This is a genomic window from Massilia hydrophila (genome assembly GCF_020208145.1).
GTDB classification, from domain to species: Bacteria; Pseudomonadota; Gammaproteobacteria; order Burkholderiales; family Burkholderiaceae_D; genus Telluria; species Telluria hydrophila.
On the sequence record NZ_JAHYBX010000008.1, the window covers coordinates 1 to 56,895 of the forward strand.

Consider the following 56,895-nt stretch of genomic DNA (forward strand, 5'->3'; position numbering starts at 1 on the left):
CAACCGGCTGAAGGACTTCCGCGCCGTTGCAACGCGTTACGACAAGCGCGGCCATAACTACCTCGCCGCAGTCATCGTGGCGACAATAATGTTATGGCTTCCCTGAACTCAGTCAGACAGACCCTAGTCCCGGATCTCCAGTGCCCGGTTCAGGCTCAGCGCCGCCAGCGAACCGACCGCGCCCGACAGCAGGTAGAGCGACACATAGCCGAGGCCGAAGTTGGCCGACAGCCCGAGCGCAACCAGCGGTGCGAAGGCGGCGCCCACCAGCCAGGCCAGGTCCGAGGTCAGGGCGGCCCCGGTATAGCGGTACTGCTGCTTGAAGTTGGCGGTCACGGCGCCGGCCGCCTGGCCATAGGACAGGCCAAGCAGGGTGAAGCCCACCAGGATGAAGATGTTCTGGCCGGTCTCGCCGCCATCCATCAGCGACGGCACGAAGCCGGAAAAGATCGCGATCAGTGCCGCCAGGGTGCCCAGCGTGGTACGGCGGCCGACCTTGTCGGCGATCAGGCCCGAGACGGCAATGGCGATCGCCGCCAGCACCGCGCCCCACATCTGGATGTGCAGGAATTCGCCCATCGGACGGGTGTCGTAGAGCTGAATCCAGGACAGCGGGAACACCGTCACCAGGTGGAACAGCGCATAGCTGGCGAGCGCGGCGAGGGCGCCGATGGCGATGTTGCTGCCCTGCGATTTCACCAGTTCGCCGACGGGGGCCGGGTCCAGTTCGTGCGCATCCAGCAGGCGCGAATACTCGCTGGTCGAGACCAGGCGCAACCTGGCGAACAGGGCCACCACGTTGATCGCGAAGGCACAGAAGAAGGGGAAGCGCCAGCCCCAGACCAGGAAGTCGTCCTGCGACAGGTTGGCCACCAGGTAGGCGAACAGGCCGGCCGCGATCAGGAAGCCGACTGGCGCCGCCAGCTGGCCCAGCATCGCATACCAGCCGCGCTTGTTTTCCGGCGCCGACAGGGCCAGCAGCGACGGCAGGCCGTCCCAGGAACCGCCCTGGGCAATGCCCTGGCCGATGCGCATCAGGGACAGGATGACGATCGAGGCCACGCCGATGCGGCTATAGGTTGGCAGGAAAGCGATCACGCAGGTGCAGGTACCCATCAGGAACAGGGCGATGGTGAGTTTGATTTCCCGGCTGAAACGCGTCTGCAGCCACATGAAGATCACGGTGCCGAGGGGGCGCGCGATGAATGCGAACGAAAAAATCGTAAATGAGTATAGTGTCGCTTCCAGTCGGTCAGCCCACGGGAAAAATACCGCGGGAAAAACCAGTACGGAAGCGATGGCGTAGACGAAGAATTCGAAATATTCCGAGGCGCGGCCAATGACCACGCCAACGGCGATTTCTCCCGGATGGATTTCGCCGTCCCGGGCATTGATGTTGCGGGCCCCGCTGGCAGGGTGGGTAATGGGAGCGGCACCTGCGCCGCCGTACGTCGTCGTGCTTTGCATATCTTCGTCTCCTTGGGTCTGCCCGGCCTGCAGTAGCCTGTGCGCACCCTGTTTTTATTTGCCATGCGCTTGTTAAATACGGCAATGCCGCAATTGCAATATAGCAAGGGTGGGACAAAGTGTCCAATGGCTGCCATAGGCCGTTGGCGTTACAGTAGCATGTTCTTATTCCCATGTAACGTTAGATACCTAGCATGATTCCTAAAATTGTCCGCCGCGGACTGCCATTACTCCCGCTTGCAGCGCTTGCCGGCTGCAACACGGTCGTAATGAATCCCACCGGCGATATCGCAAAACAGCAGGCAGACCTGATCACGATCTCGGTGCTGCTCATGTTGATCATCATCGTGCCGGTGATGATCCTGACGGTCCTGTTCGCCTGGCGCTACCGCAAGGGCGCCAACGCGAAATACGAGCCGGACTGGGACCACTCGACCAAGCTCGAGCTCGTGATCTGGGGCGCGCCGCTCCTGATCATCATCGTGCTCGGCCTGATCACCTGGGTCTCGACCCACAAGCTGGACCCGTACCGTCCGCTCGACCGCATCGACGAGCACCGCCCGATCCCGGCCTCGACCAAGCCGCTCGAAGTGCAGGTCGTGGCGCTCGACTGGAAGTGGCTGTTCATCTATCCGGAGCAGGGCATCGCTTCGGTGAACGAACTGGTCACCCCGGTGGACGTGCCGATCCGCTTCAAGATCACCTCATCGACCGTGATGAACACCTTCTACATCCCGACGCTGGCCGGCATGATCTACGCGATGCCGGGCATGGAGACGACCCTGAACGCCGTGCTGAACAAGCCGGGCGACTACAAGGGCCTGTCCGCCAACTTCAGCGGCGAAGGCTTCTCGCACATGCACTTCGGCTACAAGGGCGTGAGTGCGGGCGAGTTCGACGCCTGGGTCGCGAAGATGAAGACCAATCCGGGCGTGCTGAACCGTGCTGACTACCTGAACCTGGAAAAGCCTTCCGTGCGCGAGCCGGTGCGCTACTACGGCCAGGTGGAAACCGCGCTGTTCAACCGCGTGCTGAATCGTTGCGTGGCCGAAGGCAGCGTCTGCATGAACGAGCAGATGGCCAGGGACCACAAGCGCAACGAGGTCGCCGCTGCCGTGCGCAAGCTGCCGAAGGACGGCGCGGGTGCACAGATCGCCGGTCTGGAAGTGTGCGAGATCCCGGAAGCGGCGGCGGTGGCTGGTGCAACCAATAACATTTCTGTGAAGAAGTAACCATGCAAGACTCATTCGACTTGACGAAGCTTATCTTCGGTCGGCTCAGCTGGGACGCGATTCCGTTCCACGAGCCGATTCTGCTCGCGACCTTCGCCGGCGTGATCGTCGGTGGCCTGGCCCTGGCGGCCCTGATCACCTACTTCCGCCAGTGGGGCAACTTGTGGAACAACTGGTTCACCAGTATCGACCACAAGAAAATCGGTATCATGTACATGATCCTCGGCATCATCATGTTCCTGCGCGGCTTCGCCGACGCACTCATGATGCGCGCCCAGCAGGCGTTCGCCTTCGGCTCCAACCACGGCTTCCTGCCGCCCGACCACTACGACCAGATCTTCACCGCCCACGGCGTGATCATGATCTTCTTCGTGGCGATGCCGTTCGTGACGGGCCTGATGAACTACGTCGTGCCGCTGCAGATCGGCGCACGCGACGTGGCCTTCCCGTTCCTGAACAACTTCTCGTTCTGGATGACCACCATGGGCGCCGTGCTGGTCATGGCTTCGCTGTTCGTGGGTGAATTCGCACGTACCGGCTGGCTGGCCTATCCGCCGCTGTCGGGCATCCTGGCTAGCCCGGGTGTCGGCGTCGACTACTACATCTGGTCGCTGCAGATCGCGGGTGTCGGTACCTTGCTGTCGGGCGTCAACCTGATCGTCACCATCGTCAAGATGCGCGCGCCGGGCATGGGCCTGATGAAGATGCCTGTCTTCGTCTGGACCTCGCTGTGCACCAACATCCTGATCGTGATCACCTTCCCGATCCTGACCGCCGTGCTGGCCATGCTGGGCATGGACCGCCTGTTCGACACCGCGTTCTTCACGAACGACCGTGGCGGCAATGCCATGATGTACGTGAACCTAATCTGGATCTGGGGCCACCCGGAGGTCTACATCCTGATCCTGCCGGCCTTCGGCATCTTCTCGGAAGTCGTCTCGACCTTCTGCGGCAAGCGCCTGTTCGGCTATACCTCGATGGTGTACGCGACCTGCGTCATCATGGTCCTGTCCTACCTGGTGTGGCTGCACCACTTCTTCACCATGGGCAGCGGCGCGAGCGTGAACTCGTTCTTCGGCATCACCACGATGATCATCTCGATCCCGACCGGGGCGAAGATCTTCAACTGGCTGTTCACGATGTACCGCGGCCGTATCCGCTTCGAACTGCCGATGATGTGGACCGTGTCGTTCATGCTGACTTTTGTTATCGGCGGCATGACCGGCGTGATGCTGGCGATTCCCGCAGCCGACTTCGTGCTGCACAACTCGCTGTTCCTGATCGCCCACTTCCACAACGTGATCATCGGCGGCGTCGTGTTCGGCCTGTTCGCCGGCTTCAACTACTGGGCGCCGAAGATGTTCGGCGTCAAGCTGAACCAGTTCTGGGGCAAGGTCTCGTTCTGGCTGTGGTCGATCGGCTTCTGGGTCGCCTTCACGCCACCGTACATCCTGGGCTTCATGGGCTATACCCGCCGCATGAGCCACTTCGAGGACCATTCGGTGCAATGGCTGTTCCAGATTTCGCTGGTCGGCACCCTGATGATCGCCGGCGGTATCGGTGCGCTGCTGCTGCAATGCTTCTTCACCTGGAAAGACCGCGCCAAGCTGCGCGACGTCACCGGTGACCCGTGGGATGGCCGTACGCTGGAGTGGGCGACTTCGTCCCCGCCGCCGGACTACAACTTCGCCTTCACCCCGGTGGTGCACGACAACGATACCTTCGCCGACATGAAGAAGAACGGCTACCAGCGTCCTTTGACGAACTTCGTGCCGATCCACATGCCCAAGAACACCTGGGCCGGCTTCGGTATCTCGGCACTGTCGATGGTCGTTGGTTTCGGCATCATCTGGCACATGTGGCTGCTGGTCGGCTTGTCCTTCGTCGCCATGATGGCCGCGATCATCGTCCACACGTTCAACTACAAGCGCGATTTCTACATTCCTGCGGAAGAAGTGGCCCGCACCGAAGAAGCGCATACCCGTCTGCTGAAGAGCTACGTCTGAAACAACCATGGCAAATAATGCAACCATTCCCGGCGGCCTGACCGCCGACGAGGTGACCGCGCGCTACATGGTGCGCGAGCACCATCCGGAGCACGGCACCCTGCTGGGCTTCTGGATCTACCTGATGAGCGACTGCCTCATCTTCGCGTCCCTGTTCGCCACCTATGCGGTGCTGGGCCGTAACTACGCCGGCGGTCCGACCGGCGCCGAGCTGTTCGACCTGACGCTGATCGCCATTAACACCGGCTTCCTGCTGCTGTCGTCGATCACCTTCGGCATCGCGATGATCTCGGCCCAGGCCAAGAAATTGAAAGCGACCCTGCTCTGGATGGGCGTGACCGGCCTGCTGGGCGCGGCCTTCCTGTCGCTGGAACTGTACGAGTTCTACCACCTGATCCACGAAGGTGCGGGCCCGCAGCGCAGCGGCTTCCTGACCGCGTTCTTCGCGCTGGTCGGTACCCACGGCCTGCACGTGTTCTTCGGCGCGATCTGGCTGGTGACCCTGATGGTGCAGCTGAAGAAGCACGGCCTGACCATGGAAAACTTCCGTCGCCTGCAGTGCCTGTCGCTGTTCTGGCACTTCCTGGACGTCGTCTGGATCGGCGTGTTTACCTTTGTCTACCTGATGGGAGTGCTGCCATGAGCGACCACATCCACCACCACGAGCACGACCACGACGGTCACACCAGCTTCGTCACGCACTATGCGATGAAGGACTACGCGATCGGCTTCGTGCTGTCGCTGATCCTGACCGCGATCCCGTTCTGGCTCGTGATGGGCCACGTGCTGCCGCCGGAAACGACGAAGTACGTGATCATGGGCTTCGCGGCCGTGCAGTTCGTCGTGCAGATGATCTACTTCCTGCACATGAACTCGAAGTCGGAAGGCGGCTGGAACATGATGGCGCTGATCCTGACCGTCGTGCTGCTGGTGATCGTGCTGGCCGGTTCGATCTGGGTCATGACCCACATGAACTCCAACATGATGCCTTCCATGGGTGGCGCGAGCGATACCACCCACGGCATGCACGACATGCAGTAAGCAATGCAGGACGGCCGCGACCAGCACCACGGACCCGTCTCCCACCCACCCCGCAGCGCGTTGGCGCGGCGGGTGGTGGGCGCGGCGGCCCTGCTGCTGGTCGCGCTGTTCCTGGGTCTGGGCACCTGGCAGGTATTTCGCCTGCAATGGAAGCTCGACCTGATCGCTCGCGTCGACGCGCGCGTGCACGCTGCTCCGGTGACCACGCCTCCCGCCGCGCGCTGGGCGCAGCTCACCAGAGAATCCGACGAATACCGGCGCGTTCGCCTTGCCGGACACTACCTCTACGAATACACCACCCCGGTCCAGGCGCTGTCCGAGCTGGGCGCGGGTTTCTGGCTGCTCACGCCGCTCTGCACGGCCGAGGGCCACATCGTCTACGTCAACCGCGGTTTCATCCCGGCCGCGGACAACAAGCCTGGCCGCTATCCGGCGCGCCTTGCCAGCACTACTGCCCATCCCTGCGCTGCCGGCGGCGAGCGAGTCGCGCTGACCGGCCTGCTGCGCATCAGCGAGCCCAAAGGCGGCTTCCTGCGCGAGAACGACCCGGCGGCCAACCGCTGGTACTCGCGCGACATCGCCGCGCTGGCGGCCGCGCATGGCCTCGACAGGCCTGCGCCGAACGGCGCCCCGGCGGTTGCGCCGTTCTTTATCGACGCCGGCAAGGGCCAGGACCCGGCCGGCGCCCCCGAGCATCCCACCGGCGGGCTGACCGTCATCTCCTTCCAGAACAACCATCTGGTCTATGCGCTGACCTGGTACGCCTTGGCCCTGATGGTCGGCGCCGCCGCGTGGTGGGTCAGGCGTCATGGCGCTACAATGCGCCACGACGACTGACATCCTCCACCGCATGATCCAGAACCCCCTCGATTTCTTCGCCAAGGCAGGGCGCAGCTCGCCGCAGGCCGCGGCCGCCAGCGTCGAATTCGCCGCTGGGCACAAGAACATGCTGCAGCTGATCGAGCTGCGCTGGATCGCGGTGATCGGCCAGATCACCACGATCGCCGCGGCGATCCTGATCTTCGGCATCGAGCTGCCGCTGCTGCCCATGCTGCAGGTGCTGGCCTGCCTGATCGCGTTCAACGTGGCCAGCCACCTGCGCTGGCACGAGCGGCGGCCGGTCTCGAACGGCGAGGTGTTCATGGCCCTGCTGGTCGACGTCGCCAGCCTGACGGTGCTGCTCTACCTGTCGGGCGGTACCACCAACCCCTTCGCTTTCCTCTACCTGCTGCAGGTGATCCTGTCGGCCGTGCTGCTGGAAGCGCTCTGGACCTGGACCATCGTGCTGGTCACCATCGCCTGCATGGCCGGCCTGGCCATGTACGCCCAGCCGCTGGCCCTGCCGTTCGACCATGCGCGCGGCATCGCCAGCCTCTACATCCAGGGCCTGCTGGTGTGCTTCGGCTTGAACGCGGCGCTGCTGGTGATGTTCATCTCGCGCATCTCCGACACCCTGCGCCAGAAGGCCGCCCAGCTGGCCTCGCTGCGCCAGCACGCGGTGGAGGAGGAACACATCGTGCGCATGGGCCTGCTGGCCTCGGGCGCGGCGCACGAACTGGGCACCCCGCTGGCGACCGTCTCGGTCATCCTGGGCGACTGGAAGCGCATGCCGCAGTTCCGCCAGGATCCTGGCCTGCTGGAAGAGATCGCCGAAATGCAGACCCAGATCCAGCGCTGCAAGACCATCGTCAGCGGCATCCTGCTCTCGGCCGGCGAGGCGCGCGGCGAATCGGCGGTGCGCACCACGGTGCGCAACTTCCTCGACGGGCTGGTCGAGTCCTGGCGCGCGAGCCGTCCGGTCGCCGCGTTCCAGTACAATAACCGTATCCTGGAAGACCGTCCGGTCGCCTCCGACTCGGCGCTCAAGCAGACCATCGACAACCTGCTCGACAATGCGCTGGAGGCCTCGCCCGGCTGGGTCGGGCTGGATGCGTGGATCGCGGACGGTAGCCTGTTCGTCGCCGTAACCGACCGCGGTCCCGGTTTCGCACCCGAGATGCTCGGCCAGATCGGCAAGCCCTACCAGTCCACCAAGACCAAGCCCGGACATGGCCTGGGGCTGTTCCTGGCCGTGAACGTGGTACGCAAGCTGGGCGGCTCGGTGACGGCCGTGAACCGGGAGCAGGGCGGGGCCCAGGTAACGCTGAGCCTGCCGCTGTCGGGCATTGAACTGGAAGAGGAAGACATTTGACGGATCATCTGGAGCGCCTGCTGCTCATCATCGAGGACGACGAGGCGTTCGCGCGTACCCTGAGCCGCTCTTTCGAGCGGCGCGGTTACCGCGTGCTGGTGGCACCCGGACAGGACGAGGCGGCGGCGCTGCTGGAATTGCATACGCCCGGCTACGCCGTGGTCGACCTCAAGCTGAAGGGACAGTCCTCCGGCCTGGCCTGCGTCCAGCTGCTGCACGAGCACGACCCCGACATGCTGATCGTGGTGCTGACCGGCTTCGCCAGCATCGCCACCGCGGTCGAGGCGATCAAGCTGGGTGCGGTCCAGTACCTGGCCAAGCCGTCCAATACGGACGACATCGAAGCCGCCTTCGGCCACGTGGCCGGCAATACCGAGGTCGAGGTCACCAAGCGCTCGACTTCGATCAAGACCCTGGAGTGGGAACGCATCCACGCGGTGCTGGCCGAGACCGACTTCAACATCTCGGAAGCGGCGCGCCGCCTCGGGCTGCACCGGCGCACGCTGGCGCGCAAGCTCGAGAAGCAACGGGTGAAATAGGGGAGCCGCATGCGCGCCTGGCTGCTGCTTCCGCTGGCCTTGCTGGTGGCCGCCGCGCCGCCGCGGGCGGCCGCCGCGCCCCAGTCCGATGCCCTGGAAGCGGGCCGCAAGGCCTTCAGGCGCTGCGCCTCCTGCCACCAGGTCGGGCCCGGCGCGCGCAGCCAGTTCGCGCCCCACCTGAACGGCATCGTCGGGCGCCGCGCCGGCACGCTGCCGGACTTCGCCTATTCCCCCGCCATGAAGCAGGCCGGTTTCGTCTGGACCGAAGCGCGCCTGCGCGCTTTCCTGGCCGATCCGGACAAGATAGTGCCAGGCAATAAGATGCGTTTCTGGAACATCATGGGCGAGCGCCAGGTCGGCGATCTGGCCGCCTACCTGGCGACGCTGCCGCCGGCCGGCGATGCCCGGCGCTGAAGACCGGCTGGCCGGCCAGGTCGTGGGGCTGGCGCTGCGCCCGTCCGGCTCGGCGGCACCGGTACCGGCCATCCACGTACGTGCCTGCGCCGGCACTGGCCTGGAAGGCGACCGGCACGCCGACGCCCGTTCCCCGCGCCAGGTATTGCTGGCCGCCAGCGCCGTCTACGGCGAACTCGGGCTGGCCCCGCTGGCCCTGCGCGAAAACATCCTGCTGGATGCCAATGTCGCGGGCTTGCCCTCGGGCAGCTTGCTGCGCATCGGTGCGCAGGCCATCCTGCGCCTGAGCTTCGAGTGCGAGGCCTGCGGCGCGCTCGAGCGGCAGCGCCCCGGCCTGGCGCGTGCGCTCGGGGGGCGGCGCGGCGTGCTGGCCAGCGTCGCCGCCGGAGGCGAGATCCGGCTCGGCGACCCGGTGCACGTAATGACGCGGCGCCTGCCGGCCCTGGCCGAAGACTGGCGCGCACGGGTCTTGCAGGTGCTGGCCGCGGTCCCGGAGGGGATGGTGGTCGAGTATGCGCTGCTGGCCCGCCTGGCCGGCATCCAGTCCAGTTATTGCCGCGCATTTCCGCGCCTGCTGGCCGCCCATGGCCTCGCCGCCAGGGCGCTGCCGGCGCAAACGCTGCGCCATGCCGCGAAGGCCGGGGCAACCCCGCCGCGCTGGGATGGCACCGGCTGGCACGGCGTGGGCGCTGGCGGCCCGGCGCCGGGCGACTGAGCCCGGACGGATCCCCTATCCGCCGAGCTTGCTGAGCGCGAACGCCGCCAGGAAGCCGGCCACCGTGATCAGTCCGGCGAAATCGTGGGTCTCTTCGAAGGCTTCGGGGATCATGGTGTCGACCAGCATCGCCAGGATGGCGCCCGCCGCCACCGCCATGGTCGCGGCCACGACCTGGGGCGAGAAGTGGCGGAACAACGCATAGCCGAGCAGGGCCGCCACGCCGGAGGCGAGCGCGATACCACCCCAGATGCCGAAGATGTAGCCTGCCTTGCGGCCCGCGCGCTTCATGCCGGCCGCGCTTGAAATGCCTTCCGGGATGTTGGAAACGAAGATCGCCGCCACCGCCGCCATGCTGACCTTGCCGCCGTCGAGCATCGACAGGCCGATCACGATCGATTCCGGGATCCCGTCGAGCAGGGCGCCGACCGCGATCGCACGTCCGCTGCCGTCGTCGTCCACCGCCGGTGGCTGGCGACCGGAGCGCTTGCGGTGGCGCGCGCCGTGCCGGGACAGCAGGCGGTTGACCAGGGTGTAGACGGTGGCGCCGCCCAGGAAGCCGGCGGCGGTCGAGACGAAGCCGCCGGTGTGGAAGGCGTGCTCCATCAGTTCGAACGAGAGCGCCGCGATCAGCACGCCGCTGCCGAAGGCCATGATGGCGGCGATCAGCCGCTGCGGCAGCGGCAGCCGGTAGCCGGCCAGCGCGCCGAGCAGCAGCGCGCCGCCCGCCAGCAGGCCCCAGGCCCCCGCTTGCAGCCAGTATGGCATCCACGTCCTCCCTCGTATCGGTCCGGCCTCGCCTCCGGCCGTGTTTGCAATAATACGTCCCCAAGCTGCCGTGGATGAGGCAAAATTGGCATTTTGTACAACTTCGACTGCCGATGGACCGTATCCGCCTATCCACCCCTGACGACAGCGCCGTGCTCGCGGCGATCTGGCGCGCCAGCGTGCGCGCGACCCACGATTTCCTGTCCGAACAGGATTTCCAGGAGATCGAACTCCTGGTGAGCCGCGACTACCTGCCGGCGACGCCGGTCTGGGTCGCCCTCGACGCCGACGGCAGGCCGCGCGGCTTCATGGGCCTGAGCGGCGCGCATGTGGACGCCCTGTTCATCGACCCTGCCTGCCGCGGCCAGGGGATCGGGCGCCGCCTCCTGGCGCACGCGGAGGCGCTGGCGGGGCGGCTCAGCGTCGATGTCAACGAACAGAACACGGGGGCGCTCGGCTTCTACCGGCACCTCGGCTTCCATCCCACCGGCCGCTCGCCATGCGACGATGCGGGCCGCCCTTATCCCTTGCTGCACCTGCGCCAGGCCTGAGCGCAGCGAGGCCGGTAGCGTGGGCGTGTCAACAAGTACATTCGAACAAATTGGGTTGCCTTCAGAATATTTTTAGTCCATCATAGCCGGGTGGCGCCAGTCTGCGACAGCCCGGTGCCCGATCAGCGATGAGGCGGTTGAGTCCGTTTCTTTACGTCCCCCGCATCATGCCGGGGGACTTTTTTCGGTGCCGCGGCCAAGCGCGCCGCGGCTGGCGCCACGCGGCGCCTGCCGGCCCACCGCCAGCCGCCTGCCCAACCTGTCGGCGCGCCGGCGCGTGACCTACCGGAGGAAACTTGAGCGAACCATTCCCCGATCTGTTTTCAAGGACGACAGCAGCTGCCAACGCGCGCCGCTTCGTCTCCACGCTGGCCGCTTCCACTTTGCTGGCCGCCGGCAGCCTGGTCCAGGCTGCTCCCGGCCCCGCGAAGTCCGCGCTGCCGGCAGTGGCCGACTTCCAGAAGCTGAGCGGCTCGCGCGCCGCGCGCTGCAACGCCGCGCTCGAGCCCGCCCTGCGCAGCCTCGGGCCGCCGGCCCTGCGCCAGTGCGCGTGGAGCGGACGGGTCGAGATGCTATACTGGCAGGACATCGCCGACATTCCGCATAGCTGCCTGCCGACCGCCGCCATCGCCTGGCACCGCCTCGGCGCCGGCGCACACGCGGTGTTGCGTCCGTGGAGCGGCAGCTGGAGCGGCCAGTCGCTGCAGCTGCAGTACAACGGCGTCGAGCATGCCGGCATGGTGTGGCGCCAGCCCGATGGCGGCTGGTCCGCGGTCCTGTGGCGCTGGCGGCCGTCCGAGCGGCTGGCGACCCGCAACTGGCAGCTTGGCCACTGGAAGGACGTGGCGGCGGCCGTGCGCGCGGTCGACGCGGCCAATCCCGCGCCGCCGCGCACGCCCCTGATGATGGCCTGGCTGGACGCCACCAACGGCAAGCCGCGCGCCATCGACGGCGATGCCTGGCGCTGGGTCAGCGCCGACGCCTGCCTGGCCCTGCAGACCGCCAGCCTGGGCCAGGCCCAGTTGCACCTGCCGTATTCGCGCGACGATGCCCGCCTGGAACAGCGCAGCGCGATGCAGGTCCAGCTGGCGCGCCGCTTCCCGCAGGCGCAGTGGCTGCGCCCGTTCACCCTGGTCGAGCCGGCGATTTCCGGCGACCGCACCGGGGCCAAGTTCCTGGCCGTATGGCAGGAAGGCGCGGCGGTGCAGGGCCAGTTGTGGATTCCGCTGCGCGACCAGGGCGGCATCGTGCGCGCCCGCATCTCCAGCGAGCTGCCTTCGGCGGGCGGCCCACGCGCCGCCGAGGCCGGCAAGGCGCGCGCGGCCCTGATCGAACGCGAGCTCGGTGCGCTTGCCCATGCCTGGGAGGCACGCCATGAATGACGAACTGACCACGCCCTTGTGGCTGCTCTCGCCGCTGGCGGTACTGGGCGCCGGGCTGATGCTGGCCCTGGTGGCCGGCATGCTGCTGCAGCGGCTGCGGATCCCGAAGCTGTACGGTGCGGTGCTGGCCGGGCTGCTGCTGGGCGCCACCGGCGCCGAGCTGATCGACCGTGCCTTGCTGGCGCAGTTCCAGGAACTGCTCAATGCCGCCGCGGCGCTGGTGCTGTTCGAGGTCGGACGCAAGATGGACCTGGCCTGGCTGCTGCGCAGCGGGCGCCAGGGCGGCAGCCTGCTGCTGGCGACCTTCGCCCGCCTGGTGGCGGTGGCGCTCACCATCCGCCTGCTGGGCCTGCCGTGGGGCGCGGCGATCTTCATCGCCTCGATCCTGATCGCGGTGAACCCGGTGATCGTCAATTCCATGGTGGCCGACGAAAACGCCAGCGGCACCAGCACCTTCGCCACCGCCAACATGGTGGGCCTGAGCAGCCTGGTGGCCCTCTTGGTGCTGGCCCTGACCATGGCCTGGACCCGCAGCCAGGGGCTGGACGCCGGCACCAGCTTCGGCGAGGAGCTGATGCGCCAGGGCGGCAAGCTGGTGCTGGGCGCCGGCATCGCGCTCCTGTCCTACGGCCTGTACGCGGCCGCCACCCGGCTGTGCAAGGTGCCGGCCACGCTGCGTCCCGGCATGCTGCTGGCGGCGCTGCTGATCGACCTCGGCCTGTGCTCGATCTCGTCCTCGAGCGCGCTGCTGTCCCTGTTGCTGATGGGCCTGCTGCTGCGCAACGTCGAGCGCCGCGACAACGTGTTCCAGGCCCAGCTCAAGACCGCGCAGGACATCGGCTACGTGCTGCTGTTCCTGATGTCGGCGGCCCTGGTCGACCTGCAGGGCCTGGCGCAGGGCTGGACGCTGCTCGGCGCGCTGGCCGTGTTCGCGGTGCGCATCGGCGCCACCCGCCTGGCCCTGTGGCCGGGCAGCGCGTGGGACCGCAACAAGAAGCATGCGATGGCGCTCTCCATGTGCTCGCTGGTGAGCTACGGCGGGCTGGTGGTCGACACCACCCTCAATGCCTACACCGGCCTGGACCAGGCCTCCACCGAACTGATGGGCGCGCTGCTGGCCCTGAACGTGCTGCTTGCCCCGGGCCTGACCTGGCTCGGCCTGCGCATGGCGGGCGAAACCTACCGCCCGCTGGGCGAATCGAGGAAGGACGGAGTGCATCCATGAGCGAGATCCTGATCAACGACGAGGCCGCGCGCCGCCTGCGGGAAGCGCAGGCCCAGGCGGTGTCGGGCAAGGGCCCGGCATTCCTGCCCGACTTCACGCCTTCGACCGTGGGCACCATGGGCATCGAGCTGGAGCTGATGGTGCTCGACCGCCTCACCTACGACCTGTTCCCCGCCGCGCCCGACATCCTGCGCGTCCTCGACAAGCAGGACAAGCCCTGGGTGCACACGCCCGAGATCACCACCTCGATGCTGGAAGTGGCGACCTCGATCCTGGGCTCGTTCGGCGAGGCCGAGGAGCAGCTCGAGCATATCCGGGCGACCGTGCAGCGCGCCGCCTTCGACGTGGGCGCCTCGGTCTCCGGCGGCGGCGCCCATCCGTTCCAGCGCTGGAACGAGCAGCGCATCTACCCGAAGGAACGCTACTTCGAGTCCGAGCGCAAGTACGGCTACCTGGCCAAACTGTTTACCGTGTTCGGCATGCACGTGCACATTGGTGCCGGCAGCGCCGACGAAGCGATCCGCCTGTGCGCCTGGCTCACCCAGCGCGCACCGCTGTTCATTGCACTGTCCGCGAATTCCGTGTGCTGGCAGGGCGAGGTATCGGGTTTTTGCAGTTCGCGCAGCAACGTGGTGGGGGCCTTCCCGATGAGCGGCATCCAGCCGCACGACTTCCGCAGCTGGCAGGACTTCCGCGACTATTTCGATCGCCTGGCCGGCTTTGGCATCGTCAACAGCATCAAGGATTTCTACTGGGACGTGCGGCCCAAGCCCGAGTACGGCACCATCGAGCTGCGCGTGCTCGACACCCCGCTCAAGCCGGTGTACGCGGCCGCGCTGGCCTGCTATGCGCGCGAGCTGTGCCTGGAATTCGCCGACCAGGCCGGCGCCTGGCCGACCAACGGCAGCCGCGAGCTGTACACCTGGAACCGTTTCAATGCCGCGCGCGATGGCGTCGATGCCGTGTACATCGATCCGGAAACCGGCGCCTCGACGCCGGTGGCCGAGGTCATCCGCGCCGACCTGGAGCGCCTGGGCCGGCGCTCCGGTGATCCGGGCTTCGCGCGGGCGCGCGAAGTGATCGGCGACCTGATGCGCGATGGCGGCCAGGCCGGCCTGTTGCGGCGCCACCTGGCGGCCGGCGGCGGCATGAACGACCTGGCCCGGGTCGCCAGCGAGATCTTCGACGCCGGGCCCGCGCCAGCGCGCGCCTGACGCACCCGGCCGGCTACAGCTGGGCCAGCGGCAGGCTGCCGGCCGCATCGTCCACGCCGAGCTGGGCGATCAGGCGGTCGAGGTTCCGTTCCAGCTGCAGCAGGGTTTCCAGGTCGAGGCTGGCAAGGGCATCCGGCAGCACGCCGGCGAAGGGCAGCGGCGCGCGCCGCAGGATGTCGGTGCCCGCCGGCAGCACCTGCAGTGCCACGTTGCGCCGGTCGGTGCCCGCCCGGCTGCCGCTCACATAGCCGCGCTCGACGAGGGCGCGCACCAGGTTGCTGGCGGTGGACTGGTGGATATCGAGCTCGCGCGCGAGTCCCGTTGCGCCGATGCCGGGATGGCGCTCGATCACCGACAGCGCCCACAGCTGGGCGCCGCCAAGTCCCGCTTCGCGCTCGACCTGGCGGAAATGGGTCTTGACGGCATTGAACACGATACGGAACTGGCGCAGTACGCGCATCGGACGATCGTCGGCGATGGCGGGCGCTGCGGGACCGGTGGAAAGCGGGGGAGCGGCGCTGGGGTCGGAGGTGGCGGACATGGCGAGATCATAGCGGAAATCGGGCCCCGGCGGGCGCCGGCCCCGTCCTTTGCGCCGCCGAAACGTGGCGCGGCGGCGGCCGCCTTTTGCTAGGATGACCGCATGAAACGCCTGCTCGCCCATCCGCTGTTCCAGCGGTGGCGCGTGGTGTCGCGCGCCGCCGTCGCGACTTCCCTGGCCGGGTTCGCGCTGACCGCAATCCTGTTCGGCGTGGCGCGCCAGATGGAGGGGGAAGGCGCGCGCGCCGAGTTCGAGCAGCGCACGGCGGTGCGCATGGCGGCGGTCACGCGGGCGTTCGACGACGCGGTGCGCGACCTGCGCGCGCTGAACCTGCTGTTCGCGGCCAACGGCGGTACGATCACGCGCGCAAGTTTCGATGCCTTCGCCCGCCCGCTGGCGGCCCGCAATGCCTATCTGCTTGCGCTCGAGTACCAGCGTTTCATCACGCACGCCCAGCGGCCCGCCTTCGAGGCCGCGCAGCGGCGCCTGTGGCCGGACTATGCGCTGCGCGAACGGCTGCCTTCGGGCACCCTGGTCACGGCAGGCGTGCGGGCGCGCTACCTGGTCACCGATTACGTGGCGCCGATCTCCGGCAATGGCGACGCGTTCGGCTACGACGCCTGGTCCGGCGCCGAAGAGCGCGCCACGACCGAGCGCGCGATCGACAGCGGCGCGCCGACCGCCACCCCGGTCCTGCACCTGCTGCAGGGTGATGGCGCGCTGCGCGGGGTACTCCTGATCATGCCGGTCTACCGTGCCGGTGCCGTGCTGGCGGACGTGCGGGCGCGCCGCGCCGCCGCCCTCGGCACGACCCTGGCCGTGCTGGATGCGGGCATGCTGGTCGGCTCCAGCCTGGAGGATGCGCGCCTGCTCTCCGGCGGCGACGGGCTGGTCCTGCACGGGCGCGACATGCGCGGCGCGCGGGTCGCCGTGTTCAGCCACCCGGCCCCGCAGCCCACGCTGGCGGCCTGGGAACGCTGGCTGGGCGGGGGCGCGGACACGCTCATGCGCAGCTTCGAGGTCGGCGGCATGCGCTGGGAGCTGACCGCGCTGCGTCCGCCAAGGACGCTGGACAGCCAGGTCGGCTCGCTGTCGATCCTCGGCTACGGCTGCGTGCTGACGCTGGCCGCGGCCGCCCTGGTGCAGCAGCGCAGCGTGCGCACCCGCCGCATCGAATCCCTGGTCGAACGCCGCAGCGCCGACCTGGCCCGGGCCGCCGGCGCGCTGCGCCTGCACCAGCGCGCGATCGAGTCGGCCGCCAACCCGATCCTCCTGATCAGCGCCACGCGCCCCGGCTACCCGATCGAATACGCCAATCCGGCCTGCGAACGGCTCCTGGGCTACGGGCCCGGCGAACTGCTCGGCAGGCCGCTGGCGGTGCTGGCGCGTCCCGGCAGCGACGAGCCGGGACTGGAGGAACTGCGCCAGGCATTGCGCGCCCGCCGCAAGGGCCACGCCCTGGTGCGCCAGGCCACGCGCGACGAGCGCGAGCTGGTCAGCGAGGTGTACATCGCTCCCGTCAACAACGAGCAGGGCCTCACCGAGCACTTCGTGGTCACCACCTACGACGTCACGGTCGCCAAGCGCTACGAGGCGGAACTGGCGCACCGGGCACGCTACGACACCCTGACCGGACTGGCCAACCGCGCGCTGCTGGCCGACCGCATCGAGCGCGCCATCGCCGCCGCCGGCAGCCTGCCGGTATGGGCGGTGGCGCTCGACATCGACCATTTCAAGCTGGTCAACGATACGCTCGGCCGCCGCCTCGGCGACGAAGCCCTGCGCGCCCTGGCCACCCGCATCGCCGCCGCGCTGCGCCAGACCGACACCGCGGCGCGCGCCGGCGGCGACGACTTCATGCTGGTGCTGACCGGCTGCAGCGACGAGCGCCAGGCCGCGGGCCGGCTGCAGGCCGTGCGCGAGGCCATCGCCGAGCCGCTGCAGGTCGACGGCCACACCCTGGTGTTCGGTTCCAGCGCCGGCGTGGCCGGCTATCCGGCCGACGGGCAGGATCCGGAAACCCTGGTCAAGCATGCCGAAGTCGCGATGTACCGCGCCAAGCAGACCGGACGCAACGCGGTCCAGTTCTATGCGCCCCACATGAACGCCCACGCCACCGACCGCCTGGCCCTGGAGGGGGCGCTGCGCGGGGCGCTGCGCGAGGACCAGTTCGAGCTGCACTTCCAGCCGCAGGTGGAACTCGGCAGCGGGCGGGTGGTGGGGACGGAGGCCCTGATCCGCTGGCGCCACCCGCAGTTCGGCACGGTGCGCCCGGAACGCTTCATCGCGCTGGCCGAGGAAACCGGCCTGATCGTCCCGATCGGCGCCTGGGTCCTGCGCGCCGCCTGCCGCCAGAACGTCCACTGGCAGCGCGCCGGACTGGGGCAGCTGCGTATCGGCGTCAACCTGTCGGCACGCCAGTTTTCGGAACCCGACCTGGTGCAGACGGTGCGCCAGGTGCTCGACGAGACCGGGCTGCCGCCCGATTCGCTCGAGATCGAGCTGACCGAAAGCATGATGATGGCCGACATCGAGGCCGCGATCGAGACCATGCGCTGCCTGAAGACAATGGGCGTGAAGCTGTCGATCGACGATTTCGGCACCGGCTACTCGAGCCTGTCCTACCTGAGGCGCCTGCCCGTCGACGTGCTCAAGATCGACCGCTCCTTCGTGCGCGACATCGCGGGCAGCGCCGATGGCGCGGCCATGGTCGGCGCCATCATTTCGCTCGCCCACGGCCTGCGCAAGCAGGTGATCGCCGAAGGCGTCGAAACCCTGGCCCAGCTCGACTACCTGCGCGGCTGCGGCTGCGACGAGGTCCAGGGCCATATCTTCAGCCGTCCTGAACCGGTGCACGCGGTCGAGCGCCTGTTGCGCCAGGGCAGGGCCGAGCCCGTTCCGCTGCAGGCCTGAGTAATGAAGGGCGCGGAACAGGGCGCGGAACAGGGCGTGGCAAGCGAAGCGGACCGTGCATACGGGCCCGGTCGGCTATACTTGCCGCATATACAAGGCAGGCCCGACGGCCGCCCCGATGGCATTCGCAGCAAGGAACCATAGTGGACCAGGATAACAAGACCGAACCCCGCATCGAGCCCGCGCCGGGCAGGCAGGCGGGCCCGCAGCATCCTCCGCCGGGGCAGGGCCGGGGTCCAGGCCAGCGCGGCCGCGCCATGTTCGAGGGTGCCCGCTCCCGGGCACGGGCCGGATACGCGATGGCGCAGGCACGCCTGCGCGACCGGCCGCGCGCCGAGCAGGCGCTCCTGATCGGCCTGTGGGCCCTGGCCGCCGGCCTGATGGCCTTCTTCCTGTACCTGGTGATCCTGATTCCGCTCACCCCCGGCATCGACGACCTGCGCCAGGCCAGTACTGCGCGTCCGAGCGTGATCCTCTCGAGCGACGGCAAGGAGCTCGGCACCTTCGAGAAGGGCCTGCAGGAACGGATCAAGCTGTCGCAGATATCGCCGCACGTGATCAAGGCCCTGATCTCGACCGAGGACCACCGCTTCTACGACCATCACGGCGTGGATTTCCGGCGCGTGGCCGGCGCGCTCCTGGCCACCCTGAAGGGCGATGCCCAGGGCGGCTCGACCATCACGCAGCAGCTGGCGCGTAACATGTTTCCCGACGAGATCGGCCGCGCGCGCAGCATCAACCGCAAGATGAAGGAACTGATCACGGCGATCAAGATCGAGAACACCTACAGCAAGACCGAGATCCTGGAAGCCTACCTGAACACGGTGCCTTTTTTGTACAACGCCTACGGCATCGAGATGGCCGCGCGCACCTATTTCAGCAAGCCCGCGGCCAAGCTCGATGTGCTGGAGTCGGCCACCCTGGTCGGCATGCTCAAGGGCACCCATTACTACAATCCGGTGGCCAATCCGGAACGTTCGAAGACACGCCGCAATGTGGTGCTGTCCCAGATGGCCAAGCACGGCGCCTTCAGCGACGAGCGCTATCGCCAGCTGGCCAAGCGCCCGCTGCGGGTGCGCTTCGCGCGCCAGAACGACCGCAGCGGGCGCGACGACCACTTCACCGCCTACGTGCGCAAGTGGCTGCTCGACTGGGCCGAGGAAAACGACTACGACCTCCAGCTCGACGGCCTGGTGGTGCACACCACGCTCGATTCGGAATTGCAGGCGGCGGCGGAGCGCGCGGTGGAACGCCAGGCCAATACCCTGCAGGCGATCGCCGACGTCGAATGGGCGCAGTCCGGAATGCCGCGCTCGACCTCGGCCGGCATGTACACGGCCATGCGCAGCGAGGTGAATCCCTTCGCCTACTACTGGAGCACACACGGGCGCGAACTCGACGCCTTCGTGCGCGAGAGCGGCGAGTACCGGCGCGCGGTGGAGGACGGCGAAGCCCCGGCCGCGGCGCTCAAGCGCCTGAAGGCCGACCGCGCATTCCTGCGCGAGCTGAAGGCCGCCAAGTCGCGCCTGGAGGCCGGCTTCGTCGCGATGGACCCGCACAGCGGCGAAGTGCGCGCCTGGGTCGGCAGCCGCAGTTTCGAGCGCGACCAGTTCGACCACGTGGTCCAGGCGGCGCGCCAGCCGGGCTCGACCTTCAAGCCGGTCGTGTATGCCGCCGCGCTGGAGGCGGGCATCCCGCCCGAGCAGACCTACCGCGACGTGGTGCAGGACATCCGGGTCGGCGGCACGGTCTGGCGCCCGACCGACATGTCGGGCAGCAGCGGCGGCCTGATGACGATGCGCGACGGCCTGGTGCTCTCGAAGAACACCATTACCGCCCAGGTGATGCAGCAGGTCGGCGTGGCGCCGATCGTGCGCCTGGCCCAGGGCATGGGGATCCGCCAGAGCAAGCTGGAGGCCGTGCCCTCGCTGGCCCTGGGCACCAGTCCGGTGACCCTGCTGGAAATGGTCAGCACCTACAGCACCATCGCCGCCCAGGGCGAATACCGCAAGCCGGTGTTCGTGCGCCGGATTACCGACCGCGAAGGCAAGACGGTCGCCGATTTTGCTCCGGACGCGCCGCAGCAGGTCCTTTCCCAGAACGCGGCGCTGGCCCTGGTGGACATGCTGCGCGGGGTGGTCAACCGCGGCACCGGCGGCGGGGTGCGCTACCGCTTCGGCATCCGCGGCGACGTGGCGGGCAAGACCGGCACGACCCAGAACAACACCGACGGCTGGTTCATCCTGATGCACCCGAACCTGGTGGCTGGCGCCTGGGTGGGCTTCAACGACAACCGCGTACGCATGCGCAGCAGCTACTGGGGGCAGGGCGGCCACAACGCGCTGCTGCTGGTAGGCGACTTCATGCGCGCCGCCCTCGACAGCGGGCGGATCGACGAGGAGGCCCTGCTGCCTGGCGGCCGCACGGCGCCGCCGCCGCGCCCGGCCGAGGAGCTGGAAGACATCGAGGAAGGCCCGGGCGAACTCGAGATCGAAGGCGCCGTGCCGTTCGAGGGCGAGGTGGCCGATCCGGAACCGATCGAGGACGAGCCGGCGCCACCGCTCCAGCTGTCGCCGCCGCCGGCTCCGGTGCCGGCCCAGCCGATTCCGGTGCAGCCGGTACCGCTGCCCGAGATCGCCCCGCCGCCGACCAGCGTCGAGGGCGCCGAGCGCGAGGCGGAGATCATCATCTAGCGCGGCGCCCGGCTGCGCCCCGCGTTGCCCGGCTCCGGCGGTCCGGACCGCAGCAGCGGATAGGGATTGAGCGCGCCGTTCGCGTCATACACGCCATAGTGCAGGTGGGGCGGGGTAGTGCGCGCATTGCCGGTATTGCCGACGTAGCCCAGCACGCGCCCCTGCTCGACCCGCATGCCGGGCGCCACGTCCGAAAAGCGGTCGAGGTGGGCGTAATAGTGCCGCTGGCCGCCCGGCCCAAGCATCCACACCACCTGGCCGCCCAGGCGGTTGGTCCCGACCCGCAGCACGATGCCTTCCGTGCTGGCGCGCACCGCCGTGCCACGCGCGGCGAAGATATCGATGCCTTCATGGCGCCGGCCGCCGCCGCGGGCGGCGTGCCAGGTATCGCGCAGGGCGGCCGGCCGCAGCCCGGCGACCGGCATGGCCAGCGCGGACGGGGCCGGCATCGCGGCCAGGCGCATGGCATAGCCGGCCTGGCGCAGCCACGGGCCGAGCAGTCCCCATGCCAGCAGCAGAAGGACGGCAAGCAGCAGGCTACGCAGGAAGCTTCGCATGGCAGGGGGCGGGTCCGTGTCCGATTCCTCCCACATTGGGACGGGAGCGTGGAATAACAGGGTGCCCTGGCTGCACCGGCGCAGCCGGCGGCGACCTCAGTGCGCGCCGAGCGCCGCGGTGCTGGCGCGCACCGCGCCCCCGGGAGCGCCGTCCGGCCGCAGCGGGAAGACCAGGGTAAAGGTGCAGCCCTGCCCCTGGCCCGGGCTGTGCACCGAGACCCGGCCGCCATGCAGGGCGCTGAGCTCCTTGACCAGCGCCAGGCCCAGGCCCAGGCCGCCCTGGGCGCGGTCGATGCTGGTCGGTCCCTGCACCAGGACGTCGAAGATCACCGGCAGCAGCTCCGGCGCCAGGCCGACCCCGCTGTCGCACACGTCGACCACCACCTCGCGCCCGTCCTCGCCATGGCGGCAGCGCACCGCGATGCTGCCGCCGGCCGGGGTGTACTTGATGGCGTTATGCAGCAGGTTGTCGACGATCTGCTCGAGCCGGGTGCGGTCGCCGTCGACCCAGGCCGGCACCAGCGCGATGTCCCACCGGTGGCTGCCGGCATCGACCAGGCGCTTGGCTTCGACACAGCCGCGCAGCACCTCGGCCAGGTCGACCGGCGCATGCTGCAGCACGATCTTGCCGGACAGGATACGCTGCACGTCGAGCAGGTCGTCGACGATGCGGGTCAGGTGGCGCAGCTGGCGCCGGCTGATCTCGCGCGCGTTGGCGGCCAGCTCCGGACGCAGGTTCGGCATGTCGAGCACGCTCATCGCCCCCGAGATCGCGGCGAGCGGGTTGCGCAGTTCGTGGCCCAGCATGGCCAGGAAGCCGTCCTTGGCCTCGCTCTGGGCCTCGGCCATGCGGCGCGCGCGCTGCTCGCTCACCAGGAGCTGCTCACGTTCGTTCTGCAGGGCCTGGCGCGCCGCGCTCTCGCGCGACAGCGCCTGGCTGGTGTAGTGCAGGCCGTCGAGCAGGGCATCGACTTCGTCGACCTTGGTCAGGCGTGGCCTGGCGATGGCGCCGCGTGCCAGCGAATTGGCGACGCTGCCTGCCTGCTGCAGCGCAACAGTCAGCTTGTTGCCGAGGAAGACTGCAATCAGGAGCGCGAAACCCATCAGCGCGATCAGCGCCAGGGTCGCGTACAGGGCCGCGGTGCGCGCGGCGGACTCGATCTCGGCGACCGGCACGCCGATCACGATGGTCCAGCCGGTGGCCGCCGAGCGCGTATACACGCCGTAGACCTCGGTCCCCTCGTGGCTGACGTGGCGCAGCACGCCGCTTCCGGCGTACAGGGCGGCGGTGCGCATCTCGGGGTGCATCGGTTTGCCGGCGACATCGGCGCCCTTGCGGTTGCGCGCGATGGTATTGCCGCGCGAATCGAAGATCCCGACCTGCCAGCCGGGTTCCAGTCCATTGTTGCTGAACAAACGCTCGAAGTAGCGGGTGTCGAATACCTGGCTGATCACGTAGCGCGGCACCAGGCCGGGCGGCGTCGGCACGTCGACCGAGACCACGGGGCGCCGCGAGGTTGCGCCGACGAAGTAGCCGGACACCCGCGTCTTTCCACTGCGCAGGACCTCGGGGACAAAGGTCCGGCCGCTGCCCTGCAGCGCGGCGCCGAAGGGCTTCAGCGTATTGAAGGCCGGCTGGAACTGGCTGTCGACCATGATGGTCCAGGACAGCGGATCGTTCTCGTTCAGGCGCACAGCCAGCCGGTAGACCTGGGCCAGGTTGCCGCTCGCCAGGCTTTCGGAATTGGCCATGGTACGCAGCAAGGCCTCCTTGACGGCGATCTCGCGGTCGACCAGCAGCGCGGTGGCGCGCGCGGTTTCCTGGACCCGCTGGATGCGCGACTCGCGTTCCCAGTCGATCAGCATGGACACCCCGATCCAGAACGCGAGTGCGACCGGAATCAGGATGGCCGCGGCCATCAGGAACAGGTAAGTGCGGGTTTTCATGCTGCTGGCGCTCGCCCGGCGGTTCCGGCGGGCTTCATGTCGGATGTGCCCGCCAGCTTAACAGAAGCGTTTTGCTACTGGAAATGTTTTCTGTCCGGAGCGGCCGTTTGCGCCCTCGGCGACATCCCGGGCCCGCAGCCGCCCCGGAGCACCGCGCCGTTCAGTGATTCAGGAAGCGCGTCCGGCGCGTGTCCGGCACCTGCTCGTTGGCGGCCGCGCCGTCGGCCGCCCCGGCTTCGTGCAGGCTGCCCTGCATCAGGACCTGCTGCGGGCGCGGCGCCGCCGAAATGCCGTGATCGGCAAACATCTGCAGGATGTCGAGGTTGATCGCCTGCTGGGTATCCATGTACAGGTCATAGTTGGCGTCGAGCATGGTATAGACGATCTCGTACTCGATCCAATTCTGGTCCACGGTCTTCAGGTGGGCGCGGTCGAAGCGCAGCTGCGCGTGCTTGCCGATCAGCGCGCGCAGCAGCTCCGGCACCTTGCCCGCCAGCGCCGGCGGCGTCTCGGGACTGGCACGCAGCGTGAACACGATGCGGCGCGTGCTCATGCGCTTGTAGTTGAAGACAGTCTGGCGCAGCAGTTCCGCGTTCGCGACGACGATCTGCTCGCCGCTCAGCGCGCGCAGGCGGGTCGTCTTCAGGCCCACATGCTCCACCGTGCCGGAAAACTTGTCGACCGCAACGAAGTCGCCCACTTCGAAGGGCTTGTCGACGGCGATCGACATCGAGGCGAACAGGTCGCCCAGGATGTTCTGCACCGCCAGCGCGATGGCCACGCCGCCGATCCCGAGGCTGGCGATGAAGGTGGTGACATTGATCCCCAGGTTGGACAGCATCGCCAGCAAGAACACCACCCAGACCGTGGTCTGCAGCAGCCAGATCACCACGGTGTGGGCGACCGTGACCTGCTGGTCGCTGCTGCGGGCGTGCGTCGTGAAGTAGCGGCGCGCGCCGATCTTCACCGCGCGGTGGAGGAACATCGCGATCTGGATGCCGAGCGTGAAGAACCACAGGTGCGACAGGCGGGTGTTCCATGGTTCCGGCAGTTCGAGTACGGACAGGCCGATCAGGACCGCGGTGGCGAAGATGGCGAGGGTGCCGGTGCGCGCCAGGGTCTTGCGCAGCACCTGGGCGATGGTGCGGTGCTGCCGCTCCTCGCTCAGGCGGCCGAGGCGGCGCCGGAACAGGACCAGGGCGCCATGCATCAGGACGTAGCTGAGCACGGCGGCGCCGATGGCGAACAGGGCATTGGGCAGGCTGATCTGCAGCGAAGAAAAGAAATGGTGGATATTGTTCAAACCGGACTCCTTTCGGTTGGCGCCGGCGCCGGCAAGGCCAGCAGCTGGCATGCCGGAACGCCGGGGCATGCGGCGGCCAGCCCGGGACGGGGCCTCGCGTCGCGGCCAGGGAATGGGTGCCAGGGGCCAGGGGCCGGGGAGGCGAGCACCGGACAAGCGGGGCCGCGCCGCGCACCCTCACGCGGCTGCGCCGCCGCGGCTTGCCGGCCAGCGCGCCGGGCCGCGCGCTGATACCAGCATTGCGGCGCGCAAGGGATCGCACCGCCGCGGTCGATCCGCGGGGCGATGGACCGGGCGGCGTTTCAGGATGTTACTGGCGTTTCAGGTGCGCGCGCACGGCTTCGGCGCTGGGACCGACCTGCTGCACGGCGCGTTCCAGCTCCTCCTTGGTGACACCCAGGGCCTCGGTCCAGTGGCGCACCTCCCAGTCTTCGTGCACATTGATGCGGGCGCGGTCCTGCGGACCGTTGTTCTTCAGATTGTCGGACATGATGCTCTCCTTGGTGAACGATGCTTGCCTCCAGAGTGCCAGCGGGGGCCGGCGCGTTCCGTACGCTGTTTCACCGTACGCGGCCGTTTTGTCCTGGAATCGACCCGGCCGGCCGTGCCAGCGCCTCCAATTTGAGGTAGGCTTGCAGCATTGCCAGCTCCGGCATTCGATGGAGGAAATCCGCATGTCCGCACCTTATGAAACCGCCCAGCCCGAACGCAGCGCCGTCGACGCCATGCCGGGCACCGTGATGCTCGATTTCGGCGCCAACTGGTGCGGCTATTGCCGCGCCGCCGAACCGCTGATCGACGAGGCGCTTGCCGGCAGCCAGGGCGTACGGCATGTGAAGGTGGAGGACGGCCCTGGCCGGCCGCTGGGGCGATCGTTCCGGATCAAGCTGTGGCCGACCGTGGTCGTGCTGCGCGACGGCCAGGAAGTGGCGCGCGTGGTGCGCCCGGTGTCGAGCGACGAGCTGCGGGTGGCACTGGCCCAGGCCGGTGCCGCATGAGCGCAGGGGCAGCCAGCGTCCCAGCCAACAAGCCGCGCACCGTCCTGTTCGCGAGCCTGATCGGCACCACCATCGAGTTCTACGACTTCTACATCTATGCCACCGCGGCGGTGCTGGTGTTCCCGCGGCTGTTCTTCCCGGCCGCCGATCCCGCCGCCGCCACCTTGCAATCGCTGGCCACCTTCGCCATCGCCTTCTTCGCCCGTCCGGTCGGCTCGGCCGTGTTCGGCCATTTCGGCGACCGCATCGGGCGCAAGGCGACCCTGGTCGCAGCCCTCCTGACCATGGGCATCTCCACTGTATTGATCGGGCTGCTGCCGACCTATGCCGCGATCGGCACCACCGCGCCCCTGCTGCTGGCGCTGTGCCGCTTCGGCCAGGGCCTGGGCCTGGGCGGGGAGTGGGGCGGGGCGGTACTGCTCGCCACCGAGAACGCGCCGCCAGGCAAGCGTGCCTGGTACGGCATGTTCCCGCAGCTGGGCGCGCCGATCGGCTTCTTCCTCTCCGGCGGCACCTTCCTGCTGCTGGGCCAGCTGATGCCGGACGAGGAGTTCTTCCGCTACGGCTGGCGCATTCCCTTCCTGGCCAGTGCGCTGCTGGTGCTGGTCGGCCTGTACGTGCGGCTGAAGATCACCGAGACGCCGGACTTCCAGAAAGTGCTCGACCGTAACGAACGGGTCAAGGTACCGGCGCTGGCCGTGCTGCAGGGCCACCGGCGCGCGTTGCTGCTCGGCACCCTAGTCGCGCTCGCGACCTTCGTCGTGTTCTACCTCATGACGGTGTTCGCCCTGAGTTGGGGCACCACCAGGCTCGGCTTCTCGCGCCAGCAGTTCCTGCTTCTGCAACTGGTGGCCGTGGTGTTTTTCGGCCTCACCATCCCGCCCTCGGCGCTGCTGGCCGACCGCTATGGCAGGCGCATGGCGATGATCGTGGTGAGCGCCGCCATTGCCCTGTTCGGTCTGCTGTTCGGCCCGTTGTTCGGCGCCGGCACGCTGTTGGCCGTGGGCGGTTTCATGGTGCTCGGCATGTGCCTGGTCGGTTTTACCTACGGGCCGCTGGGCACGCTGCTGGCCGAACTGTTCCCGCCCGAGGTGCGCTATACCGGCGCCTCGCTCACCTTCAACTTCGCCGGCATCCTGGGCGCCTCGCTGGCCCCTTATGCCGCCACCTGGCTGGCAACGAACCATGGCCTTGCCTTCGTCGGCTACTACCTGAGCACGGCTGCGTTGCTGAGCCTGTTCGCTTTGCTCGCGATTGGCCGCCGAGGAACGCAGCGGCCCATCAACACCGCCGCGTCATGAGGGCGTCGCCGCCGTAAATATTGCTTGCCAACATGCATATGTCTGCACCAGAATGTATTGACGGTCAATACGGGTACGACATATGCAGCAGGCAGGTATCGAAGAAATCGGCGTCCTGGAGCGGGATGCGCAATTGGCTGACGCACGCGGCGATGCCCGTCGTGCCGGGCAATTGTGGGAAAGCGTGCTGGCGCGTGTCCCGCACCATGCGCGCGCGCTGCGTTCGCTCTCGCACCACGCCTTCCAGGCTGGCGACCTGGCGCGCGCCCGGGCATTGCTCGAGCGCCTGGTGGCCGCAGATGGACGCGACGTCCAGCAGTGGCTGAACCTGTCCGTGGTCTGCCTCGCCATGCGCGACGAGGCGGCCGAGGAAGAGGCGCTGCGCGGCGCGCTCACGGTCGATCCATACGACCTGGTGGCGCTGGTGCTGCGCAGCCGGCTCTACATCCGCCAGGGCCGGCGCCGGGAAGCGGCCGGCGCCTGCGCCGCGGTGGCCGCGGTCGCGCCGCCGCTGCACACGCTGGCGCCCGACCTGCAGCCGGCCGTCCGCGAAGCGCTGGCCTGGCACCAGGACTACCAGCATGCCTTCGGCGGCTTCATGGACGACTTCCTGGCGCCGCGCCTGCGCGAACTGCAGGGCGAACTGGGCGGCGAGGCAGCGCGCCGTTTCCATGATTCGCTCGACGTGATGCTGGGGCGCAAGCGGCGCTACGAGCCGCAGCCGCAGCTCTTCCACTACCAGGGCCTGGCGCCGCTGAGCTTTTTCGAGCGGGAGGATTTCCCCTGGCTCGATGCATTCGAGGCCGCCACCGATGCGATCCGCGCCGAATTCCTTGCCGTCCAGGGCCAGCAGGAAGGCTTCACGCCCTACATCAACTACGGACTGGACCAACCGCTGGCCCAATGGGCGGAACTGAACGGCTCGCTGGACTGGAGCGCCTTCCGCCTGATCGACAATGGCGCGCCGGTGGCGGACAACGCGGCGCGCTGCCCGCGCACCATGGCACTGCTGGCCCAGGCCCCGCAGCCGGAGCAGCCGGGACGCACGCCTAGCGCGATGTTCTCGGTACTCAAGCCGCACACCCGCATTCCGCCGCACACCGGGGTCAGCAATGTGCGACTGGTCACCCACCTGCCGCTGATCGTCCCCTCCGGCTGTGGTTTCCGGGTCGGCAATGACACGCGTGAATGGGAAACGGGCAAGGCCTGGGTGTTCGACGACACCATCGAGCACGAGGCGTGGAACGACAGCGGGCAGCTGCGGGTCGTGCTGATCTTCGACATCTGGCACCCGCAGCTGTCGCAGGCCGAACGCAGCCTGATCTCGGCGATGAGCGCCGGCATCAACGCGTTTACCCGCAGCGCCGGCGGCTACGAGCTCTAGCGCTAAGGGCGGGGCGACAGGACAGTCAGAACGAATAGACCATCGTCAGCGAGGTCTGGGTGTCCGTGTTCTTCTTGCCGGCTGGCACGCTGCTGTCGCTGCGGGCGCTGAAGCCGGCTTTCATTTGCATGGTCGAGTTGATCTTGGTACTGAGCGAGGTCTCGGCCACGGAGTGCGTGTTCGAAGTGCCTTTTTCCACGCTGACGGTCTGGGCGAAGTAGGCCGAGGGACTGACGCGCCAGCGGAACTGGGCCGCGCCGCGCACCGTCAGGCCGTTCTCGTCTTCGCCGGTGGCGCGCTCGCCCGCGAAATAGCCGGGACCGATCTCGACGTCGAGGGTCTTGTTGTCCGAGTCGTACCAGCGCGAACCATGGCCGACCGCGAGCGACGAATAGCGGGTGTAGGCGCCGAAGCGGTCATTGACGTGCGAACCGAGGATGAAGGCGCGCTTGCCTTCGCCGAGCAGCTTGAGGGACGCCTTGGCCGAGGCGGCGAAGCGTTCCGCCGACTTGCTGCGCGCGAGCCGGCCATCGTCGTCCTCGTATTCGTCTTCCTTGAAGAAGCCGCTGACAATGAATTCATGGCTCCAGTTGGCGGTCTCGTGGCGGGCGTCGACCTTGCCGGTGATCGACGTGCCGGTGGTGTTGCCCGAGGTCGCGATCGCACCCACTTCCGCCGAGGTGAACCAGCCGCCTTCGGGAATCTCGGGCAGGTCCATCCTGATCGGACCGTGGACATCGCCAACAGGCGGCAGGTCCGGCCCCGCCAGGACCGGGCTGGAGAGAGCGCACAGCAGCAGCGCCGGCGCATGTGCCAGGAAGCGTAATGATTTCATAAGCATCGTGTTGCCGACAGATGCCCGACATTGTATCGTAAAGCCCGCCTGATTCGGCCAAAAAGATGCCTTTCGACACATTCATTCCGCCGGCGGCGCGCCTGCGGACCGCGTGCCGTGCCAGGTGCTACGGCGCCTCGCCGCACTAGGTTCCCACGTAGACGATCTTGAAAGTGAACAGCGCCGCGATCACCCACACCACCGGCGCCACTTCGCGCGCGCGCCCGGTCAGGAGCTTGAGGACCGCATAGGTAATGAAACCGAAGGCGATGCCTTCCGCGATCGAGAAGGTGAAGGGCATGACCAGTGCGGTGACGGCCGCCGGGATGCTCTCGGTGGAATCGCCCCATTCGACTTCGCCCAGGTCGGACAGCATCAGGCAGGCCACGAACAGCAGGGCCGGCGCGGTGGCATAGGCCGGCACCACGCCGGCCAGCGGGGCGATGAACAGGCAGGCCAGGAACAGCACCGCCACCGTCAGCGCGGTCAGGCCGGTACGCCCGCCGGCCTGCACGCCGGAAGCGCTTTCCAGGTAGGCGGTGGTGCTCGAGGTGCCCAGCACGCTGCCGGCCACGATGGCGCCGCTGTCGGCCAGCAGGGCCTTGTTCAGGCGGTCCATCTTGCCTTCGACCAGCAGGCCGGCACGGCGCGCCACGCCCATCAGGGTGCCGGTGGCGTCGAACAATTCGACCAAGAAGAACACCAGCACCACGTTCAGGATACCGACCGAGAGCGCACCCGGGATGTCGAGCTTGAACAGCGTCGGCGAGATCGACGGCGGCAGCGAGAAGATGCCCTGGTAGGTGTTCCCGCCGAAGAAGAAGGACAGCACCGTGACCAGCACGATGCCGATCAGGATCGCGCCCTTCACCCGCAGGCGGTCAAGCGCGACGATGGCGAAGAAGCCGACGATGGCCATGATCGCCGACGGCTGGTGCAGGTTGCCGGCCTTGACCAGGGTGGCTTCGCTGCCCACCACGATGCCGGCGTTCTTCAGCGCGATCAGGGCCAGGAACATGCCGAGGCCGACCGTGATCGCGACCCGCATCGATTTCGGGATGCCGTTCACGATCATGCCGCGCAGGCCGAGCAGCGAAACGAGGATGAACAGGCAGCCGGAGATGAATACCGCGCCCAGCGCGGCCGGCCAGGCCACGCCCATGCCCAGCACCACCGCGTAGGCGAAATAGGCGTTCAGCCCCATGCCCGGCGCCATCGCGATCGGGTAGTTGGCATACAGGCCCATCACCGCCGTGCCCAGTGCCGCCACCAGGCAGGTGGCGACGAATACCGACTCCTTGGGCATGCCGGCGTCGCCCAGGATCGAGGGGTTGACGAAGATGATGTACACCATCGTCAGGAAGGTGGTCAGGCCGGCCAGCAGTTCGGTACGCACGTCGGTGCCGCTGTGGGTGAGCTTGAAGAATCGGTCGAGCATCGTGGGCTCCATGGTTGCGCAGGCTGAAGCATAACATTGCGGCGTGCCCGGGTGCGCATCGGCATGCCAATGCGCTAACATGGTGCCTCCACCAATCACGATCGATGCACATGCCGAAGAACAAGCGTCCGCTGCCCCGCACCTCCAACAATCCGCGCGAGCCGGACCATGCCGCGCTGGCCCAGGAACTGGCCGACCTCGCCCTGGCCATCGCCGAGCGCGAGGACGCGCCCGGTTTCGGCTCCGCCCCGGAGCGCGACGAGGAACTACTGGCGGCCGTGCGCAAGCTGCTGCGCAAGAAGCGCGACGAAGCCCTGTACGAGGCGATCGAAGTGGCGCGCTACACCGATCCCGAAGCCTGCCGCCTGCTGCGCGGCCGCATCGAGGAAGAGGCGGCCAACTTGCGCCTGCGCCGCGAGGACAGCAAGGGCGGGGGCGAGGGCGGCGCCGTCGAGTACGAGATCGACGCCTTCCTGATCCCGCTGTTCGTGCGCAGCACCGGCGGCCTGCGCGCCGAGGATGGCTTCCAGGACCCGCAAGCGTTCGAGGCGCTCGCCAACAGCTTCCTGCTGGCTGGCCTGGAAAGCGCGGGCGCCAAGCTGGTGCTGGTCCAGCATGCCTATGACCTGGCCGAGATCGACCACGTGTCCTACTCGACCCTGCAGGACATGCTGCGCGAGGCCGCCGCCTCGCTGCTGGAAAAGAAGCTGCAGCCGGCACCCACCATCGAGGCCAGCATCCGCGGCTGGACCGGGGAACGTTTCGCGCCCGACGAGTCGGCGCTCGAACTGCGCTTCCTGCTCGGCTTCTCGCTCAAGCGCGCCGACGATCCGTTCTATGCGGTACCGGCCGACGAAGCCGGTGCCGACGACTGGTATGCCGGACGCGAGGCGCGCTACCGGGCCTGGACCGCGGATGCGGCGCCGCTGGTGCGGCGCCTGCTGGCACGCGATCCTGACGCGCTGCGCGTCGATTTCCTCTACCAGGACCTGTTCTTCGGCGCCAAGGAGCAGGGCGTGGCCGAACTGGGGACGCTGGGCATCCTGTCCGAGGTCGCGCGCACCCTCGCCGCCAAGGAGCTCGAGGCCGACCAGGTGCGCGCGGCCGTCGCGCCGCTCGATGCGGGCGAGCACATCGTCCTGCGCGTCAACCTGTACGCGCTCGACGGCGGCAGTCCCTGGGGCAGTGTCGAGATCCCGGTCGACCTGGCTGCCGACCTGGGCGCCGAGGTCGACAATCTGTGCGATGCGCTGCTTTCGCTCGGACTGGAAGGTGTGTCGGTGGCGACCGGCTTCAGCCAGGATGGCCATCCGGAAGGCGCCGAACCCTACCAGCCCGGTTAAGCCCCCGGTGGTGCGTCCCGGCGGCGGGTCCGCCATCGGCTGCCTTCCTACCGACCCGACAGGCGCCTGCTACACCTCGCCGGCTCGGGCAGCGCCTTCTCCGTCCCGAATGAAGAGCCGCGTTCGCGCGACGCGGATCGCCGCGGGACGCGGTGGATTCCCCATGGCGCAGGGTAAAAAACAGGATGACTTTTCGTAGTTAATTTTCCTGTAAAAATGTAGGACCACACCTACATTAGCGTGTCCGCACGACAAGTTCTCCTATGAGGAGCCCCATGACATATCGATTAAATATTTCTCTTGCCAAAATGTTGTGGTGTGCAAACGAAAATATTGGAAAATTTGCATGTTACGATTTCGGGGTCCGACGTGCGCAATGGCGCAGTCGGGGACTGGCGAGAGAGAGAGAAACTGCCAGGCTTTGCCAACAAATAGAACGCCATGAAGGCGAAAGGAACTGAAGATGCCGACCTTGATCGTGTTTTGCCACCTGCGCTGGGATTTCGTCTTCCAGCGTCCGCAGCACCTGATGACCCGTCTGGCGGAACACTACGATATCCTGTTTGTCGAGGAACCGGTGTACAGCGAAGGGCAGGCTTACCTGAAGAAGACGGCGGTCGCGCCGAACATCACGGTGTGCCAGCCGCATACCGCGATCCACGCACCAGGATTCCACGACGACCAGATTCCCACCCTGCAGACCCTGCTGGCCGACCTCGTGCCCGAAGGCGTCCAGCCGGTGGTCTGGTTCTACACCCCGATGGCGCTGCCGCTGCTGCAGGGCCTGTATCCGTCGAAGATCGTCTATGACTGCATGGACGAACTGGCGATGTTCAAGAATGCGCCGAAACAGTTGCTGCAGCGCGAAAGCGCGCTGCTGAACATGGCCGACGTGGTCTTCACCGGCGGCCCGAGCCTGTACCAGTCCAAGCGCGACCGCCATGCGAACGCGCACTGCTTCTCCAGCAGCGTCGACGCCAGGCATTTCCGCCAGGCCCAGGACCGTGCGATCTCGCACTCCGACCAGGCCGCCATCCCGCATCCGCGCCTTGGCTTCTATGGCGTGATCGACGAGCGCCTGGACGTCGAACTGGTGTCGAAAATGGCCGACGCCCACCCGGAATGGCAGATCGTAATGGTCGGCCCGGTGGTCAAGATCGACCCGGCCACGCTGCCGAAGCAGCCGAACGTGCACTACATGGGCCAGCGCAGCTACGACCAGCTGCCGCAGTTCCTGGCCGGCTGGGATGTGTGCCTGCTGCCGTTCGCCATGAACGACTCCACCAAGTTCATCTCGCCGACCAAGGTGCTCGAGTACATGGCGGCCGAGCTGCCGGTGGTGTCGACTCCGATCACCGACGTCAAGGTTCCCTACGGCGACGTGGTGGCGGTCGCCGAGACCCCGGAGCAGTTCATCGCGGCCTGCGAGCGCCAGCTCGCACTGGACGCTGACGAACGCCAGGCGATGGCCAAGCGCATGCGCGAAGTGGTTGCCGGCACCTCGTGGGACCTGACCGCGGCCCGCATGCACGAACTGATCGAAAGCGCCGTGCCGGGCCGCCATGCGCGCCTGCCGGCCATGCAGGACGCCGTGCGTGCGGACGTGCTGCCGGTCGTTGCGACGCCGGCGCCGGTCGCGAAGACGGCCTGACAGCGTAAGCGGCCAGCGCCGGCAGCCCCGGCGCTGGCTGGCGACGTCACGGCGGCGGTCCTTCGGGATCCGCCGCCGTGTTTTTTGCATTTTTTTTGCCGACATTGGCACCGTGGCCCCGTGCCGCACTCAGTGCCTGACATAGCTGGCCGCCGTGGCCGGCGGCCAGCCGCCCGCCGGATCGTGCGGGTTGGCCACCCGCACTACCGACAGCGGGTGCGCGAACTGGATGCACTCGCGCTGGAAGGCGCGGTAGATCTGCAGCAGGATGGCCTGCTGCGCGTCCATGTGCAGGACGTAGTCCGGGCTCTTGAAGTGGTACACGACCTCGAAGTCGAGCGACCAGTCGCCATAGCGGAAGAAATGGGCGCGCTCGAAATCGACATCGGAGCGCGCGCTGACGATCTCGCGAATCAGCGCCGGGATCCGGGTCAGCTCCGCCTCTCCGGTGCCATAGGCAACACGCAGCACGAAGGCAACGCGGCGCGATGCCATGCGCTTGTGGTTGTGGATCCGGCTGCGCAGCAGCTCGCCGTTCGAGAACACGATTTGCTCGCCGCCCAGGCCGCGCAGCCGGGTGGTCTTCAGGCCGATGTACTCGACCGCCCCGAGGGCGTCGCCGACAATGATGAAGTCGCCGATCTCGAAAGGCTTGTCGAGCATGATCGAGAGTGACGCGAACAGGTCGCCCAGGATGTTCTGGGTGGCCAGGGCCACCGCGATCCCGCCGATGCCGAGGCTGGCGACCAGGGTGGTGATGTTGAAGCCGAAGTTATCCAGCATCATCAGGAAGGCCACCGTCCACACCACCAGGCGCAGCATGAAGAACAGGACCGTGCTGGACGCCTTGCGCGCGCCGTCTCCCGGCGTGGCCAGCAGCTGGCTGCGCCAGCCGCGCAGGGCGGTATCGCCCCAGATCCCGAGCTGCAGCACCAGCGAGGCCACGGCGATGCGCGAGACCACCAGGCGCCAGCTGTCCGGCATCACCAGGAAGATGCTGCCCAGGTACACCCCGATCGCTACCTGGAACACGAGATAGGTCCGGCCCAGCATCTTGACCACCAGGTCGTCGATCCGGGTCACGGTGCGGCGCGACACGCAGCTCAGCCGGCGCAGGAAGATCATGCGGATGAAATACAGCGCAGCGGTGGTGCCGATGCAGATGCCCAGCGCGACCGTCCAGTTTTCCAGGTCATTGTTTTGCAGTACAAACTCCATCACCACTCCAGGTTCGACAGCCACGGCGAGGGCACAGTGTGGAGGGTGGGGCGGATCGAGCGCGCACAATTGGACCGCGCGCGGGCGAGTGTCAGTACTAGTGCGAGTGCGAGTCCGGGTCCGGGTCAATGTCCGAGTCCGGGTCCGGCATCCGCTCGGTCTCGAGCGCGGCCTCGATGGCGGCGATCGAGGCCGGCTTGGTCAGGTGGGCGTCGAAGCCGGCGCGCGCGCTGCGCGCACGGTCGGCCTCGCCGCCCCAGCCGGTGAGTGCCACCAGGCGCACCGCCGCATGCTGCGGTGCGCGCCGCACCGCCTCGGCCACTTCATAGCCCGACATGCCGGGCATGCCAAGGTCGAGGAAGACGAGCTCGGGCCGGAAGCCCCCCATCATGCGCAAGGCCTGGTGGCCATCGTTGGCGACCAGCGTCTCGTGGCCCAGCTGGGCCAGCAGGGCCGACAGGGTCTCGGCGGCATCGCGGTTGTCGTCCACTACCATCACTCGTATGCCCGGGCGCTGCATCGTGGCACCGGCATCGGCACCGGCACCGGCACCGGCACCAGTGTCGACAGACACGCCGGCACCAGCGTCGCCGCCTGCCTCCGGCGCACCGGCCAGCGGCAGGCGCACCGTGAAGACGCTGCCGGCATTGGTGCCGGCGCTGGCCGCCGCCACACTGCCTCCATGCAGTTCCACCAGGCTGCGCACCAGCGACAGGCCGATGCCGAGACCGCCCGCCGCATGGCGCCGGCCTTCGCCGATCTGGGTGAACATGGTGAACACTTCCTCCAGGCGCTCGGGGGCGATGCCGATGCCATTGTCGGACACCGCAATCACGGCGTGCTGGCCATCGCGCTCGGCTGCCAGCACGATGCTGCCGCCGCGCGGGGTGTAGCGGGCGGCGTTGTTGAGCAGGTTGGAGACCACTTGGGTCAGGCGCGTGAGGTCGGCATCGAGCACCAGCGTTTCCTGCGGCAGGCGCAGGTCCAGGTGGTGGCGCGCGCCCTCGAGCAGCGGCATGCTGGTCTCGACCGCCGCCGCCAGCACGGTGGCCAGGTCGATCCGCTCGCGTTTCAGGGCGACCTGGCCGCGCGTGATGCGCGCCACGTCCAGCAAGTCGTCCACCAGGTGCACCAGGTGGCCGAGCTGGCGTTCCATGATGTCGTGGATGCGCTCGATGGCCGCCCGGTCCCCGCCGTCGCGCCGGATGAACTGCAGGCCGCTGCGCAGCGGCGCCAGCGGATTGCGCAGCTCGTGGGCGAGGGTGGCCAGGAACTCGGTCTTGATGCGGTTCGCTTCCTCCAGGTCGGCCGCCATCGCGCGCAGCGCCTGCTCGCCGCCGCGGCGTTCGGTGATGTCGTTGAATACCACTGCCACCCGGTGCTGTTCGGGCGGTCCGATGCGCGCCGCGTACACGTCGAACCAGCGTCCGAGCGAGCGTGCCTCGTTGATCTGCCGCACTGCCGTGCCGGTGGCCGCCACGCGCCCGTACAGCTCGATCCAGTGCGCTTCCAGGTGCGGCGCCAGCTGGCGGATGGTGCGTCCCACCGGATTGGCCAGGCCGGTATGCTTGGAGAAGGCGGGATTCGCTTCCAGAATGCGGTAGTCGCAGGGCTGGCCGGCGTGGTCGTAGACCATCTCGATGACGCACACGCCCTCGTCGATCGAGTCGAACAGGGTGCGGTAGCGCTCCTCGCTCAGGCGCAGCTGCTGTTCGGCCTCGAACTGGCGCGACGCGTCGATGATCACGCCGCGCATGCGCGGGGCGCCGTCTTCTCCGCTGAACACCACGTTGCCGCGCCCGATCACCCAGCGCCAGCCGCCTTCGCGGCGCCGCACCCGGAAGGTGGCGTCGTACGGCGTGCCCTGCGCCAGCGCACTGTCCAGCTGGAGCCGCACCTTGGGCAGGTCGTCGGGGTGGATGGCGCCGAAATACAGGTCGGCCGGCGCGCACGCGCGCAGCGCCTCGGGAATCCCGAACAGCTCGCCCATGCGCGCGTCGCCCGCGACCTGGTCGGCTGCGACGTTCCAGGTCCAGACCGCCAGTTCGGCTGCCGCGATCACCGATTCGAGGCGCGCGCGGGCATCGATCAGGGCCGCTTCCGCGCGGCGCTGTTCGGCCGCGGCCTGGAAGGCATCGAGGTAGAACCGCAATTTGGCGCGCAGGATCGCCGGCGACAACGGTTCGGCCAGCACCGCGATGGCACCCGCTTCGTACAGCGGCTCGGAGGGGAAGGACGGCTCGGCCGGCACCCCGAGCGCCACCACCGGGGTGTGGATCGAACGGCGCGTCGCGCGCAGCTGGCGGATGGTGGCGCCGAGGGCCTGCGCATCGCCGGCGTAGCCGACCAGCACCAGGGCGAAATCGCGGTGCCGGACCTGGTCGAGGGCCGCCGCCGCCGAGCGCGCATGCACCAGCGCGGCGCCGACTTCGGCGGCCACCTGTTCCAGCACCGGATCCGGGGCCGGATGCGCGCACACGTACAGCACGCTGGACTGTTCCGGCGCCGTCATGGCTTGCCCCTATGGAGCGATGTGTTGCGCTTGCGCAAATCTGTTCTCATGTCGCGTCAATCTACGGTCAGGATGCCTTCCTGTCAACGTCCTTTGCTGCCGTCGGCAGCGCTGGCGCCGCCGCCAGCCGATTGCCGCTAGTATGTGCCGCATCGCGGACCCGCTGCGGGTCCTGGCAGGACACGGAAAAAGGAGCAGAGATGGAGCAGGGACATGCAGTGGGCCAGCACGGCCAGGAAAGCCAGGAAAGCCAGTTTGAGGTGGCGGAGATCATGCGCGGTCTGTACGGCGACGGCATCATCGCCTGCCGCGCCGCCTTCGCGCCGGCCTTGATCGCGGAGCTGCGCGCCGACATCGACCAGCTGTTCGCGCAAGCGCTTGCGGTCGAGGGCGGCGCACTCAACCGCGGACCGAACCGCTACTACGTCGAGGTGCACCCGGAGCGGCTGCGCTCCTTCGTGGCGATCGCCAGCCACCCTTGGGTGCGGGCCGTCTGCAGCGCCGTGCTGGGGCCGGAGTACCGGATTGTCGAGGTCGGCTTTGACGTGCCGGGACCGGGCGCGATGCACCAGCCCTGGCACCGCGACTTCGCCGCGCCGCCGGAAACGGTGCGCGGCAGGCGCCTCAGCTCGCTCGCGTTCAACATCACGACCGTGGACGTCACCGAGGACATGGGACCGTTCGAGATCGCGCCCGGCACCCAATGGGATTTGTTCGAGGGCGACCCGATGTTCCCGGACCAGTCGCTGTGGCCGCGCTACGAAGCCCTGGCCCAGCGCAAGCTGCCGAAGGTCGGCGATATCTCGGCACGCTCGGCGCTGACCATCCATCGCGGCACCGCCAACCGCTCATCGCTGTCGCGGCCGGTGCTCGTGCTGGGAGCGGACGCGCCGGACGCAACCAATGCGATCAAGCACGACCTGCAACTCTCGCGTGCCTTCTACGACAGCCTGCCCGACGCGCTGCGCCGGCACCTGGCCTGCCGCGTGGTGGAACAGCTCGAGCCGATTCGCCAGGCGCACACGATTGAGGGCCTGAAGACGGGCGTAGCGATGGGGGGATCGATGGGGGGATCGATGGGGGGATCGATGGGCGGGTAGCGATGCCGGCAGGGCCGGCAAGCGGGCCGCCGCTCGCGGCCCGGGCCCGTCCGGGACGGTCGCGGACTATTCCTTGTCCGGCACGCCCTGCGATGGCACGGGCGTTCTGAGCGCGTCGGGCAGCGCGCCGCCGATCCCGTCCTCGGGCACCTGGCCGACCCGCCGCGCTTCGTCCGAGTGCTGGTCGAGGCTCACTTCCTCGGCGACATCGAAGCGCCCGTCCTCGGCGCCTCCCTCGCCGGGTAGCAGGTTCTCGGAACGCTGTTCCTCGCCGCCGCCGGCGACCGGGTTCGACGGCGCGGCGGCCGGGGTCTTGTCTGCTGGGCTGGATGGGGCCATGCTGTCCTCCTGTTGACGGTTTCTCGTGCCTGCATTATCGCGCCCCACCCGGCGCCCGGGCGCACGCTAGCCGCGCCGGTCGGAGCGCGGCAGGTTCTTTTCCACGATCGCCCACACGATCAGGCCATAGGCCAGCACCCGGATCAGGTAATGGGTGGGCGAATCCTCGCCAGCCTCGTTCAGGACCGCCGAATACACGCGGTGCAGACCCTCGATGAAGAAGGAAGCCGAGAAATACAGGAAGAAGCGGTCTCCCGTGTTACGCCAGAAGCGCAGGAAGAACAGGGCGATGGTGAGCGAAGCCATCGAAATCGCGCCGTACATCATCTGGATCATCGCATCACTCTTTCTCGTAGATCAGGCCGTACAGCAGCAGCAGGCAGGCCACCAGGGCACTGACCACGCGCAGCGGCAGGAAGTCCACGTTCGGGAACACGATCTTGTCGAAGATCAGGAACAGGTTATTGAAGGTCATCACCGCAAAGCACAGGCCGCTCCAGAACAGGAGGCGGTGGCGCGTGCGCCGGTAGCTGGCAAAAAGTAGCCAGGTACAGGCCAGCGAGGTCAGCATGCACAGGGTATAGATGAGTTCGCCCATTTACGGATCCTTTCGCAGGCGGAAGGCGTCGGCGAACTGCTGCGCCTTCCGGTCGAGTGTGGAATGGATGAGGTTGGTAACGTCCACCAGGTGGCGCGCATACAGGTCGGCCAGGCCATCGATGCGTTCGCGCAGGGATGCCGAGGCCGGGGCATAGCGGTAGTGGCCGGCCGCCGCCCCGGTCTCCGCCCCGGGCTCGGGGTCTCCCAGGCAGGCGGCCATGCCGGAGCGGCACAGTTCTTCCAGCAGGCCGCAGGCGGTGCGTTCGCTGGTATAGAGGCGGCGCGCCAGCATGTCGCCGCTCCACGCCTGGCTCGGGTTCGCGCGCAGCAATAGCAGCGCCTCCAGGAAAGGCACGGAAGGCACGCTCGTGAGGACGAAACGGCGCAAGTCCTCGGGAATCGGCGGACGGTTCATTCGCTTCGGGTAAGCTTTCCCAAAAGGAATCTTTTGTTGAGAAAGTCGCAAGTTTAGCTCATTCTGGCCAGAAACAGCTTCAATCGTGCGCGGGTAGAGGGCGCGCTCTTTGACGAATCACAAGTGTGCTCGGCTACAATGCGCGCTTACGATGTTCGTCCTCAACCCAACATGATCAAATTCCGCGCCGTGTTCGCCAGTCTGCTGGCAGCCTGCAGCTTGCAGGCCAGCGCCGTACTTGCCGCCAGTCCCGCTAGCGCGGCGGTTGCCGCGAGCTGCCCCTCGCACTACCTGGACGGCCGACCGCCCGAGATCCGCAACCCGAAACTGGCCGCGGCCACCCGCCCGCTATGCTTCAGCGAGTTCGGTGTCATGCATTCGGGCGTGACCCGTACCGCGCTATGGTCGGCCGAACACCTGGCCGCCGACCAGGTGGTGGCGGCCCAGGGGCTCGACCGCGACAATGCCTTCCACCCCGAGCCGCGCCTGCCGCGCGGCCAGCGTGCCGAGCTGTCCGACTACGCGCGCAGCGGCTTCGACCGTGGCCACCTGGCACCGAACGGCGACATGCCCGACCGCACGGCGCAACGCGAAAGTTTTTCGCTGGCCAACATGGTGCCCCAGGACCGCGACCACAACCGCCACATCTGGGCGCCGATCGAAGGCGCCGTGCGCAAGATGGCGAAGAAGGAAGGCGAGCTGTACGTGATCACGGGGCCGGCTTTTCTTGGCAGTAGCCTGCGCCGGGTCGGCAACGTGATCGTGCCAAGCCACCTGTACAAGGTGGTATACAGCCCGCGCCAGAAGGCAGGCGCGGCCTGGTTCGTCGAGAACCGCAGCGATGCCCCCATCCAGGTGATCCCGGTTGCCGAGCTGGAGCGCATCCTCGGCATCGAACTGCTTCCCTCGCTGAACCAGAGGCAGAAGGAGCGCATGCTGGCGCTGCCGAAGATCCGCCAGAAAAAGTCGCGTTATTGACCGCAGCACAAAGAGGAGCAAGCAGATGCCAGCGAAGAAACCATTCAAGCCCTTTGCCAACGAAGCCGACGTGCTGGAGATCGGCGACCTGATGCTCGAGAACCGGCTCGACCGCATCACCGTTTCCGGTGATGTCGACCTGACCGCCGACAAGGCCGGGCTCGAACTCGCGCGCCGCCTGCACGCCCAGCTGGCCGCCGTGGTCGAGGCGCTCGAGGCGCGCGAGCTTCCCGACCGGCTGCCGCCGCCCGATGTCGAGACCGTCGACAATCCCTTCACCTGATCCGTCCCCCCGCGCGGCCAGTGTCGCCGCGCGCATCATTCCGCGTGTCAAGGGTGCGCATACTCCGTCGCGAATGGAGTAATCTCGTTTGCTCTGAAACCAGCGCAGCGAGGAGCATCCGATGCCCAGCAAACCTTCCGAGAACGCGTCGCAGGCTGGCCTGCAGATTCCCGTGATCGAGGAACAGCTGGCCGTCGGCACCCGCGTCGTCGAAACCGGCCGCGGTGTACGCATCCACAAGACGGTCTCGGAACAAGCGGTCACCATCGATGAGCGCCTCATGCGCGAAGAGGTGGACGTCCGGCATGTTCCGGTGGACCGCATCGTCGCGCTGGAAGAGGCACCTGCAAGCCGCTACGACGGCGATACGCTGGTGGTGCCGATCCTTGAAGAAGTGCTGGTGGTGGAACGCCGCCTGCGCATCAAGGAGGAACTGCATATCACCCGCGTCCGGCACGAGGAGCACTACCACGACACGGTTCCGCTCAAGGCCGAACGCGTCGAGGTGGAACGCTTCGACGAGGCCGCGCCTTCCGCATCCGATACCCACCAATGATGGAGGAACGATCATGCAACATACTCTGGTAGCCGTTTTCGACAACAACACCGACGCGCGCAATGCGATGGACGAACTGCTTGCGGCGGGCTTCCCGCGCGAGAACGTGCGCATGTCCGGCGACAGTAGCGCCGGCCTCGGCGGCAGTGCCACATCCACCACCGCCACCACCACCGCCACGTCCACCACGACCAGCGACGCCGACACCGGTATCGGGAGCAGCATCAAGCACTTCTTCAGCGACCTGTTCGGTAGCGACGAGGAGGAAACCCGCCGGATGAGCCGCTACGAAGGGGCTGTCAGCGGCGGCAAGTGCGTGATCACCTTGAGCGCCGATTCGCTGCCGGAAGTCGAACGTGCCGCCGACATCGTCGAGCGCTTCGGTCCGGTCGACATCGACGAACACTCGGACCAGGTCGGCACGATGGCGTCCAGCGGCGCCATGCTGCAGGGCAGCCAGAGTGGCATGCAGTCCTACTCGGCGTCGGCACAATCCGGCACGACCCAGCAGCAGGGGAGCATGGCGGGTGCCTCGCTGCAGCGCGACACCGCGATGGAAACCGGCCGCACCGACGCGATGCGGTCTGACGCGACCCGGTCGATACCGGTCGTCGAAGAGCAGCTGAAGGTCGGCAAGCGTGAAGTCCAGCGGGGCGGCGTGCGCATCTTCTCGCGTGTCGTCGAGACCCCGGTGGATGAGACCGTCACGCTGCGCGAGGAGCACGTCGACGTGCAGCGCCGCGCCGTCGACCAGCCGCTCAGCACGGCCGATGCCGCCGCTTTCAAGGAGCAAAGCATCGAAATGCGCGAAACCGCCGAGGAAGCCATCGTGCAGAAGTCTGCCCGCGTCGTTGAGGAAGTTACTGTCGGCAAGCAAGTCAACCAGCGCCAGGAACAGATCCACGACACCGTGCGGCACACCGAAGTCGAGGTCGAACGCCTCGGCGGCATGGACGACGACCGCGCATACCGCGACCACTTCCAGACGAACTTCGCGTCCAGTGGCGCCGCCTACGACGACTACGCGCCCGCCTACACCTACGGCTCGCAGATGCGCAGCCGGTATGCCGGCCGCCAGTGGGACGAAGTGGAAAACGACCTGCGCAGCGACTGGGATACACGCAGCCGCGGCGGCGCATCGACTTGGGAAAACATGAAGGCTGCCGTGCGTCATGGCTGGGACCGCATGACCGACGACGACAGCAGCAACCGCCGATACTGAACCCGCGCAGGCACTGGCGAAACGGCGCTGCGGCGCCGTTTTTTCATTGCATCCGACGGGCACCTTCCTGCAACGCTGATCCTAGGAAACACCTTGCACGCCTGCCGGGCATGTGCGCGCGCGCCCATCCGTGATTGATGTAATCTCAACTTATTGGCTGACGGCGAGGCCTTTGACTTCACCATTACGGAGGAACGACCATGCAACATACCCTTGTAGCCGTGTTCGACAACCGGACCGACGCACAGAACGCGATGAACGAGCTGATGTCCTCGGGCTTCTCGCGCGACGCGGTCCGGCTCTCCAACGCGGATCCTACCGGCATGACCGACAGCACCACTGGCCGCAGCGATACCCTCGGCGAACGCGACAGTGACGGCACCCTGGCCGATGGCACCGGCCTCGGCATCGGCGCCAGCATCAAGCACTTCTTCACCGACCTGTTCGGCGCCGACAACAGCCCGCAGGCCAGCAAGTACGAAGGCGCCGTGACGCGCGGCCACCACGTGCTGACCGTGCGCGCCGACTCGCTGCCGGAAGTCGAACGGGCCGCCGACATCGTCGAGCGCTATGGGCCGACCGACATCGACGAACAGGCCTCCGGCAGCGGCGCGATGGCGGGCACGATGGCCCCGGGCATGTCCGAATCGATGCGCATGAGCGGCGCCGGCGGCATGCAGCAAAGTGCGTCCATGGCGGCCCAGTCGGGGTCCGGATCCAGCCTCGGCGCCGGTAGCGCCGGAAGCACAGGCACCAGCACAGGCATGAGCGGCAGTGGCGGCAGCGCCACCGCTGGCGCTGCCGCCGGCATGGGCGCCGCCGCGGCAGCGGGCGCCAGCCGCCAGCTCGACAATCCTGGCGACCGCAAGCTATTCCAGCAGCAGTCGCTGAACCAGGCCGAACCGATGGGCACCACCTACCAGGAACCTCAGGGCAGCAGCGGCCTCGGCGCCACCGGCGGCACCTCGCTGCAGGGATCGACGCTGCGGGAGAACACGGTGCAGGCCTCGTCCCTGGATGGTACCCAGGGCAGCTCGCTGCAGGGCTCCTCGCTGGAGGGCTCGGCGCTGCAGGGCGCCAGTGGGTCGATGCAGCGCGATACGGCCATGGGCGGCGGCGCGGGCGGCGCCAGCAGCCTGACCGAAAGCCAGCGCGGCAGGTCGCGCATCTATTCGCGCGGCGGCGATACCGGTAGCGGCGGCCGCAGCCTCGACATCGGCAGCAATCTCGGGGGTGACGATGACGATGATTACCGCAACCACTTCCTGGCCAACTACCAGGACGAGGACTACGAGCGCATCAAGCCCGCCTACGCCTACGGTTCGGAAATGGCGCGCAGTGACAAGTACCGCGGCCGCCGCTGGGACGAAGTGGAGAACGACCTGCGCAGCGACTGGGATACCCGCTACGGCGGCAGTGCAGGCACCTCGACGACCGCCGGCACCGCCAGCGCAGCTGGCGCGGCCATCGGCAGCACCTGGGAAAAAATGAAGTCCGCGGTCCGTCGTGGCTGGGACCGCATGACCCTGGACGACGACGACGACAGCTACTACCGCAGCCACTATGACACCCACCTGAGCAGCTCCGGCATGGACTACGACAGCGTCAAGCCGGCGTACACCTATGGCACCGACATGCGCAAGAGCGAGCTGTATCGCAACCGGCCATGGGACGACATCGAGGGCGACATGCGACGCGGCTGGGATTCGCGGATCAGCGCCGGGACCGGCACCGGCACCGGCACCAGCACGACCTCCGGTGCCGGCGCCGCCGCTGGCGGGGCCTGGGACCGCATGAAGGCGGCCGTGCGCCATGGCTGGGACAGGATGACAGAGGATGACGACAGCGCCTACCGCAGCCACTGGAACGCCACCTACAGCACCGCGCAGGATGCCGGCAGCTACGACGACTACAAGCCGGCCTACGCCTACGGTACCGAGATGGCGCGCAACGAGCGCTATCGCGGCCGCCGCTGGGACGAAGTGGAGAACGACCTGCGCAGCGACTGGGATACCCGCTACGGCGGCGGCCAGTCGACCTGGGAAAAGATGAAGTCCGCCGTGCGCCAGGGCTGGGACCGGGTCACGTCTTGAGCGGGCCGCGACCGGCCACCAGGCTGAGGTAAGAAAAATCGGCGCCCGAGGGCGCCGATTTCATGCAAGCATGGCAAACGCCATGTCCGCCTCGCGGATTACTGCGCAAAGGCCTCGGCCGCCGGGGTGATCTTCACCGCTTCCGGACGGATGCCCAGCTTCAGGGCGCCGATCTGCTTGTCTTCGTCGAGCAGCGACTGCGGCTTCTGCGCATCGTAGGCGATCGGCGAGAAGGCGTCGCTCACCAGCTTGTCCTTCAGGCCGGCCGCATCCCTGGTGATGATCACCGCCGACAGGTTCTTGCTCGACAGGTGCTTCCTGATCGCGGCGTTGACGTCGGCCACGCTCAGCTTGGCCAGCGCCTCGCGCATCATGCGCGTGAACTCCGGCGTGCGGTACCACTGGGCATCGAGCGCATAGCCCAGCTGCTGGTCCTGGGTGGCGGTCATCACGAACACGTTCTTCATCAGGTAGTCGCGGGTGGTCTCGAAGTCCTGCTGCGACAGGCCGCCGGAGACCAGCTTGTCCAGCTCGAACAGCGCGGCGCGCAAGGCGAAGTGGCCGTTCTGCGGCGCCACCGGGCGGATCCAGACTTCGAACAGCTGCGCCTTGCGGCCCAGGTTCGGGTTCGGGAAGAACTGGAACATGCCGCGCGGGAAGGCTTCGATGTAGGCGTAGTCGCCATAGTTCAGGCCGCGTTCCTCGCGGATGCGCTGGTACAGACGGGCGCTCGAGGCGCGGTGCTCGCCGAGCCAGGTCTTGGCCAGCCACAGGGCTGCGAAGTCCGGATGCGAGCGGGTCACCTCGATCGGCAGGCCGAAGGAGATCGCGGTGGCGCGGGTGTTCTTCTCGATGATCTCCACTTCCAGGCCGTTCGGCATGCGCCCGCGCAGCGCCGGCGTGGCGGGCAGGCCCGTACCTGCCGGCAGGCGCGCCAGCGCGCCCTTGAGCGACGCCACCATCGCATCGCTGACGTCGCCCGAGATGCCGACCCGCAGCGCACCCTGCTGGTAGGCCTGGCGGTAGAAGTTCCTGACGTCGTCCAGCGTGATCGCGTCGATGCCCTTGGCCGTGCCCAGCACCGGGTGGCCGTAGGGCGTGCCGGCGAAGACATTCGCCTGCAGCCTCTCCTTGCCAAACTCTTCCTCGTTATTGTCCTTCAGGTCGAGCACCAGGGCGTTCTTCTGCGCGTCCTTCAGGCGCCGGAAGTCTTCCTCGCGGAAGCCCGGATCGACCAGCAGCGGCAGCGCGATGCCCAGGTACTGATTCCAGTTGTCCTTGTGGGTCGAGCCGGTAAAGGTGGTCATTTCCTTGTCGGTCTGCTCGCTGAAGCTGGCCGCCAGCGGGAACAGGGCCTTGGTCACCTCGTCGATCTTGCGCTCGCGCGAGCCGCTCGCGGCCACCATCGCCGCGGTCAGCGCGGCCAGGCCTTCCTTGCCCTTCGGGTCGTGGGCGGAACCGGCCGCGAACAGCAGCTTGAATCGGATCTGCGGCAGCGCCGACTTCTGCACCAGCACGTCGAAGTCCGCAGCCGAACCGGCGGCCTTCGCCCCTTGCGCTGCATCGGCCAGCTTCGGCAGGGTGCCGATGGCGGCCGGCAGGGCCTCGTGCGACAGCGTAGTGACCACCATCGCATTGTCCACCAGGTACTTGCGGGCCGCGGCCTGCAGGTCGGCCGGGGTCAGGCTGTCGACCACCCGGTAGTAGCGGTTCAGGGTGCCGTAGGAGCGCTCGAAGTGCACATAGGAGGCGAGGGTGGAGGCGATCGCCTCGGTATTGTCCAGTGAGCGGATCAGGCCGTACTTGTTGGCCGACTTGGCGTCGGCCAGCGCGCCGGCGGTCACCGGCTCGTCGCGCAGCCTGGCCACCGTCTCCAGGATGGCGTCGCGCACGTACAGGGCGTCCTGCGGCTTCTTCACGCGCGCGCCGATGGTGGCCAGGGTCGGGTCGACCCGGTTCGGGACGAAGTCGAACAGCTGGTCGACCTTCTGTTCGTCTTGCACCAGGCGTTTGTAGAGGGTGGAGGTGCGGCCGAAGCTAAGCGAGAGCAGCATCGACAGCGCGGCCTGGTCCTTCTGGCGGTCGGAGAAGGCGGGGGCGCGGAAGGCAACCGTCACCAGCGGCAGGGTCGGGGTCTGCCAGGCGACATGCCGGTACTGCGCGCCTTTCGGCGCCGGCTCGGCCGGCACGTTCGACTTGAAGCTGCCGCGCTTCCAGGCGCCCCAGTACTTCTCCACCATCGCCACCGCCTTGGCCGGCTCGACGTCACCGGCGATGATCACGGTGGTGCGCTCGGGCCGGTACCAGCGGTCGAAGAAGACCTTCGAGTATTCATACTGGTTCGGCATGTCCTCGATGTCCTTCAGGAAGCCCATCGTGGTATGGCGGTAGGTGTGGGTGCTGAAGGCGGCCTCGCGCTGGACCTCGAACAGCTTCTGCATCGGATTCGCGCTGTTCTTGTTGTATTCGCCCAGCACGGCGCGCGACTCGGTCTTGAAGGCCTCCACCGGATACGACAGGTGCTGGAAGCGGTCGGCCTCGACCTTCAGCACGGTTTCCAGGTCTTCCTTGGCGAAGGTCGTGTAGTAATTGGTCAGGTCGTCGCTGGTGTAGGCGTTCTGGCGCGCACCGGCCTTGGTGATGATGGCCTGGTACTTCTCCGGCGGATAGGCCGGGGTGCCACGGAACATCATGTGCTCGAAAAAGTGGGCAAAGCCGGACTTGCCCGGTTCGACCTCGTTGCGCGAGCCGGTCTGCACCGGGATGTGCACCGAGACCAGGTTCGGGAACCCGGTCGGCACCACGATCACCTTGAGACCGTTCGGCAGGGTCTTTTCAGTAGCCTTGAAGGGCAGGACGTCGGCGCCGGCCGGCGCGGCGGCGGCGGCCTTCGGCGCCGGGGCGGCCACGGCCTGGGGGGCGAAGGCGAGCAGGGCTGCCAGCACAGCAGCCGGCATGGTCGTCGCGAAAGGCGGTCGCGACAGGGTGGTTGTCAACACGTTCTCTCCTTTTGGGAATATTACTATCCGTCAAGGATAGATTATCCGACAAGGAATGAACAGGGCCGCCTTCAGGCCGCTTCGCTCAAGGGAAGGCTGATGCGGTTGCGGCCAAGGTGCTTGGCGCGATACAGCGCGGCGTCCGCGGTCGCCACCAGTTCGCTGGCGGCGCTGTCCGGCCCCGCGATCGCGGTGGCGGCGCCGATCGATACCGTGACATGGCCGCCGGGGGTGCTCGAGGGCAGGCGCAGCTGTTCGACCCGGCACCGGATCCGCTCGGCAACGATGGCTGCGCCCTTGAGCGACTGGTTCGGCAGGATCACGGCGAATTCCTCGCCCCCGTAGCGGGCCACGAGGTCGGTGGCCCGCATCTCGGCGGCCACGGCACGTGCCACCCGCTTCAGGCAGTCGTCGCCGCCGAGGTGGCCGTTGGCATCGTTGTAGGCCTTGAAATTATCCACGTCCACCATCAGCAGCGAGAGCGGCTGCTGCTGGCGCAGGGCCCGGGACCATTCGGACTGCAGGGTGTCGTCGAAGCAGCGCCGGTTGGCCAGTCCGGTCAGGCCGTCACGGGTAGCGAGCTTTTCCAGTGCCACCTGGGCCATTTTTTCCTCGGTCAGGTCGCGCAGGGTCTGGACCACGGCCATCAGTTCGCCATCGGCGCCGAAGATCGGACTGGCATCGGCCGCCAGGTAGCGGCGGCGCCCGGCGCACGGCATGTCGAACCAGCTCTCCACGCTCAGGCCGGCTGCTCCATCGGCCGGGTCGCCCGGCACCCCATGCGGCAGGATGCTGCGCTGCGCTTCACGGCGGCGCTGCAGGACCAGGTCGGCCAGGGTCGGGCGCCGGTGCTGGAAGAAACTGCGCCAGTGCTCGGCCGTACCCAGCACGTCGCCGGCCAGAACGCCGGTCAAGCCCTCGCAGGCGCGGTTCCAGATCATGACCCGGCCTTCGGGGTCGAGCACGTATACCGGAACCGACAGGGTGGCCACCAGTTGCCCGACGAAGGCCGCGTCCCTGACGGCGGCGGGCGGCATGCTGGATCGGGTGGCGGCTTCCTGGTGCGGTGTGCTGATCATGGTCGTCCTCTGCGGTTCCAGTCGGGCAGCTGGATTGCTGCCAACAGGAAACGATTCTGCTACCGCACAGGCACGAACTTCTTGATTTTCAGCAATGCGCAGCGATCAGCCCTGTCGAGCCGACCGATCCGCCGTGCGCCGGCCACGCTTGATCAACCTGAAGGCGCCAGCCTGCGCGAGGGAAACGTTGCGCACAGGACCGTGCCGCCGCGCCGGCCCGCTTCCAGGCTCAGGCTGCCGCCCAGGGCCGCGGTGCGCTCCCGCATGCCGTCGACGCCGCGGCCGCGGCCCGTCGTGGATGCGGGCACGCCGGGCCCGATCCCATCGTCCTCCACGCGCAGCACGGTCTTGCCAGCCGCCTCCACCAGCGAGACCCTGACCATGCTTGCCTGCGCATGCCGTCCCACATTCGACAGCGCTTCCTGCAGTACGCGGAACAGGACCACCTCGCTCTCCGGGTCGCAGCCGCCCTCGGATGCCAGGCCGGCATCGAAACGGTAATCCAGTCCGTGCAGGCGGGCGAACTCCGCCAGGTGCCGCTCGGCCGCCTGGCGCAGGCTCTGGCCAGGAGCGATCGGACGCAAGCCGCCCACGGTCGTTCGGACCGAGCGCAGGGCGGCGTCGAGCGTGCCGATGGCCTGGCTCAGCTTGTCGTAGAGGACGGCGGAAGTGCCGCGCACCGCCGCCTGCTGGAGCGCCAGCTCGACCCGCAGCGCGAGCAGGCGATGGCCCAGTTCGTCATGCAGGTCGCGCGCAATGCGGGCCCGTTCGGCTTCGCGTACCGACTCTTGCTGGCGGACCAGGCGGCACAACACTTCGTGGCTGCCTGCCAGGGCGGCCTCGGCCTCGGCACGGGCGCTGCGCTCGGCCTGCAGCTGGCCGTCCAGGGCAAGGTAACGGTCGTGCGCGGCCTGCACGCGGCGGTGCAGCAGCAGCCCGAGGGCGGCGGCAGCCAGGACCAGCAGCGTGGCCAGCGGCAATTCCGGCAGGGCGGCGCGCAAGCGGTCGCCGGCCAGGCTGGCAACTGGCAGGAAAGCCGCGCCGCCCGGATGGGCAGCCGCCCACGCCGGCGCGCCGAATAGGAATAGAGTGAACATGGTGCTGGCATCCTTCTTACACGCATTCGGAAGATTCCGTACGACCTTAGCGCTGCTTCGGCAAGTTAATCTTGCTTCTTCTCAACTTTGCTGCCGGTGGTCCCGCAGAAGCGCTGCCTACCTCCGTATCGCGGGGATGGCGCGGGCGCCCGCCGGCAAGGTATAATGGAAGGTTGACGAGAGGCATACCGTGACTTACAGCATCAAAGAGATCTTCTACACCCTGCAGGGCGAAGGTGCCCACGCGGGGCGTCCCGCCGTGTTCTGCCGTTTTTCCGGTTGCAACCTGTGGACCGGCCGCGAGGCGGACCGCGCCAGCGCCGTATGCAGTTTCTGCGACACCGATTTCGTCGGCACCGACGGCGAGCGGGGCGGCAAGTTCCGCGACCCTGACGCGCTGGCGGCCGAGATCGACGGCCTGTGGCCGGATACCCATGCTGCCAGCAAGTATGTCGTGTTTACCGGCGGGGAACCGCTGCTGCAGCTGGACGCTGCGCTGATCACGGCCATGCACGCGTGCGGCTTTACCATCGCCATCGAGACCAATGGCACCCTGCCTGTACCGGACGGCGTGGACTGGATCTGCGTCAGCCCGAAGATGGGCTCGACGCTGGTGGTCGGCCGCGGCAACGAGATCAAGGTCGTGGTCCCGCAGGCCGGCCAGGACCTGGCCGCCTACGAAGGACTCGACTTCGAGCACTTCTACGTGCAGCCGATGGATGGCCCGCTGGCCGCGCACAATACCCGCATGGCAATCGAGACCTGCCGCCGCAACCCGAAATGGAAGCTCAGCCTCCAGACCCACAAACTCCTGCAAATTCCCTGATTCCCAGATTTCCTGTCTCCGAGCTGACATGCTGACCATTACCCGCAAGCTGGAATTCGATGCCGGCCATCGCATTCCCGACCACAAGAGCCAGTGCCGCAACCTGCACGGCCACCGCTATACCCTCGAGATCACCCTGACCGGCGCCGTCATCGATGTCGAAGGAAATTCCGACAACGGCATGATCATGGATTTTTCCGACGTCAAGACCCTGGCCAAGCAGCACCTGGTCGACGTCTGGGACCACGCCTTCCTGGTGTACGAAAAGGACGACCGGGTGCGCGAGTTCCTGGCGTCGCTGCCCGGCCACAAGACGGTGGTCATCGATTGCATCCCCACGGTCGAGAACCTGGCCCGGGTCGCCTTCGGCATCCTGAAGACCGTGTTCACCGACCGCTACGGCACCGGCCTGCGCCTGCACAAGCTGGTGCTGCACGAAACCCCGAACTGCTGGGCCGAAGTCAGCGATGCCTGAGATAGTGCCCATGCCGTCGCCCGAGGCCGGAATGGAGCCGGAGGGCGCACGCTACATGCGCCTGGCCCTCGAGCAGGCCCGGCTCGCCTGGGCCGAGGGTGAGGTCCCGGTGGGCGCCGTCGTGGTCAAGGACGGCGAAGTCATCGCCAGCGGCTACAACCAGCCGATCGGGCGCCACGATCCCAGCGCGCACGCAGAAATCGTCGCGCTGCGCGCGGCCGCCGACAAGCTCGGCAACTACCGGCTGCCGGGTTGCGAACTCTATGTCACCCTGGAACCCTGCGTGATGTGCTCGGGCGCGATGATGCATGCGCGCCTGGCGCGCGTCGTGTACGCGGCGCGCGACCCCAAGACCGGCGCCTGCGGCTCGGTACTCGACCTGTTCCAGGAGACACGGCTGAACCACCATGCCGAAGTCCGCGGCGGCCTGCTGGCCGACGAGGCCGGCGCGATGCTCAAGGCCTTCTTTGCCGAGCGCCGCGCCGCTGCCCGCAAGCTGCCCCAGGCGGGCTGACAGCCGGACGCGCCCGCGGCGCGTCGTCTCTTCCAAAAGCCGCATGCCGTCCATGTGCATTGCTTGCATGCCGAACCCGGCGCATACTCGTGCAATATCCTGCGGTATGTTGAAATTCGCGTAGGCGTCACCCTGGGGAGACATGTCATGCCTGCTTTCACCAAACAATGGTTGCTGGATACCGGTTTCGCGGAAGTACCCACATACTGGCCCGCCGAGCCAGGCGATATGCTTTTTCGTGTGTTTGGCGACAAGAACAAACTGCTAGGCAGCTGCTATTCGTTCGAAGCGCCGCGCTGCGTGTCGGAGGCGGAGTGGGACGCGAATATCGTCAAATGGGACAACCTGTGCCGGTATGTCGCCAGGTTCAGGGTACTCGGCCATATTCCGATGTGGGTCGGACGCATCGATCAGGATTTCGCCCGCCATGGGAGGGAAGCCGGGGTCGGCCCGGTCATCGGCGGCAATCCCCACGCGGTGCAGGCCTGGATGGAGCCCACGCAGGCCAACTTCATCAAGCTCGAACTCGTCGAGCCCGCGCGTCTGCTGGTGCAGGACGGGACGGTCATGGCAGACCGCCATCCCAACCAGGTTCACTGAGGCGCCGGACGGGCGCCCGTTGCGCCACTGCGCGCCCGTGCGCAATGGTGTTCCAGCAATCTCGTAAGATTGGTCGTACGGCAGGACGAGCGCCGCCGATCTTGCGGAGGTGATATGCTGTTTACAAGTCGGCCAGGCCCCGGTACAGGCTGGCGCCGACGCAAACTCCGATCAGCTGCCGCCGCGCCCAAGCCGGCGCCGACATTGCCGCCATGCCTACGCTGAACGCCAACGGAATCCGCATCGCCTTCGACACCGCGGGCGACCCCAAAGCCCCGCCGCTGCTGCTGGTGCATGGCCTCGGGATGCAGCTGAGCGCCTGGCCCGAGGAAGTCGTCGAAGGCCTCGTCGAACTCGGCTTCTACGTGATCCGCTTCGACAACCGCGATTGCGGGCTGTCCACCAAGTTCGAGGGGGCGGGTGTTCCCAACCTGACACTGGCCTGGCTCAAGTCGCGGCTCGGCTGGCCGCTGCGGCCCGCTTACCGGCTCGAGGACATGGCCGAGGATGCGCTCGGCGTGCTGTCCGCGCTCGGCGTGGCGCGCGCCCATGTGGTCGGCGTCTCGATGGGTGGCATGATCGCCCAGATCCTCGCGGCCCGCCATCCCCAGCGCATCCTGAGCCTGACCTCGATCATGTCGAGCAGTGGCCGGCGTGGCCTGCCCGGTCCCGAACGCAAGGTGGGCAAGCTGCTGCTGCGCCGGCCGGCCAATCCGGCCGACATCGAGAGCATCATCGACCACGGTGTGGACGTCATGCGCGCCATCGGCAGCCCGGCCTATCCGACGCCCGAGCGGCTGCTGCGCAAGCGGGTCGCGCGCTCGGTGCGGCGTAGCTATTGCCCGGGCGGCGTAGCGCGCCAGATGCTGGCCATCGCCGCTTCCGGCGACCGCTGCGCCCAGCTGGCCGCCATCGGCGTGCCGGCACTGGTCATCCACGGCGCCGCCGATCCCTTGGTGCCGCCCGCCTGCGGCGAGGATACGGCCAGCCGCATTCCCGGCGCCCGCCTCGAGATCATCGAGGGCATGGGGCACGACCTGCCGCCGCAGTTGGTCGAACGGCTACTCGCCTTGATCGACGCCCACGCCAGGGGTAAGATGTTGCCGGATTCGACACCGCGCTTATTCGTGAAGCAATAGTCGTCACTCAGACCCCTTACACAGTGATCACCCAACAAATCGGCATCGCCGTCGTGGCCCCGGCCGGCCAGGCGCTCGACCCGCGCGCGGTCGAGCGCGGCGTGGCCCGCCTCGAACAGCATGGCTGCCTGGTCAACAATTATTACGAGCACGAGGCCGCCCACCAGCGCTTCGGCGGCAGCGACGAGGGCCGCCTGGGGCAATTGCGGGCGGCGATCGCCGATCCCGACATCCAGCTCATCATGGCAGTGCGTGGGGGCTACGGCTGCTCGCGCCTGCTGCCATACATCGACTACGAGGCCCTGGCCGCCAGCGGCAAGCTGGTGGTCGGTTTTTCCGACATCACCGCGATCCACATGGCCCTGATGGCGCGCACCGGCGCGCTCAGCTATGCCGGCCCGATGGTGGCGGTCGATTTCGGCCTGCCCGAACCGGTGCAGTTCACGCTGGACGACTTCTGGCGCTGCCTGTCCGGACCAGGCCACCTGATCAGCGAGTCGGTTGCCGGCAACCCGCGTATCCAGGAAGAGGGCAGGGTCTGGGGCGGCAACCTGGCGATGGTCGTCTCGCTGCTCGGTACGCCATATTTCCCGCGCATCGACGACGGCATCCTGTGGGTGGAAGACGTGGCCGAACACCCCTACCGGGTCGAGCGCCTGTTGCTGCAACTGCATCACGCGGGCGTGCTGGAACGCCAGCGCGCCCTGGTGGTGGGCGATTTTTCGGGCTACCAGCTGGCCCCGAACGACAATGGCTACGATTTCGCCGGCATGCTGGCCCACCTGCGCGCAACGCTGCCGATTCCCGTCCTGACCGGCCTGAGCTTCGGCCACATCGCGCGCCGCGTCACCATTCCCTTCGGGGCCCAGGGCCGGCTGGTCTCGGATGCGGAGGGCTTCCGCCTTGCGCTGTCGGACTACCCGACCCTGCGCAGCGCCGCCGCCCAGCCGTGAAGGCGCGGCCGGGTGCCGGTGGCCTTTGCCATGGTAGAAATGGTAGAATCACGGGTTATCCGGCAACACCGTTGCTAACTCCGCTTCTAAAGGTTTACTAGTGCTCTCCACTGCCAATATCACGATGCAATTCGGCGCTAAGCCGCTATTCGAGAACATTTCCGTCAAGTTCGGCGAAGGCAACCGCTACGGCCTGATCGGCGCCAACGGCTGCGGCAAGTCGACCTTCATGAAGATCCTGGGCGGCGACCTCGAACCGTCGGCCGGCAATGTCAGCCTCGATCCGGGCGAGCGCCTCGGCAAGCTCCGCCAGGACCAGTTCGCCTACGAAGACGTGCGCGTGCTGGACGTCGTCATGATGGGCCACACCGAGCTGTGGAACGCCATCTCCGAGCGCGACGCCATCTACGCCAACCCGGAAGCGACCGACGAAGACTACATGCGCGCCGCCGACCTGGAAGGCAAGGTCGCCGAATACGACGGCTACTCGGCCGAAGCGCGCGCCGGCGAGCTGCTGCTCGGCCTGGATATCGCCAGCGAGCTGCACCAGGGCCCGATGAGCGCCGTGGCGCCGGGCTGGAAGCTGCGCGTGCTGCTGGCCCAGGCCCTGTTCTCGAATCCGGACATCCTGCTGCTCGACGAACCGACCAACAACCTGGACATCAACACGATCCGCTGGCTGGAAGACATCCTCAACCAGCGCAACTCGACGATGATCATCATCTCGCACGATCGCCACTTCCTGAACCAGGTCTGCACCCACGTGGCCGACATGGACTACGGCACGCTGAAGGTCTACCCGGGCAACTACGACGACTACATGCTGGCCTCCACCCAGGCGCGCAACCAGCAGCTGGCCAACAACGCCAAGGCCAAGGAAAAGGTCGCCGAACTGCAGGACTTCGTGCGCCGCTTCTCGGCCAACAAGTCCAAGGCGCGCCAGGCGACCTCGCGCGCCAAGATGATCGACAAGATCAAGATCGAGGAATTCAAGCCATCCTCGCGCGCCTATCCGTTCGTGCGCTTCGAGGGCGAGAAGAAGCTGCACCGCCTGGCGGTGGAGACCGAAGGCCTGAGCAAATCCTACGACCGCACGCTGTTCAAGAATTTCTCGATCATGGTCGAGGCGGGCGAGCGCATCGCCATCATCGGCGCCAACGGCGCCGGCAAGACGACGCTGCTGCGCTGCATCGGCGGCCAGGACATCACGGGCCTGGCGGCCGACCAGGGCCGCGTCAAGTGGGCCGAGAACGCCAATGTCGGCTACATGCCGCAGGATCCGACCGAGGAGTTCGCGGGCGGCGAGAACCTCACCGACTGGATGGGCCAGTGGACCCAGGAAGGCGACGACGACCAGGCCGTGCGTTCGATCCTGGGCCGCCTGCTGTTCGGCGGCGACGAAGTCAAGAAATCGGTCAAGGTGCTGTCCGGCGGCGAGAAGGGCCGCATGATGTACGGCAAGCTGATGCTGGGCCGCCACAACGTGCTGCTGCTCGACGAACCGACCAACCACATGGACATGGAGTCGATCGAGTCGCTCAACATCGCCCTCGACAAGTACGCCGGCACCATGATCTTCGTCTCGCACGACCGCGAATTCGTGTCCTCGCTGGCGACCCGCATCCTCGAGATCCGCGCGAACGAGATCGTCGACTTCCGCGGCAACTACGAAGAGTACCTGACCAGCCAGGGCATCGCCTGATACTGGCGACGCGTTGAATTATGTAGGGTGGGCAAGTTTCTTGCCCACGCGGCCAGATCACGTATCCTGGCCCGCTCCGTGGTCCGCACCAGTGCGTTGACCGCGTGGGCGGGAAACCCGCCCACCCTACGACGTCCTGAACGTGAGACCTATCGACATGATCACCGTACCGATTAAAACCTACGAATACGACCGCCCCCAGGTCGGCGAGGCCTGCACCATCAACCCGGCGACCGCCGAAGCGTGGGCGCGCGTCCCCGCAACGCCGACCGCAAGTGAAAAAGCCGAACTGAAGGACCGCATCAAGCGCCTGCTGAAGGAACGCGACGCGGTGCTGGTCGCCCACTACTATGTGGACGCCGAGCTGCAGGACCTAGCCGAAGAAACCGGGGGCTGTGTCTCCGATTCGCTGGAGATGGCGCGCTTCGGGCGCGACCACCCGGCCCGGACCCTGGTCGTGGCCGGGGTGCGCTTCATGGGCGAATCGGCCAAGATCCTGAGCCCGGAAAAGACCATCCTGATGCCGGACCTGGACGCGACCTGCTC

General features: G+C 67.5%; 52 protein-coding genes and 1 pseudogene (1 of these 53 only partly in view). 35 read left to right on the plus strand and 18 right to left on the minus strand.

The features are described from left to right. Positions 1–106: pseudogene (locus LE190_RS16845) on the plus strand (IS5-like element ISDge16 family transposase); the annotation flags it as partial. Positions 107–123: 17 nt separating this feature from the next. Here LE190_RS16845 and LE190_RS16850 read toward each other — a convergent pair. Further along, on the minus strand, positions 124–1,467 hold the full coding sequence (locus LE190_RS16850) for an MFS transporter (protein ID WP_225239791.1): 1,344 nt from the start codon (positions 1,465–1,467) through the stop codon (positions 124–126). Positions 1,468–1,661: 194 nt separating this feature from the next. Here LE190_RS16850 and cyoA point away from each other — a divergent pair, with 194 nt between their 5' ends. Genes cyoA through LE190_RS16895 form a run of 9 tightly spaced genes read left to right on the plus strand, consistent with a single transcriptional unit; the run spans position 1,662 to position 9,605 of the window. Beyond that, entirely contained in the window at positions 1,662–2,699 is a 1,038-nt protein-coding gene (cyoA, locus tag LE190_RS16855; RefSeq protein WP_225239792.1) for a ubiquinol oxidase subunit II, read from the plus strand. A 2-nt stretch (positions 2,700–2,701) separates the two neighbouring features. Continuing rightward, positions 2,702–4,705 (plus strand): cytochrome o ubiquinol oxidase subunit I, encoded by a 2,004-nt coding sequence (gene cyoB, locus LE190_RS16860; RefSeq protein WP_225239793.1) that lies wholly within the window; start codon positions 2,702–2,704, stop codon positions 4,703–4,705. Between the two features lie 7 nt (positions 4,706–4,712). After that, a complete protein-coding gene (gene cyoC, locus LE190_RS16865; protein ID WP_225239794.1) occupies positions 4,713–5,348 on the plus strand; it encodes a cytochrome o ubiquinol oxidase subunit III in 636 nt (211 codons plus the stop codon). Beyond that, positions 5,345–5,746 (plus strand): cytochrome o ubiquinol oxidase subunit IV, encoded by a 402-nt coding sequence (gene cyoD, locus LE190_RS16870; RefSeq protein ID WP_225239795.1) that lies wholly within the window; start codon positions 5,345–5,347, stop codon positions 5,744–5,746. The genes cyoC and cyoD overlap by 4 nt, the downstream gene beginning before the upstream one ends. A gap of 3 nt (positions 5,747–5,749) precedes the next feature. Continuing rightward, complete coding sequence (locus LE190_RS16875) at positions 5,750–6,583, plus strand: SURF1 family protein (protein ID WP_225239796.1); 834 nt, start codon at positions 5,750–5,752, stop codon at positions 6,581–6,583. A gap of 13 nt (positions 6,584–6,596) precedes the next feature. Then, positions 6,597–7,937, plus strand: coding sequence for an ATP-binding protein (locus LE190_RS16880; RefSeq protein ID WP_225239797.1), 1,341 nt, complete (start codon positions 6,597–6,599; stop codon positions 7,935–7,937). Further along, positions 7,934–8,476: a response regulator transcription factor gene (locus LE190_RS16885; RefSeq protein WP_225239798.1), complete on the plus strand. Its 543-nt coding sequence runs from the start codon at positions 7,934–7,936 to the stop codon at positions 8,474–8,476. The genes LE190_RS16880 and LE190_RS16885 overlap by 4 nt, the downstream gene beginning before the upstream one ends. A 9-nt stretch (positions 8,477–8,485) precedes the next feature. Further along, on the plus strand, positions 8,486–8,890 hold the full coding sequence (locus LE190_RS16890) for a c-type cytochrome (protein WP_225239799.1): 405 nt from the start codon (positions 8,486–8,488) through the stop codon (positions 8,888–8,890). Then, entirely contained in the window at positions 8,877–9,605 is a 729-nt protein-coding gene (locus LE190_RS16895) for an MOSC domain-containing protein (protein ID WP_225239800.1), read from the plus strand. Before LE190_RS16890 ends, LE190_RS16895 begins: the two co-directional genes overlap by 14 nt. 15 nt (positions 9,606–9,620) lie before the next feature. On the opposite strand, the gene LE190_RS16900 is transcribed toward LE190_RS16895, so the two are convergent. Next, the gene (locus LE190_RS16900; protein WP_225239801.1) at positions 9,621–10,373 is read right to left on the minus strand and encodes a ZIP family metal transporter; all 753 of its coding nucleotides are present in this window, start codon (positions 10,371–10,373) and stop codon (positions 9,621–9,623) included. A 113-nt stretch (positions 10,374–10,486) separates the two neighbouring features. Here LE190_RS16900 and LE190_RS16905 point away from each other — a divergent pair, with 113 nt between their 5' ends. The 4 genes from LE190_RS16905 to LE190_RS16920 all read left to right on the plus strand — a co-directional run bounded on the left by LE190_RS16905 (position 10,487) and on the right by LE190_RS16920 (position 14,745). Next, positions 10,487–10,924 carry an acetyltransferase gene (locus tag LE190_RS16905; RefSeq protein ID WP_225239802.1) on the plus strand — a complete coding sequence of 146 codons (438 nt, stop codon included), beginning with the start codon at positions 10,487–10,489 and terminating at the stop codon, positions 10,922–10,924. A 296-nt stretch (positions 10,925–11,220) separates the two neighbouring features. Further along, a complete protein-coding gene (locus tag LE190_RS16910) occupies positions 11,221–12,306 on the plus strand; it encodes a hypothetical protein (RefSeq protein WP_225239803.1) in 1,086 nt (361 codons plus the stop codon). Further along, the gene (locus LE190_RS16915; RefSeq protein WP_225239804.1) at positions 12,299–13,531 is read left to right on the plus strand and encodes a cation:proton antiporter domain-containing protein; all 1,233 of its coding nucleotides are present in this window, start codon (positions 12,299–12,301) and stop codon (positions 13,529–13,531) included. The genes LE190_RS16910 and LE190_RS16915 overlap by 8 nt, the downstream gene beginning before the upstream one ends. Further along, on the plus strand, positions 13,528–14,745 hold the full coding sequence (locus LE190_RS16920; RefSeq protein ID WP_225239805.1) for a YbdK family carboxylate-amine ligase: 1,218 nt from the start codon (positions 13,528–13,530) through the stop codon (positions 14,743–14,745). Before LE190_RS16915 ends, LE190_RS16920 begins: the two co-directional genes overlap by 4 nt. 13 nt (positions 14,746–14,758) lie before the next feature. Here LE190_RS16920 and LE190_RS16925 read toward each other — a convergent pair whose 3' ends face one another. Continuing rightward, entirely contained in the window at positions 14,759–15,286 is a 528-nt protein-coding gene (locus LE190_RS16925; RefSeq protein ID WP_225239806.1) for a MarR family winged helix-turn-helix transcriptional regulator, read from the minus strand. A 102-nt stretch (positions 15,287–15,388) separates the two neighbouring features. Between LE190_RS16925 and LE190_RS16930 the strand changes: the two genes are divergently transcribed. Further along, complete coding sequence (locus tag LE190_RS16930; RefSeq protein WP_225239807.1) at positions 15,389–18,199, plus strand: bifunctional diguanylate cyclase/phosphodiesterase; 2,811 nt, start codon at positions 15,389–15,391, stop codon at positions 18,197–18,199. 143 nt (positions 18,200–18,342) lie between these two features. Beyond that, positions 18,343–20,892, plus strand: coding sequence for a penicillin-binding protein 1A (locus LE190_RS16935; protein ID WP_439847497.1), 2,550 nt, complete (start codon positions 18,343–18,345; stop codon positions 20,890–20,892). Here LE190_RS16935 and LE190_RS16940 read toward each other — a convergent pair. The 4 genes from LE190_RS16940 to LE190_RS16955 form a co-directional block, all read right to left on the minus strand. Continuing rightward, positions 20,889–21,449 (minus strand): M23 family metallopeptidase, encoded by a 561-nt coding sequence (locus LE190_RS16940; RefSeq protein ID WP_225239808.1) that lies wholly within the window; start codon positions 21,447–21,449, stop codon positions 20,889–20,891. The genes LE190_RS16935 and LE190_RS16940 overlap by 4 nt on opposite strands. Positions 21,450–21,545: 96 nt before the next feature. Continuing rightward, a complete protein-coding gene (locus LE190_RS16945) occupies positions 21,546–23,396 on the minus strand; it encodes a sensor histidine kinase (protein ID WP_225239809.1) in 1,851 nt (616 codons plus the stop codon). Positions 23,397–23,556: 160 nt separating this feature from the next. Continuing rightward, entirely contained in the window at positions 23,557–24,699 is a 1,143-nt protein-coding gene (locus tag LE190_RS16950; RefSeq protein ID WP_225239810.1) for a mechanosensitive ion channel family protein, read from the minus strand. Between the two features lie 310 nt (positions 24,700–25,009). Further along, positions 25,010–25,189: a DUF3606 domain-containing protein gene (locus LE190_RS16955; protein WP_224945940.1), complete on the minus strand. Its 180-nt coding sequence runs from the start codon at positions 25,187–25,189 to the stop codon at positions 25,010–25,012. Between the two features lie 184 nt (positions 25,190–25,373). On the opposite strand from LE190_RS16955, the gene LE190_RS16960 reads away from it, so the two are divergent. From LE190_RS16960 to LE190_RS16970, 3 genes are all read left to right on the plus strand, one after another. After that, positions 25,374–25,697 carry a thioredoxin family protein gene (locus LE190_RS16960; protein ID WP_224945941.1) on the plus strand — a complete coding sequence of 108 codons (324 nt, stop codon included), beginning with the start codon at positions 25,374–25,376 and terminating at the stop codon, positions 25,695–25,697. Further along, positions 25,694–26,998 carry an MFS transporter gene (locus LE190_RS16965; RefSeq protein WP_225239811.1) on the plus strand — a complete coding sequence of 435 codons (1,305 nt, stop codon included), beginning with the start codon at positions 25,694–25,696 and terminating at the stop codon, positions 26,996–26,998. Before LE190_RS16960 ends, LE190_RS16965 begins: the two co-directional genes overlap by 4 nt. Positions 26,999–27,131: 133 nt before the next feature. Continuing rightward, positions 27,132–28,382 carry an aspartyl/asparaginyl beta-hydroxylase domain-containing protein gene (locus LE190_RS16970; protein WP_225239812.1) on the plus strand — a complete coding sequence of 417 codons (1,251 nt, stop codon included), beginning with the start codon at positions 27,132–27,134 and terminating at the stop codon, positions 28,380–28,382. A 25-nt stretch (positions 28,383–28,407) separates the two neighbouring features. Here LE190_RS16970 and LE190_RS16975 read toward each other — a convergent pair whose 3' ends face one another. Both LE190_RS16975 and LE190_RS16980 read right to left on the minus strand, forming a co-directional pair. Beyond that, the gene (locus LE190_RS16975; RefSeq protein ID WP_307734720.1) at positions 28,408–29,217 is read right to left on the minus strand and encodes a DUF481 domain-containing protein; all 810 of its coding nucleotides are present in this window, start codon (positions 29,215–29,217) and stop codon (positions 28,408–28,410) included. 145 nt (positions 29,218–29,362) lie between these two features. After that, positions 29,363–30,655 carry an NCS2 family permease gene (locus tag LE190_RS16980; protein WP_225239813.1) on the minus strand — a complete coding sequence of 431 codons (1,293 nt, stop codon included), beginning with the start codon at positions 30,653–30,655 and terminating at the stop codon, positions 29,363–29,365. A 110-nt stretch (positions 30,656–30,765) separates the two neighbouring features. Here LE190_RS16980 and LE190_RS16985 point away from each other — a divergent pair, with 110 nt between their 5' ends. Then, positions 30,766–31,998 (plus strand): hypothetical protein, encoded by a 1,233-nt coding sequence (locus LE190_RS16985; RefSeq protein ID WP_225239814.1) that lies wholly within the window; start codon positions 30,766–30,768, stop codon positions 31,996–31,998. A 463-nt stretch (positions 31,999–32,461) separates the two neighbouring features. Next, the gene (locus LE190_RS16990) at positions 32,462–33,649 is read left to right on the plus strand and encodes a glycosyltransferase (protein WP_225239815.1); all 1,188 of its coding nucleotides are present in this window, start codon (positions 32,462–32,464) and stop codon (positions 33,647–33,649) included. A 129-nt stretch (positions 33,650–33,778) separates the two neighbouring features. Here the strand turns inward: LE190_RS16990 and LE190_RS16995 are convergent, their stop codons facing one another. After that, positions 33,779–34,867 (minus strand): mechanosensitive ion channel family protein, encoded by a 1,089-nt coding sequence (locus LE190_RS16995; protein WP_225239816.1) that lies wholly within the window; start codon positions 34,865–34,867, stop codon positions 33,779–33,781. Positions 34,868–34,964: 97 nt separating this feature from the next. Further along, complete coding sequence (locus tag LE190_RS17000; RefSeq protein WP_225239817.1) at positions 34,965–37,379, minus strand: hybrid sensor histidine kinase/response regulator; 2,415 nt, start codon at positions 37,377–37,379, stop codon at positions 34,965–34,967. Between the two features lie 200 nt (positions 37,380–37,579). Here LE190_RS17000 and LE190_RS17005 point away from each other — a divergent pair, with 200 nt between their 5' ends. Continuing rightward, on the plus strand, positions 37,580–38,479 hold the full coding sequence (locus LE190_RS17005) for a phytanoyl-CoA dioxygenase family protein (protein ID WP_225239818.1): 900 nt from the start codon (positions 37,580–37,582) through the stop codon (positions 38,477–38,479). Positions 38,480–38,545: 66 nt separating this feature from the next. Here LE190_RS17005 and LE190_RS17010 read toward each other — a convergent pair whose 3' ends face one another. From LE190_RS17010 to LE190_RS17025, 4 genes are all read right to left on the minus strand, one after another. Then, on the minus strand, positions 38,546–38,818 hold the full coding sequence (locus LE190_RS17010; protein ID WP_225239819.1) for a hypothetical protein: 273 nt from the start codon (positions 38,816–38,818) through the stop codon (positions 38,546–38,548). Between the two features lie 66 nt (positions 38,819–38,884). Further along, the gene (locus tag LE190_RS17015) at positions 38,885–39,154 is read right to left on the minus strand and encodes a DUF5985 family protein (RefSeq protein WP_225239820.1); all 270 of its coding nucleotides are present in this window, start codon (positions 39,152–39,154) and stop codon (positions 38,885–38,887) included. A gap of 4 nt (positions 39,155–39,158) precedes the next feature. Then, complete coding sequence (locus LE190_RS17020) at positions 39,159–39,416, minus strand: DUF5985 family protein (protein WP_225239821.1); 258 nt, start codon at positions 39,414–39,416, stop codon at positions 39,159–39,161. After that, positions 39,417–39,833 (minus strand): hypothetical protein, encoded by a 417-nt coding sequence (locus tag LE190_RS17025; RefSeq protein ID WP_225239822.1) that lies wholly within the window; start codon positions 39,831–39,833, stop codon positions 39,417–39,419. 171 nt (positions 39,834–40,004) lie between these two features. Between LE190_RS17025 and LE190_RS17030 the strand changes: the two genes are divergently transcribed. From LE190_RS17030 to LE190_RS17050, 5 genes are all read left to right on the plus strand, one after another. Then, on the plus strand, positions 40,005–40,811 hold the full coding sequence (locus tag LE190_RS17030; RefSeq protein ID WP_225239823.1) for a DNA/RNA non-specific endonuclease: 807 nt from the start codon (positions 40,005–40,007) through the stop codon (positions 40,809–40,811). A 25-nt stretch (positions 40,812–40,836) separates the two neighbouring features. Then, the gene (locus LE190_RS17035) at positions 40,837–41,094 is read left to right on the plus strand and encodes a hypothetical protein (protein ID WP_225239824.1); all 258 of its coding nucleotides are present in this window, start codon (positions 40,837–40,839) and stop codon (positions 41,092–41,094) included. A 121-nt stretch (positions 41,095–41,215) separates the two neighbouring features. After that, positions 41,216–41,650, plus strand: a complete 435-nt coding sequence (locus tag LE190_RS17040; protein ID WP_225239825.1) for a YsnF/AvaK domain-containing protein — start codon at positions 41,216–41,218, stop codon at positions 41,648–41,650. A 13-nt stretch (positions 41,651–41,663) separates the two neighbouring features. Next, positions 41,664–42,872: a YsnF/AvaK domain-containing protein gene (locus LE190_RS17045; RefSeq protein WP_225239826.1), complete on the plus strand. Its 1,209-nt coding sequence runs from the start codon at positions 41,664–41,666 to the stop codon at positions 42,870–42,872. Between the two features lie 200 nt (positions 42,873–43,072). Next, the gene (locus LE190_RS17050) at positions 43,073–44,965 is read left to right on the plus strand and encodes a hypothetical protein (RefSeq protein ID WP_225239827.1); all 1,893 of its coding nucleotides are present in this window, start codon (positions 43,073–43,075) and stop codon (positions 44,963–44,965) included. A gap of 98 nt (positions 44,966–45,063) precedes the next feature. Here LE190_RS17050 and LE190_RS17055 read toward each other — a convergent pair whose 3' ends face one another. From LE190_RS17055 to LE190_RS17065, 3 genes are all read right to left on the minus strand, one after another. Then, positions 45,064–47,964: a M16 family metallopeptidase gene (locus tag LE190_RS17055; RefSeq protein WP_225239828.1), complete on the minus strand. Its 2,901-nt coding sequence runs from the start codon at positions 47,962–47,964 to the stop codon at positions 45,064–45,066. A gap of 71 nt (positions 47,965–48,035) precedes the next feature. After that, on the minus strand, positions 48,036–49,001 hold the full coding sequence (locus tag LE190_RS17060) for a sensor domain-containing diguanylate cyclase (RefSeq protein ID WP_225239957.1): 966 nt from the start codon (positions 48,999–49,001) through the stop codon (positions 48,036–48,038). A gap of 194 nt (positions 49,002–49,195) precedes the next feature. After that, complete coding sequence (locus LE190_RS17065) at positions 49,196–50,140, minus strand: sensor histidine kinase (RefSeq protein WP_225239829.1); 945 nt, start codon at positions 50,138–50,140, stop codon at positions 49,196–49,198. A gap of 190 nt (positions 50,141–50,330) precedes the next feature. On the opposite strand from LE190_RS17065, the gene queE reads away from it, so the two are divergent. The 8 genes from queE to nadA all read left to right on the plus strand — a co-directional run. Next, complete coding sequence (gene queE, locus LE190_RS17070; RefSeq protein ID WP_225239830.1) at positions 50,331–50,966, plus strand: 7-carboxy-7-deazaguanine synthase; 636 nt, start codon at positions 50,331–50,333, stop codon at positions 50,964–50,966. 28 nt (positions 50,967–50,994) lie between these two features. Continuing rightward, positions 50,995–51,441: a 6-carboxytetrahydropterin synthase QueD gene (gene queD / locus LE190_RS17075; RefSeq protein ID WP_225239831.1), complete on the plus strand. Its 447-nt coding sequence runs from the start codon at positions 50,995–50,997 to the stop codon at positions 51,439–51,441. A 10-nt stretch (positions 51,442–51,451) separates the two neighbouring features. Beyond that, positions 51,452–51,955 carry a tRNA adenosine(34) deaminase TadA gene (gene tadA / locus LE190_RS17080; RefSeq protein ID WP_225239832.1) on the plus strand — a complete coding sequence of 168 codons (504 nt, stop codon included), beginning with the start codon at positions 51,452–51,454 and terminating at the stop codon, positions 51,953–51,955. 147 nt (positions 51,956–52,102) lie between these two features. After that, positions 52,103–52,555, plus strand: coding sequence for a hypothetical protein (locus LE190_RS17085; protein ID WP_225239833.1), 453 nt, complete (start codon positions 52,103–52,105; stop codon positions 52,553–52,555). 212 nt (positions 52,556–52,767) lie between these two features. Continuing rightward, positions 52,768–53,694, plus strand: a complete 927-nt coding sequence (locus LE190_RS17090) for an alpha/beta fold hydrolase (protein WP_225239834.1) — start codon at positions 52,768–52,770, stop codon at positions 53,692–53,694. A gap of 23 nt (positions 53,695–53,717) precedes the next feature. Next, positions 53,718–54,647, plus strand: a complete 930-nt coding sequence (gene ldcA / locus LE190_RS17095; protein WP_225239835.1) for a muramoyltetrapeptide carboxypeptidase — start codon at positions 53,718–53,720, stop codon at positions 54,645–54,647. Positions 54,648–54,747: 100 nt separating this feature from the next. Continuing rightward, positions 54,748–56,349: an ABC-F family ATPase gene (locus LE190_RS17100; RefSeq protein WP_225239836.1), complete on the plus strand. Its 1,602-nt coding sequence runs from the start codon at positions 54,748–54,750 to the stop codon at positions 56,347–56,349. Between the two features lie 157 nt (positions 56,350–56,506). Beyond that, on the plus strand, positions 56,507–56,895 hold the 5' portion of the coding sequence (nadA, locus tag LE190_RS17105) for a quinolinate synthase NadA (protein WP_225239837.1). Its footprint extends 760 nt past the window's final position; 389 of the gene's 1,149 nt are visible here — the first part of the coding sequence; the start codon lies at positions 56,507–56,509; its stop codon lies off the right edge, out of view.

What these genes read in the sequence shown, in the direction of transcription:
- LE190_RS16850 (WP_225239791.1), bottom strand. Translation starts at nt 1,467, where the DNA reads ATGCAAAGCACGACGACGTACGGCGGCGCAGGTGCCGCTCCCATTACC.
- cyoA (WP_225239792.1), top strand. Translation starts at nt 1,662, where the DNA reads ATGATTCCTAAAATTGTCCGCCGCGGACTGCCATTACTCCCGCTTGCA.
- cyoB (WP_225239793.1), top strand. Translation starts at nt 2,702, where the DNA reads ATGCAAGACTCATTCGACTTGACGAAGCTTATCTTCGGTCGGCTCAGC.
- cyoC (WP_225239794.1), top strand. Translation starts at nt 4,713, where the DNA reads ATGGCAAATAATGCAACCATTCCCGGCGGCCTGACCGCCGACGAGGTG.
- cyoD (WP_225239795.1), top strand. Translation starts at nt 5,345, where the DNA reads ATGAGCGACCACATCCACCACCACGAGCACGACCACGACGGTCACACC.
- LE190_RS16875 (WP_225239796.1), top strand. Translation starts at nt 5,750, where the DNA reads ATGCAGGACGGCCGCGACCAGCACCACGGACCCGTCTCCCACCCACCC.
- LE190_RS16880 (WP_225239797.1), top strand. Translation starts at nt 6,597, where the DNA reads ATGATCCAGAACCCCCTCGATTTCTTCGCCAAGGCAGGGCGCAGCTCG.
- LE190_RS16890 (WP_225239799.1), top strand. Translation starts at nt 8,486, where the DNA reads ATGCGCGCCTGGCTGCTGCTTCCGCTGGCCTTGCTGGTGGCCGCCGCG.
- LE190_RS16895 (WP_225239800.1), top strand. Translation starts at nt 8,877, where the DNA reads ATGCCCGGCGCTGAAGACCGGCTGGCCGGCCAGGTCGTGGGGCTGGCG.
- LE190_RS16900 (WP_225239801.1), bottom strand. Translation starts at nt 10,373, where the DNA reads ATGCCATACTGGCTGCAAGCGGGGGCCTGGGGCCTGCTGGCGGGCGGC.
- LE190_RS16905 (WP_225239802.1), top strand. Translation starts at nt 10,487, where the DNA reads ATGGACCGTATCCGCCTATCCACCCCTGACGACAGCGCCGTGCTCGCG.
- LE190_RS16915 (WP_225239804.1), top strand. Translation starts at nt 12,299, where the DNA reads ATGAATGACGAACTGACCACGCCCTTGTGGCTGCTCTCGCCGCTGGCG.
- LE190_RS16920 (WP_225239805.1), top strand. Translation starts at nt 13,528, where the DNA reads ATGAGCGAGATCCTGATCAACGACGAGGCCGCGCGCCGCCTGCGGGAA.
- LE190_RS16925 (WP_225239806.1), bottom strand. Translation starts at nt 15,286, where the DNA reads ATGTCCGCCACCTCCGACCCCAGCGCCGCTCCCCCGCTTTCCACCGGT.
- LE190_RS16930 (WP_225239807.1), top strand. Translation starts at nt 15,389, where the DNA reads ATGAAACGCCTGCTCGCCCATCCGCTGTTCCAGCGGTGGCGCGTGGTG.
- LE190_RS16940 (WP_225239808.1), bottom strand. Translation starts at nt 21,449, where the DNA reads ATGCGAAGCTTCCTGCGTAGCCTGCTGCTTGCCGTCCTTCTGCTGCTG.
- LE190_RS16945 (WP_225239809.1), bottom strand. Translation starts at nt 23,396, where the DNA reads ATGAAAACCCGCACTTACCTGTTCCTGATGGCCGCGGCCATCCTGATT.
- LE190_RS16955 (WP_224945940.1), bottom strand. Translation starts at nt 25,189, where the DNA reads ATGTCCGACAATCTGAAGAACAACGGTCCGCAGGACCGCGCCCGCATC.
- LE190_RS16960 (WP_224945941.1), top strand. Translation starts at nt 25,374, where the DNA reads ATGTCCGCACCTTATGAAACCGCCCAGCCCGAACGCAGCGCCGTCGAC.
- LE190_RS16965 (WP_225239811.1), top strand. Translation starts at nt 25,694, where the DNA reads ATGAGCGCAGGGGCAGCCAGCGTCCCAGCCAACAAGCCGCGCACCGTC.
- LE190_RS16975 (WP_307734720.1), bottom strand. Translation starts at nt 29,217, where the DNA reads ATGAAATCATTACGCTTCCTGGCACATGCGCCGGCGCTGCTGCTGTGC.
- LE190_RS16980 (WP_225239813.1), bottom strand. Translation starts at nt 30,655, where the DNA reads ATGCTCGACCGATTCTTCAAGCTCACCCACAGCGGCACCGACGTGCGT.
- LE190_RS16985 (WP_225239814.1), top strand. Translation starts at nt 30,766, where the DNA reads ATGCCGAAGAACAAGCGTCCGCTGCCCCGCACCTCCAACAATCCGCGC.
- LE190_RS16990 (WP_225239815.1), top strand. Translation starts at nt 32,462, where the DNA reads ATGCCGACCTTGATCGTGTTTTGCCACCTGCGCTGGGATTTCGTCTTC.
- LE190_RS16995 (WP_225239816.1), bottom strand. Translation starts at nt 34,867, where the DNA reads ATGGAGTTTGTACTGCAAAACAATGACCTGGAAAACTGGACGGTCGCG.
- LE190_RS17000 (WP_225239817.1), bottom strand. Translation starts at nt 37,379, where the DNA reads ATGACGGCGCCGGAACAGTCCAGCGTGCTGTACGTGTGCGCGCATCCG.
- LE190_RS17005 (WP_225239818.1), top strand. Translation starts at nt 37,580, where the DNA reads ATGGAGCAGGGACATGCAGTGGGCCAGCACGGCCAGGAAAGCCAGGAA.
- LE190_RS17010 (WP_225239819.1), bottom strand. Translation starts at nt 38,818, where the DNA reads ATGGCCCCATCCAGCCCAGCAGACAAGACCCCGGCCGCCGCGCCGTCG.
- LE190_RS17015 (WP_225239820.1), bottom strand. Translation starts at nt 39,154, where the DNA reads ATGATCCAGATGATGTACGGCGCGATTTCGATGGCTTCGCTCACCATC.
- LE190_RS17020 (WP_225239821.1), bottom strand. Translation starts at nt 39,416, where the DNA reads ATGGGCGAACTCATCTATACCCTGTGCATGCTGACCTCGCTGGCCTGT.
- LE190_RS17025 (WP_225239822.1), bottom strand. Translation starts at nt 39,833, where the DNA reads ATGAACCGTCCGCCGATTCCCGAGGACTTGCGCCGTTTCGTCCTCACG.
- LE190_RS17030 (WP_225239823.1), top strand. Translation starts at nt 40,005, where the DNA reads ATGATCAAATTCCGCGCCGTGTTCGCCAGTCTGCTGGCAGCCTGCAGC.
- LE190_RS17035 (WP_225239824.1), top strand. Translation starts at nt 40,837, where the DNA reads ATGCCAGCGAAGAAACCATTCAAGCCCTTTGCCAACGAAGCCGACGTG.
- LE190_RS17040 (WP_225239825.1), top strand. Translation starts at nt 41,216, where the DNA reads ATGCCCAGCAAACCTTCCGAGAACGCGTCGCAGGCTGGCCTGCAGATT.
- LE190_RS17045 (WP_225239826.1), top strand. Translation starts at nt 41,664, where the DNA reads ATGCAACATACTCTGGTAGCCGTTTTCGACAACAACACCGACGCGCGC.
- LE190_RS17050 (WP_225239827.1), top strand. Translation starts at nt 43,073, where the DNA reads ATGCAACATACCCTTGTAGCCGTGTTCGACAACCGGACCGACGCACAG.
- LE190_RS17060 (WP_225239957.1), bottom strand. Translation starts at nt 49,001, where the DNA reads ATGCCGCCCGCCGCCGTCAGGGACGCGGCCTTCGTCGGGCAACTGGTG.
- LE190_RS17065 (WP_225239829.1), bottom strand. Translation starts at nt 50,140, where the DNA reads ATGTTCACTCTATTCCTATTCGGCGCGCCGGCGTGGGCGGCTGCCCAT.
- queD (WP_225239831.1), top strand. Translation starts at nt 50,995, where the DNA reads ATGCTGACCATTACCCGCAAGCTGGAATTCGATGCCGGCCATCGCATT.
- tadA (WP_225239832.1), top strand. Translation starts at nt 51,452, where the DNA reads ATGCCGTCGCCCGAGGCCGGAATGGAGCCGGAGGGCGCACGCTACATG.
- LE190_RS17085 (WP_225239833.1), top strand. Translation starts at nt 52,103, where the DNA reads ATGCCTGCTTTCACCAAACAATGGTTGCTGGATACCGGTTTCGCGGAA.
- LE190_RS17090 (WP_225239834.1), top strand. Translation starts at nt 52,768, where the DNA reads ATGCCTACGCTGAACGCCAACGGAATCCGCATCGCCTTCGACACCGCG.